Raw genomic sequence first — 44,270 nt, 5'->3', positions numbered from 1 at the left:
TTCCGAATTCTGCATCTCTCGACACATCCTCCGTTCAGCGAAGCCTTGAATTATATACCGGTTTTTATCCCGCTTGCAACTCAAAACCAAACTTTCTTCGCCACCCAACCAGAAGATCCGCAACAACAACGGCCAAAGCCCTCATCACCGCCAACCTCCTGAACTTCAACATCCCCTGCAATCTCTGCAGAACCGTCTCAGTAGCGAAGCCCTCGACTATAGCACCGTTTTGGGCGCTTCGCTACAGATAGTGGAGAAATTCGCCTACAAAGCAGCTGGTGCCTTCATGGCAGCTTCCAGTGCATCAATGAAGAGCGCAGCCACATCGCAGCCTGTCTGATCAAAGATCTCCTGGAAGCAGGTGGGGCTGGTGACATTGATCTCGGTGACGCAGTCGCCGATGACGTCCACGCCCGCCAGCAGCAGGCCGCGCGCTTGCAGGATGGGGCCCAGTGCCTCACCAATCTCCTGGTCGCGTGCCGACAGGGGGCGGGCCACGCCCTTGCCACCTGCAGCAAGATTGCCGCGCACTTCCGTACCTTGCGGGATGCGCGCCAGGCAATAAGGCACCGGCTTGCCGCCGATGACCAGCACGCGCTTGTCGCCCTCGACAATTTCCGGCAAGAACTTCTGCACCATCACGCTTTGCGTGCCGTTGCGGTTCAGCGTCTCTGTGATGCTGCCCAGGTTGAGGCCATCAGGCCCCACGCGGAAGATGCCCATGCCGCCCATGCCGTCCAGCGGCTTCAGGATGATGTCGCGATGCTCGGCATGAAAGCGCTGGATGTCCGCCGCGCTGCGCGTGACGAGCGTCGGCCCGATGAACTGGGGAAACTCCATGATCGCCAGCTTCTCGGGATGGTCGCGCAGTGCCCGGGGCTTGTTGAACACGCGTGCGCCTTCGCGCTCGGCCTGCTCCAGCAGGTGGGTGGCGTAGAAGTACTCGCTGTCAAAAGGCGGGTCCTTGCGCATCAGCACGGCATCGAACTCCACCAGCTCGGCGGTGCGCTCGGGCTGCGCCTCGTACCAGTCGGTGGCATCGCCCGTCAGGCGGATGTCGGTGACCTGGGCCATGACCTTGCCGCCGCGCTGCCAGGAGATGTGCTGGGGCTCGCACACCGCCAGCGTGTGGCCCCGGCGCTGGGCCTCGCGCATCATGGCGAAGGTGGTGTCCTTGTAGATCTTGAAGCTGTGCAGGGGATCGGCGATGAAGAGCAGGGTCATGGTGTCAGATGTCTAAGAGCGCTGGGAGCGGACGCCTGGGCAGGTCATCCACCTTATATATAGAGGCCGCACCGCCGTACCCAAGGGCGGGGCCGCCAGCCGCTGCAGGTGCAGCCGGGGGCCCGCGTCAGGCTCCTCGGGCCGGCGAACGCCTGTACTGTTGCACAAATAGCGCAAAGCTGCCCGCGACCACACCCCAAAAGGCCGACCCCACTCCGGCTATGACCACGCCGCTCAGGGTGACCAGGAAGGTGATCAACGCCGCCTCGCGGTGCTGCTCGTCCCGAACGGCCACTGCCAGGCCATTGCCGATGGTGCCGAGCAGGGCCAGGCCTGCGATGGCCACGACCAGTTCCTGGGGGAAGGCCGTCAGCAAGCCGGTGATCACCGCGCCGAACAGGCCGATGGCCACGTACAGTGCGCCGCACGACACGGCTGCGGTGTAGCGACGGCGGCGGTCTTCGTGCGCCTCGGGGCCCATGCACATGGCGGCGGTGATGGCGCTGAAGTTGAGGGCAAACGCGCCAAAGGGTGCGAGCACCAGGGTGGCCACGCCGGTCAGGGTGATCAACCGAGAGATGGGCAGGTCGTAGCCCGAAGCGCGTATCACCGCCACACCCGGCAGGTTTTGCGAGGCCATGGTCACCACGAACAGCGGAAGCGCCAGGCTGATGGCCGCAGGCAGACTGAACACTGGCGCAGTAAAAACCGGCAGGGCCAGCTCCAGGTGCACCGCAGACCAGGCCATCTGCCCCTGCAGCGCCACGAAGATCACCGCGATTGCGAGCGTGATCACCACCGCATAACGCGCAGCGAACTTGCGTGCAAACAGGTAGACGACCAGCATGGTCAGCACCAGCGGCAGCGCCGTCTGCGCCGCCGCAAAGGCCTGCAGGCCGAACCGCGCCAGCACACCCGCTAGCAGCGCCGCTGCGATCTCCATAGGAATGCGGTTCATGACCCGCTCGAACCAGCCCGTCATGCCGGCCAGCGCGACCAGCGTGGCACTGACCATGAAAGCACCCACCGCCTCGCCCATGCTGAAGCCGCCTGCGAGGCCGGCGGTGGCAAGTACCGCCGCACCGGGGGTGGACCAGGCAATCATCACGGGCTTGCGCAGCAGCAGCGAAGGCACCAGCGAACACAACCCCATGCCCAGCCCCAGCGCCCACATCCAGGACGTGATCTGCGCCGGTGTGGCACCAAAAGCCTGTGCCGCCTGGAACACGATGGCGACCGAACTGGTGAACCCCACCAGCACCGCGACGAAGCCCGCGGTAAACGACGACAGGCTCAGGTCTTTGAAAAATTGCATGGACTGGATTCTGGCACCCAGCCCTGCGCAGCACGAATGCTATGTTTTATATAGCTGGTAGCGCTTGTTGGACAGGCGGTAGAGGCCTAAAAGACTGAAAACTTGGCACACATCCGGCACATATCCGGTCGCGCCGCGATCAAATCTCGATCTTCGACCCCAGCTCGACCACCGCGTTGTTGGGCAGGTGCAGAAAGTCCGCCGCGCCGCTGGCGTTGTGGTGCATCTGGGCGAACAGCTTCTCGCGCCAGGGCGCCATGCCGCTGCCGATGGTGGGGATGACGGTGTCGCGCGACAGGAAGTAGCTGGTCGTCATGGGCTCCAGCTCGCAGCCGCGGCCGCGCAGCAGCTCGAGGGCCCGCGGCAGATCGGGGTCGTTCTTGAAGCCGTAGTGGATCACCACCTGCCAGCAGTCATGTCCCAGCGACTCGACCTGCAAGCGCTTGTCCAAACCGATCCAGGGGGTTTCGTGGTTGTGCACCGTGACGAACAGGTTCTGCTGGTGCAGCACCTTGTTGTGCTTGAGGTTGTGCAAGAGCGCATTGGGCACCGCACCCGCCTCCGCCGTCAGGAACACCGCCGTGCCCTCCACCCGCGTGGGCGGGCTGATGAACACCGACTCCAGAAAATCCTTGAGATCGATGGCATCGGCGCGCAGCTTGTCGTTGAGCAGGCGGCGCCCTTCCTTCCAGGTCATCATGAAGGCGAACACGATGCCGCCGATCATGAGCGGGAACCAGCCGCCCTGGAAGAGCTTGAGCAGGTTGGATGCGAAGAACGCCAGGTCCACCACGAAGAAGCAGCCCGTGGCGGCGATGCACAGCGCCAGCGGGTAGCCCCAGCCGTAGCGAATCACGAAGAAGGTCAGGATGGTGGTGATCAACATGTCCAGCGTCACGGCAATGCCGTAGGCGGCGGCCAGGTTGCTCGACGAGCGGAACATCACCACGGCCAGCACGATGGCCACGAACAGCCCCCAGTTGACCAGCGGCATGTAGATCTGGCCCGTGTCGCGCACGCTGGTGTGCTGGATGTTCAGGCGCGGCAGGTAGCCGAGCTGGATGGCCTGCTTGGTCACGCTGAAGGCGCCGGTGATGAGCGCCTGCGACGCGATCACCGTGGCCATGGTGGCCATGATGACCAGCGGGATCAGCGCCCAGTCGGGCGCCATCATGTAGAACGGGTTCTTGACGGCCTCGGGCTCCGCCAGCAGCAGCGCGCCCTGGCCGAAGTAGTTGAGCGTGAGCGCCGGCATCGCCACGCCGAACCACGCCAGGCGGATGGGCCGTTTGCCGAAGTGCCCCAGGTCGGCGTACAGCGCCTCGGCACCGGTCACGCACAGCACCACCGCGCCCAGGATGATGAAGCTGGTGCCCGGGTTGGCCCACATGAAGCCCAGGGCATGGTGCGGGCTCAGCGCCCACAGGATCTCAGGGTGCCCCACGATGTGCGAGACGCCCAGTGCCGCAATGCTGATGAACCAGATCAGCGTGATGGGCCCGAAGAACTTGCCGATGCCGCCCGTGCCGCGCTTTTGCACGACGAACAGGCAGAACAGCACGATCAGCGTGAGGGGGATCACATACTGCTTGAAGTGGGGCGAGACGACCTCCAGCCCCTCCACCGCCGACAGCACCGAGATGGCGGGCGTGATGACCCCGTCGCCATAGAACAGGGATGTGCCGAAGATGCCCACGCCCAGCAGCACTGAGCGCAGCCGGGGCTTGTCCTTGACGGCCTGCGAGGCCAGGGCCAGCATGGCGATGAGCCCGCCTTCACCGTGGTTGTCGGCCCGCAGCACCAGCACCACGTACTTGAGCGACACGATGACCGTGAGCGTCCAGAAGAAGATGGAGAGGACACCGTAGATGTTGTCCTGGGTGAACGGCACATGGCCGGACCCGAACACCTCCTTCATGGCGTACAGCACGCTGGTGCCGATATCGCCGTACACAACACCGATGGCGCCCAGCGTGAGCGCTGCGAGCGATGATTTGGAGCTTTGCACTGACCTACCCCACGCAGAGTCTGGCGGGGTTCCGTTACTTTTGGGAACGCTATTGTGCGCCTGTGCCCCCGGCCGCGTCTGGAGGGCTTGCACTATGTTGCAGCGCAGCAACTCGGCGGTGATTCACGGCTTGGCAGCGCACCGCAGACATGGCATGGCCGCCACGGCAGCGCCACGCAAGGCTTCGACAGGCTCAGCCCGACCGGTGTGAACGGTGTGGAGTTATTGCGTGCAAATCCGTCGCAGCGATCCATTGCGTTGCGCGCGCCACCCAGGTGCATAAACTGGCGCGGCCAAGGCCAGTGCACCCGTGGAACTGGCTTTGCCAGGCCACGGGGTGCGTCCCCCGTGGGGGAAGGCGCGCAGCGCCTCAGGGGGTCCATTCACCTCAGTCGTAGATCTCGGCGTCGGGGTTGGTGGCTTCCAGTTCGTAGCTGGCGGCCAGCATGGCCAGGCGCGCCACCACGCCGTACATGTAAAAGCGGTTGGGCGCGCTCACCCCGGGACGCACGCCGGGCTGGGGCATGTGCGTGCTGTGCTCGAAGGCCAGCGGCACGAAGCTCGCGCCCGGGGCGTTCAGGTTCTCGTCCACGCCGCGCTCGGCATGCATACGGTAGAAGCCACCCACCACATAGCGGTCCATCATGTAGACCACGGGTTCGGCCACGGCTTCATGCACACGCTCCTGCGTCAGCACGCCTTCCTGGATGATGAGGTCGTTGACCGGCTGGCCATCCTTGATGACGGCCATCTTGTTCTTGGTCTTGCGGTTGACCGCGTCCAGCTCCTTGGCATCGCGCACGGTCATGATGCCCATGCCGTAGGTGCCGTTGTTGGCCTTGACGATGACGAACGGCTTTTCGTTGATGCCGTATTCCTTGTACTTGCGGCGCACCTTGGTCAGCAGCGCGTCCACCGTGGTCTGCAGCTTGTCCATGCCTTTGTCTTCGGCAAAGTCCACGCCGTCGCACTGGCTGTACATGGGGTTCACGAGCCAGGGGTCGATGCCCAGCATCTTGCCGAAGCGCTTGGCCACCTCTTCGTAGTTCTTGAAGTGGGTGCTCTTCCTGCGCACGCTCCAGCCCGCGTGCAGCGGGGGGAGCAGGTACTGCTCGTGGATGTCTTCCAGGATGCCCGGGGGCCCGGCCGACAGGTCGTTGTTCAGCAAGATGGTGCAGGGGTCGAAGTTCTTGAGCCCCAGCCGGCCCTTGGTGCGCACCACGGGCTCCAGCGTCACGGTGTCGCCGTTGGGCAGCTCGATCAGCGTGGGCTTCTTGATCTCGGGGCTGATGGAGCCCACGCGCACGTTCAGGCCGGCCATGTTGAAGATGCGCTGCAGCTGCACCACGTTGGCCAGGTAGAAGGTGTTGCGCGTGTGGTTTTCCGGAATGATCAGGAGGTTGCGCGCCTCGGGGCAGATCTTCTCGATGGCGGCCATGGCGGCCTGCACGGCCAGGGGCAGCATCTCCTTGGTCAGGTTGTTCCAGCCGCCGGGGTACAGGTTGGTGTCCACGGGCGCGAGCTTGAAGCCCGCATTGCGGATGTCCACCGAGGTGTAGAACGGGGGCGTGTGCTCCATCCACTCCAGCCTGAACCAGCGTTCGATGGCGGGCATCGAGTCCAGGATGCGCTGTTCAAGTTCGTTGATCGGCCCGGTGAGGGCCGTGATGAGATGCGGAACCATAGGTGCCCTTGGGGAAGCAAATTGCGACGAATTGTAGGGATTTGGGGCCGCCTTCCCTTTTCGCAAGGCGGCGCGGCAGCCCGCGGAGTCAACGGCGCCAGAAAGCAGGCGTGAGCAGCGCCATGAAGCTCAGGATCTCCAGCCGCCCCAGCAGCATGCCCAGGGTACACACCCAGATCTGAAAGTCGGTCAGCACCGCGTAGTTGGACGCCGGCCCCACCATGCCCAGCCCCGGCCCCGCGCAGTTCACGCTGGCCAGCACCACCGAGAACGCGGTCACCGGGTCCAGGTCGGTCAGCAGCATCACCATCGACAGGCCGAACACGGTGCCGCCGTACACCAGCATGAAGGCCAGCACCGAGAAGATCACCCGGTTGTCCACCACGCCGCTGCCCAGCCGCACCGGCTGCACCGCGCGCGGGTGCACCAGGCGGTTCATCTCGCGCCGCGCCTGCTTGACGAGGATGAGCATGCGAACCATCTTGATGCCCCCGCCCGTGGACCCCGCACTGGTGGCCACGCCCGACAGCAGCAGCATGAACACCGGCGCGAACACCGGCCAGGCCAGGTAGTCCACCGTGGCGAACCCGGTCGTCGTGGCCATGGACACCAGGTTGAACATGCCGTGGCGCAGGGCCACGAGCGGCTCGTACACCCCCTTGGCCCACAGCAGCAGCGACACCAGCAGACCGCCGCCGACCAGGGTCAGCAGCGTGGCGCGCAGCTCCGGGTCTCCCCAGAAGCCGCTCCACTGCCCCTTGCGGATGGCCACGAAGTACAGCGCGAAGTTGCAGCTGGCCACCAGCATGAAGACGATGCAGATAGCCTCCAGCAGCGGCGACTGAAAATACCCGAAGCTCGCGTCGTGCGACGAGAGCCCGCCCAGGCTCACCGTGGCGAACATGTGCATCAGCGCATCGAGCGGGCCCATGCCCCCCAGCCAGAACGCCAACCCGCAGGCCACCGAGAACATCGCATACACGCCCCACAGCCCCTTGGCCGTGCCGGTCATGCGTGGCGTGAGCTTAGTGTCCTTCAGCGGCCCCGCAGCCTCGGCCTTGAAGAGCTGGCTGCCGCCCACGCCCAGCAGCGGCAGCACGGCCACGGCCAGGATCAGAATGCCCATGCCGCCCATCCACTGCAAAAAGGTGCGCCACACGTTGACCGACACCGGCAGCGTATCGAGCCCCGCCAGCACCGTGGAGCCCGTGGTGGTCAACCCCGACACGGCCTCGAAGTACGCATAGGTGAACGACATCGGCCGCCCGATGTGGTGCCCCGCCAGCATCAGCGGTACCGCGGCCGACAGCGGCAGCAGCAGCCAGACCAGCGACACCAGCATCACGCCGTGGCGCGGCTGCAGCTCCTGGCGGAACAGGCGCAGCCGCCACCACAGCCAGGCACCCGCGGCCAGCGTGGCGGCCATGGCCATCGGGTACACGTGCCAGACCCCGTCGCGCGTCCACAGCGACACCGCCAGCGGCACGCCCATCGACAGCGAGAAGATCATGATCAGGATGCCCAGCACGCGCAGGACGGGAAACATGTCCGTCATGGCCAGCACCCTGGGTTCATGGCCGCCAACATCGCATGCAGCTGCCAATACTGGCGCAGCCCAGGCGAGGGCCGCCGCGCAAGGGCCGACGCGCTGCACAGGCGGCGCTTCGCCTCCGTGCGCTGGCGGCGTCCCCCTGCCCGCAGTGCGCAGCGCTGCGAGAGCGGGGGGAAGGCGCGAAGCGACTCAGGGGGGTGCATCAAAAGAACGTCGCGCTCACGCGGAACAGCTTTTCCACGTCGCGCACCAGCCGCTTGTGCGGCAGGAAGAACACCACGTGGTCGTTGCTCTCGATCACGGTGGAGCTGCGCGGGATGATGACCTCGGGCTCGCGCAGGTCCTGCACGGCACCCTGCGACACGTCGTAGGCGTCGGGCAGGCCGCGCACGATCAGCCCCATGTGCACGTCGCGCGGCAGCTGCAGCTCGCTCACCTTGCGACCCACCACGCGCGAGCTCTTGCGGTCGCCGCGCACCACGATCTCCAGCGCCTCGGCCACGCCCCGGCGCAGGCTGTGCACCGCCTGCACATCGCCCTGGCGCACATAGGCCAGCAGCTCGCCCAGCATGGCCTGCGCGGGCGACAGCGCGATGTCGATCTGCGTGCCGTGCATCAGGTCGGCATAGCTGCGCCGGTTGATGAGCGCCAGCACCCGGCTGGCGCCCATGCGCTTGGCCAGCAGGCAGGACATGATGTTGTCCTCGTCGTCGTCGGTGAGCGCGAGGAACAGGTCCACCTCTTCGATGCCCTCATCGCCCAGCAGGTCCTCGTCGGTGGTGTCGCCCTGCAGCACCAGCACGTTGGTGGGCAGGGACGACGCCAGCTCCACGCAGCGGTCCGCGTGGTCCTCGATGATCTTGATGTTGAAGCGCCCCGGCGCCTGCGCCAGCTGCCGCGCCAGGCGCAGCCCCACCCGGCCGCCACCGGCGATCATGATGCGGCGCACGGGCTTGGAGGGCTGGCCCTGCGGGCGGTGCAGCGCGCCCAGCACATCGGCAATGCGCTCCTGCGCGGCCAGCACGAAGACCTCGTCGCCGGGCTCGATGCGCGTGCGGCCGTCGCAGGCGATGAAGCGGTCGGGCTCGTCGGGAAAGCGCCGGTAGATGGCCACCATGCGCATGGCCAGCTCGGGCGCGTTGTCGCGCAGGTCGCCAATGGTGTGGCCCACCATGGGCGCCCCCACCCGCGCCCGCACCGACACCAGGCAGGCCCGGCCCCCGGCAAATTCACGCACCTGCATCGCCTCGGGGTAGTCGATGAGCTTGGCGATGTAGCGGGTGAGCGATTCCTCGGGGCAGATGATGCGGTCCACCGCAAAGCCCTCGGGGCCCACCAGGCGCTCCTCGCCTTCGAAGCCGGTGGACCGCACGCGCGCGATGCGCTTGGGGATGTTGAACATCAGCTGCGCGATCTTGCAGCACACCAGATTGGTCTCGTCCTGCGCAGCGCAGGCGATCAGCAGGTCGGTGTCGTGCGCGCCGGCCTCGGCCAGCACATTGGGCTCGATGCCGCTGCCCACCACACCGCGCAGGTCGTAGCGCGACTCCAGGTCGCGCAGGCGCTCGGCATTGGTGTCGATGACGGTGATGTCGTTGCGCTCGGACACCAGGCTGTCGGCCACGCTCTGGCCTACGCGGCCCGCTCCGAGGATGATGATTTTCATATGTTTTTGGCTGCTACCGCTTGATCAGCAAGCGCCAGCAGCTATCAAAACAAGAGCAAATCAAGCGCGGACTTCGCCATCGCCCAGCACTACGTACTTGAGCGAGGTCAGCCCCTCCAGCCCCACCGGGCCGCGGGCGTGGAATTTGTCGGTGCTGATGCCGATCTCGGCGCCCAGCCCGTACTCGAAGCCGTCGGCAAAGCGGGTGCTGGCGTTCACCATCACGCTGGCCGAATCCACCTCGCGCAAGAACCGCTGGGCGTGAACGTGGTTGGTGGTGAGGATGGCGTCGGTGTGGTGGCTCGAATAGTGGTTGATGTGCGCGATCGCCTCATCCACGCCCGCCACGATCTTCACGCTGATGATGGGTGCGAGGTACTCCTCGCTCCAGTCCTGCTCCGTGGCCTGGGCCAGTTGGGCGCCGGCCACCTTCTTCAAGATGGCCAGCGACTCGGGGCAGCCGCGCATCTCCACGCCCTTGGCGGCATACACCGCGCCGATCTTCGGCAGGAAGTCGGCCGCCACACCGCGCGCCACCAGCAGGCCTTCGCTCGCGTTGCAGGGGCTGTACTTGTTCGTCTTGGCGTTGTCGGCCACCTTCACCGCCATGGCGATGTCGCAGGGGTCGTCCACATAGGTGTGGCAGTTGCCGTCCAGGTGCTTGATGACGGGCACCTTGGCGTCGCGGCTGATGCGCTCGATCAAGCCCTTGCCGCCACGCGGGATGATCACGTCCACGAACTGCGGCATGGCGATGAGCTGGCCCACGGCCTCGCGGTCGGTGGTCTGCACCAGCTGCACCGCGTCCTGCGGCAGGCCGGCCTCGGCCAGCGCCTGCTGCACCAGCTTGGCCAGGGCCTTGTTGGAATCGATGGCTTCGGAGCCGCCGCGCAGGATGCAGGCGTTGCCGCTCTTGATGGACAGCGACGCGGCCTCGATGGTCACGTTGGGCCGGCTCTCGTAGATCATGCCGAACACGCCGATCGGCACGCGCATCTGGCCCACGCGGATGCCGCTGGGCTGCTGTTTCATGCCCAGGATCTCGCCAATGATGTCGGGCATGGCCGCCAGCTGCTCGCAGCCTTCGGCGCAGGTCTCCAGCACCTTGGGGCTGAGTTTGAGGCGGTCCACCATCGGCTCGGCCAGCCCGGCGGTGCGGGCACGGTCCAGGTCCCGCGCGTTGTCGACCTGGAGCGCATCTACGTTCTCGCGCAGCAGGCGGGCCAGCGCCTTGAGCGCTTTGTTTTTGATAGCTGCCGGAGCTTTGGCCATCTGCGCAGAGGCCGTTTTGGCCTGCAGGCCGAGGGTGTGCGTGTATTCAGCGACGTTGAGGGCGTTCATCCGGCGATTTTGCCGCAGATACCCTCTGTGCGGCCCATTGAGCGCCTGTTACCCTTGCCACCCCGCCGCCATACCCACGCATCCAGAGCCGCCCATGACCCGCGCCCACCTGCTCCAACCTGTCCATGACGCCCTCGAAGCCTTCAGCCACGGCACGCTGTCGGCGTCCGGCCTGAGCACCACCGCCCGCGCCCAGACCGACCTGCTGGCCGCCTTGCCCCCGCGCTACGCCGAGGTGCTGCACGGCCTGCTGGACCGGCTGGAATCCAGCGCGCTGTTCTCGGAAGAAAGCTGCTCGTTCAGCCAGAAAGACCTGGTGGACAGCCTGCGGATGTGGGTGGAGAAGGCGCGGGCAGCCATCGCCTGAGCGCGGCAACGCGCTAGGGCAAACAGAACCACTCCTGCTGAAGCCCGTCTGCCAGCAGCGATCGTTCGTCGATGATGGGCGCAAAAGGCAGCGCGCCCAACGCTGCCAGCCTGTCATGCAGTTCCTGCGCAAACCGGTGCGCATAGTCCTCTTTGGTGGCTCGGGTTTTTCCCTCCCAATCGGACACGCAAGACCGGTCGTGATCCACGTGATGGCCTATCTCATGGAACAAAGTGCGATACAGCACCGTGTTGCGCAACGAGGTGGGCGTCACCCGAATCTGAATGCCCTTGCGGATACGGTGAATGCCGTGCCCATCTCGGCGCAAGCGCTCGAGCTCACGCGCCCTTTCCGGGTCGACCGATTCGCTCCAATCAATGGGCGTCAGGTCTTGCGCCTCGATAACAATGGCCCGCCCCTGGTACCGATCCATATCGAACACAAAAATGGCACGGCCCCACACAGGGCACAAAATTCGCTGCTTGCGCGTTGGCTGCCGCAACACGATGAAATCAAAGGCGTCGAGCACATCGGCAGGGCAATGCGCCAGGACCGCGCAAATATCATCGACTGTGCACGGATAAAACCAATCGGGCCGCGTCGGCTCTACAAAAAATCGAACTTCGCGCGCCCCGACCGGCCTTGTGACGACGGTGTACGAACTCAGTCTTTCCCAATAGCACTTGGAGTCATTCCAGGACTCCGGGATGGAGAACTCATTGTCCACCCCATGCCCATGCGCCTTGGTACCTGCATTTCTGTTTCGTCGAGCGGGGCTCCAACCTGGGCGCATAGGGCCTCCCACAAAGTTTGCAATCCTGATCCGCCAGTTCTAGCCAATCAACCCGGATTCGCGGCAATCGCTCACCGCGCCGCCTGCGTCAGCCGGCACACCTGAAACGCCAGCCGCTGCAGCGCCTGCCAGCCGTTCTGCGGCCAGTCGGGCACCTTCAGGCCCTTGACGATGCCGTCCACCGTGTGGGCCGACTGCAGCAAGCGCGCCAGGGCGGCGTCGCTGGCCTTGGGCAGGATGCGCTCATACAGCTTTTCCTTGGCTCCCCAGATGCGGTTCTCGCGCAGCGCCATGGGCAGGGGGCGGCCGGCGTTCATGGCGTCCTTCACGCGCTTGAGGGCGCGGATGTCTTCGGCCAGCGCCCAGTGCACCAGCACTTCCGCCTCGCCTTCGGCCTGCAGGCCGTCGAGCATGCGCTGCACGCGCGCGGTCTGGCCCGACAGCACCGACTCGGACAGCTTGAACACGTCGTAGCGCGCCACGTTGAGCACCGCCGCCTCGACCTGGGCCTGCGTCAATTCTCCCGCCGGGTGCAGCAGCGCCAGCTTGCTGATCTCCTGGTGGGCGGCCAGCAGGTTGCCCTCCACGCGGTCGGCAAAGAACTGCAGCGTGCGCTGGCCCTCCTCGCCCGCCACCACGCGCTGGCCCTGGGTGGCCAGGCGCTGGGCGATCCACTGCGGGAGCATGCCGCGCTCGATGGTGTCGATCTGGATCGACATGCCGTTGGCCTCCAGCGCCGCAAACCAGGCGCCGCTGCGGGTGGCCTTGTCCAGGCGCGGCAGCATGACGAGCGTGAGCGTGCTGTCGTTGCCCCGCGCCGATTCGGCCACCTGCTGCAGCGCCACGCTGCCGTCCTTGCCGGGCTTGCCCGAGGGGATGCGGATCTCCACGATCTGTTTGTCGGCGAACAGGCTCAAACTGCCACCCGCCGCCAGCACGGCGCTCCAGTCGAAGTGGGCGCCCGCCACCGTGTAGCTGCTGCGCTCGGTGTACCCCTGGGTGCGCGCCAGGGCGCGGATGCTGTCGGCCGCCTCCTGCTGCAGCAGGGGTTCGTCGCCGTGCAGCACGTACAGCGGCGACAGGCCCTTTTGGAGGTGGGTGGAGAGTTGGGCCAGGGCGAGTTGCATGCGGCAAAGTTTATCGCCTCGGCCCCATGCAACGGACTGCGGACGGGCTACGAACGCCTTCCCAAGGCGCGGGCATTGCGCAGATCGCCAGTGCCAGCCCGCAGATTGCACAGCGCACGCGCCCGATGGAGCAGCTGTCTGACTGTTCATTGGCGCGCGCTGCGCAGACAATCCCGCCACCACGGCGCACCCCGACCCCGGATGCGCCGCCCCCTTCAGCTCCCACAAAGGCTTTTTTCCATGACCCCTTCGCCCCATCCCACGGCGCCCGCCATCAGGCTCATCGGCGCCCCCACCGACGTCGGCGCCGGCGCGCGCGGCGCCTCCATGGGGCCTGAAGCCCTGCGGGTGGCCGGCCTGCAGCCCGCGCTGGAGAGCCATGGCCTGACCGTGGTCGACCGGGGCAACCTCAACGGCCCCGCCAACCCCTGGCAGCCGCCTGACGCGGGCTACCGGCACCTGGCCGAGGTGGTGGCGTGGAACCAGCATGTGTTCGATGCGGTGTATGCCGAGTTGCAGCTGGGCCACCTGCCCATCCTGATGGGCGGCGACCACTGCCTGGGCCTGGGCAGCATCAGCGCGGTGGCGCGCCACTGCCTCGAGGTGGGCAAGACCCTGCGCGTGCTGTGGCTCGACGCGCATGCCGACTTCAACACCAGCGCGCTGACCCCCAGCGGCAACGTGCACGGCATGCCCGTGGCCTGCCTGTGCGGCTTTGGCCCCGCAGAGCTGACGCAGCTGGCCGGCATGCCGGGCGGGCGCCCGGCCCTCACGCCCGGCCAGATCCGCCAGATCGGCATACGCAGCGTGGATGCGGGCGAAAAACGCTTCGTGCACGAGCAGGGCCTGGAGGTTTTTGACATGCGCTACATCGACGAGATGGGCATGCGCGCCACCATGCAGCAGGCGCTGGCGGGTGTGGACGACAACACCCATTTGCACGTGAGCTTCGACGTGGACTTTCTGGACCCAGAGATCGCGCCCGGCGTGGGCACGCTGGTGCCCGGCGGCCCCACCTACCGCGAGGCGCAGCTGTGCATGGAGATGATCGCCGACAGCGGGCGCCTGGCCTCGCTGGACATCGTGGAGGTCAACCCCGCGCTCGACGTGCGCAACCGCACGGCGGTGTTGGCGGTGGACCTGGTGGAGTCGTTGTTCGGAAAAAGCACGCTCATGAGGCGATCCCCCTGAGGCGCTGCGCGCCTCGGTGCTGGCCGCCAGAGGCGGCAGCTCTTCGGGCCGTCCAAGCCTGCGCAGGCAGGCTTGGAGCCGCGGCCCTCAGCCCCTTCTCTCGAATCGCTGCGCGATTCGGGAAGGGGGACGCAGCCAGCGCGGCGGGGCGGCCCTTGCGCGGCTGCTCTAGCTTTGGGGCGCGCCAGTATTGACCTGCAGCGGGCGAAAGACAGAAATCCACCCGGCAGCGCCCAGCGGGACGCGACCGTTCAAAAATCGATCAAAGCCTGACCACAGCCAAGCGCCGCAGCAGCTGCTGCACGATGTCCGTGCGCATGTTGCGGTACAGCAGCGCTTCTTCCGCTTCCTTGGCCAGGGCGATGGTTTCGTTGTAGCTGATGTCGCGCTGCTGCAGCAGCTCGGTTTCGGGGATCAGCTCCACGCCGGCGGGGGTGCGCAGGCGGAACTTCACGCGCAGGCGCAGTTGCAACTCGCGCACCTGGCCGGACGCGTTCAGGCCCACCACCACGCGCTCCTGTTGCTCTTGCACCAGGTCCATGATGGCCTGGGCGGTGGTCAGGCCGGTGGCCTCGCGCACCACCTGCAGCTTGCCGCCCGAGCCGGCCAGCGTGCGCTGCAGTTCGCGGGCCAGGGGCGAGGCCGCGGGCGCGGCGATGTAGAGCGTCTCGAAGCCGAACTCCGGCACGCCCCGCAGGCGAAAGCCGCATCCGACCAGCAAGGCGGCGGGGGCGAAGGTCAGCAGCGTACGTCTTTGCATATCAGTCATTCATTGCGGTCGCGCGACCAGAAGCGATCCACCCGGTGCGGCCCGGGCCTGCAGATGCGATGCGCACCAGGGAGTGGTCGCTTCATGGTCCAGTCAGTCAAATCACCACGTTCACGAGGCGGCCGGGCACGATGATCACGCGCTTGGGGGCCGCGCCTGCCGCTTGTGCGGTGAAGGCTTCGCTGGCCAGGGCCACGCGCTCGATCTCGGCCTTGTCGGCCTGGGCCGGCACGCGGATGGAGCCCCGCAGCTTGCCGTTGACCTGCAGCATGAGCTCGATCTCGTCCTGCACCAGCGCGCCCGCATCGACCTGCGGCCAGGCCGCGTCGAGCAGGTCGCCCAGGTGGTTGGCGTAGCCCAGGCTGCTCCACAGGGTGTGCGCGATGTGCGGCGTGGCGGGGTACAGCACGCGCAACAGAATGCCGAAGCCTTCGATCAGCGCGACCTGGGCACCGGCGGAGTCGGCGGCCTTGAAGTCCTCCAGCGCGTTGATCATCTTCATCGCGCCCGAGACCACGGTGTTGTACTGCATGCGCTGGTAGTCGTAATCCACCTGCTTGAGCACGTTGTGGATCTCCAGGCGCAGGGCCTTGGCCTCCTTGCCGAATTCGACGTCATTCAGGCTGCTAGCGCTTGCCACGCTTGCGGTAGCAGCTCCCATATCCATAGCAGACAGCTTGACACCGAAGTTCCACACGCGGCGCAGGAAGCGGTAGCTGCCTTCCACCGCGGCGTCGTTCCACTCCAGCGTGGCCTCGGGCGGGGCGGTGAACATGGTGTACAGGCGGGCCGTGTCGGCGCCGTACTTGGCGATCAAATCCTGCGGGTCGACACCGTTGCGCTCGGTCTTGCCCATCTTGCCGACGCCGCCGTATTCCAGCTGCAGGCCTTGCGGGTACTGGCCTTCGGCCTCGGTCAGCCGGCCACCCACGATGCGGCCTTGCGCATCGAGCACCTGCGTGACGGCTTCGGGCGGGAAGTAGTTCTTGCCGCCCTTTTCATCGCGCCAGTAGTAGATGTGGTTGAGCACCATGCCCTGCGTGAGCAGGTGCGCAAAGGGCTCGTCCACTGTCACCAGGCCCAGGTCGCGCATGACCTTGGTCCAGAAGCGCGCGTACAGCAGGTGCAGGATGGCGTGCTCGATGCCGCCGATGTACTGGTCCATGCCGGCACCGCCGGTGGCGGACTTCTGGTCGCGCATCCAGTAGGCCGTGCCTTCGCCCACCATGGCACCGCTGTTCTTCGGGTCGCAGTACCGCATGAAGTACCACGAGCTGTCCACGAAGGTGTCCATGGTGTCGGTCTCGCGGCGCGCGGCCTTGCCGCACACGGGGCAGGTCACGCCGGCGTGGAAGCCTTCGTGCTTGTGCAGCGGGTTGCCGGAGCCGTCGGGGATGCAGTCCTGCGGCAGCACCACGGGCAGATCCTTCTCGGGCACCGGCACGGCGCCGTGTTCCTCGCAGTGGATGATCGGGATCGGCGTGCCCCAGTAGCGCTGGCGGCTCACGCCCCAGTCGCGCAGGCGCCAGGTGGTCTTCTTCTCGCCCAGGCCCTTTTGCTCCAGGGCATGGGCGACGGCGTTCACGGCGTCCTTAAAGGACAGGCCGCTGAAGCTGTCGGAGTTGATGGTCACGCCGTTCTGCTTGTCGCCGTACCAGTCTTGCCACTGGTGGTAGTTGAAGCTCTCGCCGTCGACCAGCACGACCTGCTTGATCTCGATGTCGTACTTGAGCGCAAAGGCGAAATCGCGCTCGTCGTGCGCGGGCACGCCCATCACGGCGCCGTCGCCGTAGCTCATCAGCACGTAGTTGCCGACCCAGACCTCGACCTGCTCTTCGGTCAGAGGGTGCGTGACGAACAGGCCGGTGCGCAGGCCCTTTTTCTCCTGCGTGGCGAGCTCGGCTTCGGTGGTGCCGCCGTTCTTGCATTCTTCGATGAAGGCCGCGAGCGCGGGGTTGCTCTTGGCGGCGTGCGCGGCGAGCGGGTGCTCGGGCGCCACGGCGCAGAAGGTCACGCCCATGATGGTGTCGGCGCGCGTGGTGAACACGTACATCTTGCCGTCGCCGATCAGCGCGCCGTCGTCGCCGCGAACGTCGTGCGTGAACGCAAAGCGCACGCCTTCGCTCTTGCCGATCCAGTTCTCCTGCATGAGCTTCACGCGGTCGGGCCAGCCGGCCAGCTTGTCGCCGGTCACGAAGTCGAGCAGTTCGTCAGCGTAGTCGGTGATCTTGAGGTAATAGCCCGGGATCTCGCGCTTTTCGACCGTGGCGCCGGTGCGCCAGCCCTTGCCGTCGATCACCTGCTCATTGGCCAGCACGGTCTGGTCCACCGGGTCCCAGTTCACGACCTGGGTCTTGCGGTAGGCGATGCCCTTGTCCAGCATCTTCAAAAACAGCCACTGGTTCCACTGGTAGTACTCGGGGTCGCAGGTGGCGATCTCGCGGCTCCAGTCGATGGCCAGGCCCATGGCCTGCATCTGCTGCTTCATGTACGCGATGTTCTCGTACGTCCACTTGGCGGGCGGCACGCCGTTCTTGAGCGCCGCGTTCTCGGCCGGCAGACCGAAGGCGTCCCAGCCCATGGGCATGAGCACGTTGTGGCCGTTCATGCGCAAGTAGCGCGCCAGCATGTCGTTGATGGTGTAGTTGCGCACATGGCCCATGTGCAGCTTGCCGCTGGGGTAGGGCAGCATCGAGCAGGCGTAGAACTTCTTCTTGCTCGCATCTTCCGTCACGCGGTAGGCGTCGGTGGCGGTCCAGTGGTCGTGCGCGGCGCGTTCGACGTCTTGGGGAGAATATTTGTCTTGCATGGGGGCTCGGGGTGAGAGGGGGGTGCAGCCGCGTGCGGTGCTGCGCTGGGCGGATTTTAGGCGGTCATGCGCCTGTCATTGCAGCACGCCATGGCCAACCCGGGCGAGGACGCCGTGCCGGGCGCGATTTCAGGGCGTGCGGGGCGGCTGCGCGGCGGCCGCTGGCGTGGCGGTTGGCCCGGCGGATGGCGCGCTAGATGGCCCGGCAGGTGGCGCCGGTTCGGCCACGAAACCGATGCGCTGCAGGCCCGCCAGGTGGGCCGCGCCCATGACCTCGACCACGCGGCCATAGGGCACGGCAGCGTCGGCGCGCAGCTGCACTTCGGTGTCGGGCTGCTCGGCGCCGATGCGGCGCAGGCGCTCGGCCAGCGCGGGCTGGCTCAGGGGCTGGTCGTCCAGATAGGCCTGGCCCTTGGCATCCACCACCAGCGTGATGGCCTGGGGCGCGGAGCCCGGCGTGGCGCCTTCGCTGCGCGGCAGGTCGAGCCGGATGGAGCTGGCCAGCAGAGGCGCGGTCAGGATGAAGATGACCACCAGCACCAGCATCACGTCGACCAGCGGCGTCATGTTGATGTCGCTCATGGGCTGCGGGCCCGTGGTGCGTTCCAGCCGTCCGAAAGCCATGGCGGGGTGTCCTGGTGAAGGTTCAGGGGTGTGGCTCAGGCCGTGCCTGCGGCGGGCGGCAAAGCCCCCCGCACCACCGCCTGGTCGATCAGCAATTCGCGCAGATCGCGTGCGAAGCCTTCCAGATCGGCCTCGATGCGCCCGATCAGCCGGCCGAACACGTTGTAGGCCAGCACGGCGGGGATGGCCACGGCCAGGCCTGCGGCGGTCATGATCAGCGCCTCGCCCACCGGGCCGGCCACGCGGTCGATGGTGATCTGCCCGGCCCCGGCCATGGCGGTGAGCGCATGGTAGATGCCCCACACGGTGCCCAGCAGGCCGACGAAGGGCGCGGTGGAGCCCACGGTGGCCAGCATCACCTGCCCGAACTGCAGGCGCCCCAGCACGCCGTGCAGGGCGTCGCGCAGCACGCGGGTGAGCTGCGTGGCGAGGCTGCCCTGCGTGGCAAGGCTACCCTGTGCGGCCGTGGCAGCGCTTGCTATGGAATTTGCAGCAACCACAAGAGGCAGGACCAGCGCTTCACGGTCAAAAGCCTGCAAACGTTGCGATGCCAGGTCGAGCGATGGCGCCTGCCAGAAGGCGGCGGTGCTGCGCGCCACGTCGGCGCTGGCGCGGCGCATGAGCCGCAGCTTCCAGACGATGACGACCCAGCTCGCGACCGACATGGCCAGCAGCAGCAAGGCGGTGACCTGCGTCACCGCATCGCCCTGGCGCCACCAGTGCAGCGCGTCCATGGATCAGTGCAGATCGAGCACGTCGAACATGTCGAACATGCCCGTCTTGCGCTCTGCCAGGAAGCGCACGGCGCGCAGGCTGCCCTGGGCATAGCCGGCGCGGTTGGAGGACTTGTGCGAGATCTCGATGCGCTCGCCGATGCCCGCGAACAGCACCGTGTGGTCGCCCACGATGTCACCACCGCGGATGGCCGCAAAGCCGATGCTCGACGGGTCGCGCTCGCCGGTCACGCCTTCGCGGGCGTAGACGGCGCAGTCCTTGAGGTCGCGGCCCAGGGCGTCGGCGATGACTTCGCCCATCTTGAGCGCGGTGCCCGAGGGCGCGTCCACCTTGTGGCGGTGGTGGGCCTCGATGATCTCGATGTCGTAGCCGGTGGCCATGGCCTTGGCGGCCATCTGCAGCAGCTTGAGCGTGACGTTGACGCCCACGCTCATGTTGGGCGCCATCACGATGGCGGTGTTCTGCGCGTGGGCCGCGATCTCGGCTTTTTGCTCGTCCGAAAAGCCCGTGGTGCCGATGACGGCCTTCACGCCCAGGCGGCTGCACACGGCCAGGTGGGCCAGCGTGCCTTCGGGGCGGGTGAAGTCGATCAGCACATCGGCGTTTTTGAGGCCCGTGGCGATGTCGGCCGTGATGGCCACGCCGCTGGCGTGGCCGAGGAACGCCGTGGCGTCCGAGCCGATGCCGGGGCTGGCCGGCACTTCGAGGGCGCCCGCCAGCACCAGGTCGTCGGTGGCGCGGATGGCTTCGATGAGCATGCGGCCCATGCGGCCGGAGGCGCCAGCCACGGCCACGCGGCACGGAGCGGTGGCAGCGGGGGTTGATGTCCCTGTCATGAAAATCCTAATCGTTGGTGCAGCGCGGGCTGTGCGCGCTGCCGGTGCCGGTCTAGAACGTGGTCACGTTCGATCTCAGCGCGCAGGCGCTTCGAGCGGCGGGTAACTGACGGAGGCGGGCTCCAGAGGGGCCGCCGTGGGTGGCGTGGTGGGCCGCGCCGAGGCCGGGAAGCGCGCCAGCTGCTCGGGCGTGGCCTCGAGCACGGGCACCTTGCTCTTGGACCCTTTGGAGCCCAGAGTGGCCACGAATTCGGTCTCGGTGGGCATGGTGTCGCCTTCGGAGCGGTCCAGCACATCACCCTTGAAGAACACGGTCAGCTTGCGGGTCTGCACTTCTTCGCCAGGACGTTTGAGCGTGAACACGTACTCCCAGCGGTCTGCGTGGAACAGGCTGGTGAGCAGCGGCGTGCCCAGGATCTCGCGCACCTGCTGGCGGCTCATGCCGGGCTGCAGGGCTTCGACCTGCTCGCGCGAGACGAAATTGCCCTGGACGACGTCGATCTTGTAGGGGGTGACGATGTTGGCGATGCGGGTGCCGGCGCCGTTGAAGCTACCGCATCCGGCCAGGGTGGCCACGCCAGCACCGATCAAAAGGACCAGGCCCAGGCGGGCGCTGCAAGTGGCTTTGACGGGCATGGATAAAAGGGCTGAGGATATGATCGCCCCATTGTAGCGGCAGGCCCCCCGAACTCCGGGGCCCAGGCCGGTATCCCGAAAGACCATGCCATGACCAACATCGACGAACTCAAAAGCACGGGACTCAAGGCCACGCTGCCCCGCCTGAAGATTCTGGAGATTTTCCAGAAGGGCGCGCAGCGCCACATGACCGCCGAAGACGTGTTCCGCGTGCTGCTGGAAGAGCGCTCGGACATCGGCCTAGCCACGGTCTACCGCGTGCTCACCCAGTTCGAACAGGCCAGCATCCTGATCCGCAGCAATTTTGAGAGCGGCAAGGCGGTGTACGAGCTCAACGAAGGCCAGCACCACGACCACTTCGTGTGCACGTCGTGCGGCAAGGTCGAAGAGTTCTACGACCCCGAGATCGAAAAGCGCCAGCAGGCCGTGGCCAAGGCCAAGGGCTGGGTCGTGCACGACCACACCATGGCCTTGTACGGCCAGTGCGCGGCCTGCGCTAGCAAATAACTCCCCCCTGAGCCGCCTTCGGCGCCTTCCCCTCCAGGGGACGCACCCGGTGGCCCGGCGGAGCCGGTTCCACGGGTGCACTGGCGTTGGGGGAGCGCCAGTATTTACGGCCTCGGGGCGCAAATGGGTTGTGACGCTTGGGCACTCTGGGCGCTCTGGTGCTGGTGTCTTCGCGCTGGGGGTGGGGATGTCCTGTTTCAGCGAATCCCGGAGCAACGGCTCGGTGGGCAAAGGCACTCTGACAGGCCCGATTTGAGCCAAAACAGGCTCTACCGCTTGCCTATCAAGCGCAAACAGCTACCAAATCAATAGCAGGCAGACCTAGCCGCCGGTGTCGCGTTCCATGGCGCGGCGGTGGCGCTCCACGAATTCCTGGTAGGTGTCGATGCCGCGCAGGTTCAGGATGGTATTGCGCACGGCGGCTTCGACCAGCACGGCGATGTTGCGGCCGGCGACCACCTGGATCACGACCTTGAGCACGGGCACGCCCAGCACGTCCTGCGTGAGCGGCTCGTACGGCAGGCGCTCGTATTCGCGCTCGAGCGTCTCCTTGCGCACCAGGTGCACGATGAGCTTCAAACGCATCTTGCGGCGCACCGCGGTCTCGCCAAAGATGGCGCGGATGTCCAAGAGGCCGATGCCGCGCACTTCCAGCAGGTTCTGCAGTAGCTCGGGGCACTTGCCTTCGATGGTGGTCTGGTTGATGCGGTAGAAATCGACCGCGTCATCGGCCACCAGGCCATTGCCGCGCGAGATCAGCTCCAGGCCCAGCTCGCTCTTGCCCAGGCCCGATTCTCCGGTGATGAGCACCCCCAGCCCCAGGATGTCCATGAACACGCCGTGCATCGTGGTGCGGTCGGCAAAGTGCTTGGACAGGTAGGCACGCAGCACGTCGATGACGAACGCCGAGGACTCGTGCGTCGAGAACATCGGGATCTGTGCGCGCTCGCACATCGAGACCAGCGCGTCGGGCGCGGTCTGGTTGTCGGCCAGCACCAGCACCGGTGGCTCCAGCGTCACGATGCGGGCGATGCGGCGCTTGCAGTCGTCGGGCGACGCGCTGCTCAGGTACGCGATTTCGCGCTCGCCCAGGATCTGCACGCGGTACGGGTGGATGTAGTTCAGGTAGCCGACGAGGTCAGCCCCGGAGCGCGCGGAGCGCACGGCCACTTCGTCGAAGCGGCGCTCGGAGGCGCCGAGCCCGGCGACCCATTCCCATTTCAGGGGCGCGCGAAATTCCTCGAAGAGGACATCGGCGCTGACAACATTGGGCTTCACAAGGTGCTGGCGGAGTGTTGTGTGCAGCGAGCGCCGGTACGGCTCAGGCGGCCTGCGTGGACTGCCAGCCTGCGATCATGCCGTGCAGCTCGGCCGCGTCGGTGCAGGACTTGAGCTTTTCGCGCAGTGCGGAGTCGCTCAGCAGCTCCGCGATCTCGGACAGGATTTCGAGGTGCTTTTGCGTCGCCGCTTCGGGCACCAGCAGAAAGATCAGAAGGCCCACCGGCTGCTCGTCCGGCGCATCGAAACCGATGGGGTGCAGCAGCTGGAACACCGCCGCCATCGGGGCCTTGAGCCCCTTGATGCGGCCGTGCGGGATGGCCACGCCATGGCCCAGTCCGGTCGAGCCCAGGCGCTCGCGCGCAAACAGGCTGTCGGTGATCAGCGCGCGCGACAGGCCGTGCTGGCTCTCGAACAGGAGACCCGCTTCTTCAAAAGCACGCTTCTTGCTCGTGGCGTCAACACTCACAAGCACTTGGGCGGAGGGCAGGATGGAGGCGAGTCGATTCATGGTCAAGGTAACAATTATGCACATCTTGGCGAAAACCCTGATCGCGAGGCGTCAGGCAACAAAAAAACCGCCCAGTGGGCGGCTGCTGTGCCAAGCTCAGGGCTGGCGCATTACGCGTGCAGTTCGCGCTTGGCGGCTTCGTGGTGGTGATCCTGCAGGCGGTCCTTGTGGCGCACAACCTGGCGATCCATCTTGTCGACCAGCTCATCCACCGCAGCGTACAGGTCGGAGTGCGAACTCTCGGCGAACAGGTCGTTGCCCTTCACGTGGATGTTGCATTCCGCTCGCTGCCTCTTCTCCTTTTCCTTTTGCTTCTCTACCGTCAGCAATACTTTGACATCGACAACCTGGTCAAAGTGGCGGGTGATCCTGTCCAGCTTGTTCGTGACGTAGCTGCGCAAGGCGGGAGTAACTTCGAGATGGTGACCGCTGATCGTCAAGTTCATAGATAAGTCTCCTGTAACACTCTCAGTGAAAGAATGCCGTCCTTGATCAGGGGAGCGGCTGGGGAACGAGGATGCATCCGTTGACGTGAGTTCACTATGCCCCTGCCCTCACCGAAAAGCAATCCCATACCGCCCTTGCCTGCTGGGTTATGGCGGCAGAGGTGCCAAGCACATCAAAAGCGCGCACAATGATCCGGTTGCCTTGCTGGCCCCCAGCACCGCGCCCTTTACGGCCCCACGCCCGTTGACTCAGGGCACGCTCAGCGGGCCGACGGCGTCGCGCCATGCAGCGTGAGTCGCCCCACCACCACCATCGACAGCACACTGGCGGTGATGCCCACCGCGGCAGACATCCAGTAGTTTTGCACCAGCCCCTGCGCGTCGCGGCTGATCAGCAGTCCGCCCAGGAACGATGCCACGCCCATGGCCGCCGACTGCACCGACGCGTTGAGCGTCATGAACGTGCCCCTGAGTGACGGCTGCGCCGCCGACGAGATGATGGCCATGCCCGGGATCATGCGGCCGCTCATCAGCGCGAACATCAGCGTGGACACCGTGAGCACGCCCCACAGCGGCACGCCGTGCACCAGGGTGATGCCCATCAGCGGAAACGCCCCGGCCACTGCCAGGCAGCGGAACACCACCACCTTGCCCCACCGGTCGGTCAGCACGCCGAAGAGCCGCGCGGTGAACAGCGTGACCACGCCGCCGCACAGGTACACCAGCGGGACCTGGTCGGGCCGCACGCCGGCATTGGCCTGCAGGTAGATCGTGATGTAGGGGATCACCGTGAACCCGGTGAACATGATCAGCGCAGAGAACAGAAACGCCCAGCGGTGGTTGGCGTCGCCCAGCACCTGGGCGATGCCGCCGAACGTGCTGCGGCGCTGCGCAGCCTGCAGGTGCGCCGTCATCGTCGGCATGGTGCGGGCCGCAAAGATGGCCAGCACGCCGACCAGCGCCGCGATGGCGATGAATGGCAGGTGCCAGCCGCCGTATTCGGCCAGCAGCAGCCCGAGCGGCACGCCCGCCACGGTGGACAGCGAGAACGAGGTCATCACGATGCCCATGGCCCGGCCGCGGCGCTCGAACGGCACCACGTCGGCCACGATGGTCTGCGACAGCGCCGACAGCACCCCGCCGAAGGCACCTGCCAGGATGCGCGCCACCATCAACGAGCCGTAGGTGGGCGCGAGGCCGCAGGCCAGCGTGGCCAAGCCGAACAGCACGTACAGCGTGAGCAGCAGCCGCTTGCGGCCGAAGCGGTCGATGTAGGTGGAGGCCAGCAGCCCCGACGCGCCCGCCGACAAGGTATAGGCCGACACCAGCAGCCCGAACTGCGCATCGGTGATGCCAAAAAGCCGCGTGAACTGCGGCCCGAGCGGCATCATGATCATGAAGTCCAGAATGTGGGTGAACTGGATGCCGGCGAGGGTGAGCAGCAGCCAGAACTCGCGCCGCGGCGTGAGTGCAGGGGCAGCAGCAGGCGCTGCGCCAGATGAAGCAGGTGATGTGGGTGAAGGGGGCGGTGAGGACTGCACAGGAAGTCGCGCGCGGGCGGCCAATGGGGGAGGATGGAGGGGCGGCAGGAAACGACCGGACGGGGGCCGCACAGTGTGCCGCAACACAGTGCAACACGCGCGACATTCGGTGCGCATGCAATGCCGGTGCCTGCGCCAGCGGCCCCAGGCACCGTGGCCGGGCAGACCCGGGCGCGGCGCCCGGCTTTGCCCTGGCGCGTAAAATCCGCAGGTTGCGTGGAATGCTCCCGCATGTGTTTTCACGTTGTACGTTCACCAGCCTGCCCCGCAGCGGACGCGACCCATCGACCGCCACACCGACACCATGACCCAGCCCCACCCCACCGCCGCCACCGCCGCCGCCCTGCACACCTCTGCCCTCACGTCGCTGCCCCTGTTGGCCCGCGGCAAGGTACGCGACAACTACGCCGTGGGCGACGACCGCATCCTGATGGTGGCCAGCGACCGCCTGTCGGCGTTCGACGTGATCATGGGCGAGCCCATCCCCGGCAAGGGCGAGCTGCTCACGCAGATGGCGCTGTTCTGGTTCGACAAGCTGGGCTACATCTGCCCCAACCACCTGACGGGCGATGCCCCCGAGAGCGTGGTCAAGCCCGACGAAGTCGCGCAGGTGCGCGGCCGCTCCATGCTGGTCCAGCGCCTCAAACCCATTCCGGTCGAAGCCGTGGTGCGCGGCTACCTGGCCGGCAGCGGCTGGAAGGAATACCAGGAATCGCGCTCGGTCTGCGGCGTGCCGCTGCCCGAGGGCCTGACCAACGCGGCCAAGCTGCCCGCCCCCATCTACACGCCCGCCGCCAAGGCCGCTGCGGGCGAGCACGACGAGAACATCACCTTCGAGCGCACGGTGGAGATGATCGGGCTGGACCTCGCCACCCGCATCCGCGACCTGAGCATCGCCATCTACCAGGCGGCGGCCGAAATCTCGCTGGCCAAGGGCATGATCATTGCCGACACGAAGTTCGAGTTCGGCCTCGCGCCGGACGGCACGCTGGTGCTGATGGACGAGGTGCTCACCCCCGACAGCTCGCGCTACTGGCCTGTCGAGGGCTATGCCGACGCGCTGGCCCGCGGCGAGAACCCACCCAGCTACGACAAACAGTTCGTGCGCGACTGGCTGGAACAGGCCCAGGTCAACGGCAAGCCCTGGGACAAGACCGCCCCGGCCCCGCGCCTGCCGCGCGACGTGATCGAGAAGACCGCCGCCAAGTACCGCGAAGCGCGGGAGCGGTTGACGGCGTGACAGCGTGAGGGCGTAGCGGCATGACGAACGGCTGCACGCCTTCCGCCACGGCCGGGGGCCCCGGTGCCGACGGGCGACCGGGCGTGCGGCCTACCGCTTCCAGCGCCTATTCCAGCAGCGTCTCGGCGGCCTCGAAGCCGAGCAGCGGCTTGCCCTGCGCGTCGCGCAACTGCAGGTGCGTGCCCTGCTGGCGAAAGCTCGCCACGCCTTCCAGGGCATTGAAGAACCGCGTCTCCAGCGCGCCGCGGTCCAGGCACAGGGCGATGTTGGACACCACCCGGCCGAAGAACAGCTGCGCGCCGTTGAGGTGGTAGTCGGTCAGGTACCGGTTGCAGCCGCCCGAGCCTGTGGCCCGCGCCTCGTCGGACTGCAGCACCAGGTGCGGCGGCGTGCCGCCCTGCGCGGGGCGGGGCACGGCCTCCTCCTCGATCGACACCAGGCGCCAGTACGTCAGCAGCAGCGGCACGCCGGCCTCCACCACGGCCGCCAGCGGGGGCTGGCGCCGCAGCTGCACGTCCACATGGCGGTAGGCCGCATCCTGCGGGACGGCGTGGCGCGCCTCGGAGGCCAGCAGCAGCCGGCCTTCCAGGGTGACGGCGGCGCGCACCTCGTAGCGCCCCTTGGGCACGAACCGCGAGGACGGGTACGCAATGGCCACTGCATAGGGCGGCTGGCCCGCCGGCTCGCGGCGCTGGCGCCCCAGGACCACCGGGGGCGCGTCGGGCTGGCTCACATCCAGCAGCGTGGCCTCGAAGACGGCCTCGGGGGGCAGCACGACGCGCTCTCGGGACAAGGCCACGCCCGTCACCACCGCATCCGGTGCCGGCGGCCGCGTGCCGCAGCCCGCAGCGAGCAGGCAAGCGGCCATGCACGCCAACAGGCGGCCCCGGCCTGCCCGGAGGCTGCGGTGGTGCCCCTGCCCGGCGCGCTGCACCGCCATCACCCCCGACCCGCCGCGTCCAGCCACCTGGCCGGAATCAGCTGAGCACCACGCTCGACAAACGGCGGCGGTAGGTGGCCACCACCGGGTCGTCGGGCGGGATCTGGCCGTCGGCCACCTTCACCTTGGGCGGCTCGATGATTTCAAGGATGGCGACATAGGTCTTGCGGGCGGCTTCTTCGCCCCAGGCCTTGTCGCGCATGAGGATTTCGAGCAATTCGTCCATCGCGTCGGTCCAGCGCTGGCGGGCCATGAGCCAGCGGGCGCGCGCGTAGCGGGTGTCGAAGTCGCGCTTGCTGGCGGCGATCTTGGCATCAAAATCGGCTCCAGCGCTCTCCCCATAAGCGCTCAAAGCTACGAAATCAATAGCATCCATCCAGGTCTTGAGGGCACCGAGCTTGCGCGAACCCGGGGCCTTGGCGATCACCGGGGCAAAGGCGACCTTGGCGTCGTCTTCGCGGCCCAGCTGCAGCAGCAGCTTGACGTAGTCGAAGCGGGCGTCGTCGTTGGCGGGGTCGGTCACGACGGCATGCTGCAGCTTCTCGAGCGCCGTGTCGGTGTCGCCTTCGGCCAGGGCTTCGAAGGCTTCTTCCTCTTCGGCTTCGGCCGTGAGCTGGTCTTCGGTGGGCACGTGCTTGTCGAGGAAGGCACGCACCTGACCCTCGGGCAATGCGCCCATGAAGCCGTCCACGGGCTGGCCGTTCATGAGCAGCACGCAGGTGGGAATGCTGCGGATGCCGAACATGCCGGCGAGCTGCTGCTCCTGGTCGGAGTCGATCTTGGCGAGCTTGAAGCGGCCGGCGTATTCGGTCTCCAACTTCTCCAGCACCGGCCCGAGCGACTTGCAGGGGCCGCACCAGGGCGCCCAGAAGTCCACCAGGACGGGCACGTCCATGGAGGCGGCAACCACCTCGGCTTCAAAGTTTTCTACGGTGACGTCAATCATGATGGGGGGCCGGGAGAGGCCGGCGCAGCTGGTGGGTTCGCGCTATTTTGGCCCATCGACATGCCCGGGCTCCATGGAGGGAGGCGCAAAAAGTAAAATCGCGGGTTCTACCTACAGCCGAGCACCGGGCACCTGCCGCTGCCGCACACCCCTTACCACCATGAAATCCATCCAGATCGGTGTGGTCATGGGCTCCAGCAGCGACTGGGACACCATGCAGCACGCAGTGCAGATTCTTGAACAGTTCGGCATCGAGCACGAGGCCCGTGTGGTCTCGGCCCACCGCATGCCCGACGACATGTTCGCCTATGCCGAAGCCGCCGTGGGCCGGGGCCTCAAGGCCATCATCGCCGGTGCGGGCGGCGCAGCCCACCTGCCCGGCATGATCGCGGCCAAGACCACCGTGCCCGTGCTGGGCGTGCCGGTGGCCAGCCGCCACCTGCACGGCGTGGATTCGCTGCACAGCATCGTGCAGATGCCCAAGGGCATCCCGGTGGCCACATTCGCCATCGGCACGGCCGGGGCCGCCAACGCGGCGCTGTTCGCCGTGGCGCTGCTGGCCAGCGAGAACCCCGAGCTGCGTGCGCGCCTGGAAGCCTTCCGCGCCGAGCAGACCGAGGTGGCGCGCAACATGACCCTGCCGCCCGCCGCATGACCGCGTCTACAACGCCTCTCCTTCCTGGCGCGACTCTGGGCGTGCTGGGCGGTGGCCAGCTGGGCCGCATGTTCGTGCACGCGGCGCAGGCCATGGGCTACTTCACGGCGGTGCTCGATGCCGACCCCGACAGCCCGGCCGGCCTGGTGAGCCACCACCACATCCAGACCGGCTACGAAGACCCGGCGGGCCTGGCCGAGCTGGCCCGCGTGGCCGACGCGGTGACCACCGAGTTCGAGAACGTGCCCGCTGCTGCGCTGGCAACCCTGGCTGCTGAGCGCCCGGTGTCGCCCGCAGCCAGCGCCGTGTCGGTCGCGCAGGACCGCGCCCGCGAGAAAGCACATTTCGTGGGCTGCGGCGTGCCCTGCGCGCCCTACGCTGTGATCGATACGGCCGAGCAACTGGGTGCCGTGTCCGCCGACCTGCTTCCAGGCATCCTGAAAACCGCCCGGATGGGCTACGACGGCAAGGGCCAGGTGCGCGTGAAAACCGCCGCCGAGCTGGCCGCCGCCTGGGATGCCGTGGGCAAGGTCCCCTGCGTGCTGGAGAAGATGCTGCCGCTGGCGCTCGAATGCTCCGTGATCGTGGCGCGCGGGGCCGACGGCGCCATGGTGCACCTGCCGGTGCAGCGCAACCTGCACCGCGACGGCATCCTGGCCGTGACCGAGGTTCATGCACATAATCTGCCCCCAGCGCTTGCTGAGCAAGCGGTAGCAGCTGCAAAATCTGTAGCAGAAGGCCTGCAGTACGTGGGCGTGCTGTGTGTCGAATTCTTCGTGCTGCAGGACGGCAGCCTGGTGGTCAACGAGATCGCCCCGCGTCCGCACAACAGCGGCCACTACAGTCAGAACGCGTGCGACGTGTCCCAGTTCGAGCTGCAGGTGCGCACCATGGCCGGCCTGCCGCTGACCCAGCCGCGCCAGCACAGCCCCGCCGTGATGCTGAACCTGCTGGGCGACCTGTGGTTCGCGCAGGGCGATACCGCGCAGACCCCGCCCTGGGCCGACGTGCTGGCCCTGCCTGGCACCCACCTGCACCTGTACGGCAAGCGCGACGCCAAGCGCGGCCGCAAGATGGGCCACCTGAACGTGACCGGCGCCACGCCCGAGGCCGCACGCGCCACGGCGCTCCAAGCGGCTGCACTTCTGGGCATCGACCCTTTCTGACCGCCATGATTCTTGACGGCAACGACCCCCTGGCTATCGCCGCTGCGGCCCGCACGGTGCGCAGCGGCGCGCTGCTCGGCCTACCCACTGAAACCGTGTATGGCCTGGCCGCAGATGCGAGCAGCGATGCCGCCGTGGCGCAGATCTTTGCCGCCAAGGGTCGGCCCAGCGACCACCCGCTGATCGTGCACGTGGCCAATGCAGAGGGCATACGCCGCTTTGCCAGCAGCGTGCCCCCGTTCGCCCAGGCGCTGGTCAACGCTTTCTGGCCCGGCCCGCTCACGCTCATCCTGCCGCGCCTGCCCGGCGTGGCCACCGCCGCCACCGGCGGCCAGGACAGCGTGGGGCTGCGCTGCCCGGCACACCCGGTAGCGCACGCCCTGCTCGTGGCCTGCGCGGCCCCGGGCGACGACGCCCAGGCCGGTGGACCGCCGGTGTGGGGGGTGGCGGCCCCCAGCGCCAACCGCTTTGGCCGCGTGAGTCCCACCACCGCACAGCATGTGCAGGACGAGCTGGGTGCCGACCTGCTGGTGCTCGACGGCGGCGCGTGCGCCGTGGGCATCGAGAGCACCATCGTGGACTGCACCCGCGGCGTGCCCGTGCTGCTGCGCCCCGGCGCCATCACCCGCGAGCAGATCGCCGCGGCCTGCGGCATGGCGCCCCTGTCCAAGGAAGACCTGCCCGACCACACGCCCCGCGCCTCCGGCACGCTGGAGGCCCACTACGCGCCCAACGCCAAGGTGCGCCTGATGGATGCCAAGGCGCTGCAGACCGGCCTGGACCTGCTGGGCGCCGAGGCCGCCAACATCGCGGTGTATGCCCGCGCGGTGCTGCGCACCAAGTCGTCGCGGCTGGTGATGCGCCGCATGCCCGACGACGCCGCCGCCACGGCCCAGCAGCTGTTTGCCGTGCTGCGCGGCTTCGACGACGACGGAGTGAAGCTGATCTGGATCGAAACCCCGCCCCCCAGCCCCGACTGGGAAGGCGTGCGCGACCGCCTGCAGCGGGCTGCCGCCGCGTAGGCCCGAGGACCTGGCGGCCAGCCACAGGCATTGGCCGCACCCGTGGCCCGCTCTCAAGAGCCCTTCGCGCACCTTGAAACCATGTTCCGGCCAGCGCTTTACATGGTTTGACATTGCGCCGCTAAACTACCCCCCACTTTTCTGGAGAAATACATGGCAGCAAATTGGATGCGCCGCACCGTCATGGTCGCCGCATGTGCGTCGGCGGCGTTGCTCGCGGCCTGCGGTTCGAGTACCACCGAGTCGGCCATCACGCCCGAGCGCTTCATCGCGTTCGGCGATGCCTACAGCGACATCGGGCAAAAGGGTACGCGCTACACCGTCAATGACGGCAGCGTGAACAACTGGACCCTGCAGGTGGCGGCCAACTACGGCAAGCCCCTCACGGCCGCATCGGCAGGCGGCAAGAGCTACGCCGTGGGCAATGCCCGCGTCAAGGCCAAGCCCGACGCCGCCGGCAACGCCAGCACCCCGACCATCACCGAGCAGATCGACACCTTCCTGGCAGGCAATACCTTTGGCGCCAGCGATGTCGTGTTCGTGAGCGGCGGCGTGAGCGACGTGATCGCGGGCATGGCCGCCGTGCAGGCCGGCACCCAGACCGAAGCCGCCATGGTCGCAGCCGCCCGCAAGGCCGGTGAAGACCAGGCCGCGCAGGTGCGCCGCCTGGTCACGGCCGGTGCCAAGTACGTGGTGGTGACCGGCACCTACGACCTGAGCAAGACACCCTGGGCCAAGTCCATCAACCGCGAAGCCCTGCTGGCTGACGCGAGCACCCGCTTCAACGACGGCCTGCTCGTGAACATCGTCGACCTGGGCGCCAACGTGCTGTATGTCGACTCCGCCTACTACGTGAACCTGTACACCGGCGTCCCTGCCAACTACGGCTTCAACAACGCCGTCGCGCCGATATGCACGTCGGTGGATGCCAACAACGGCATCGGCATCGGCACGGGCAAGGTCAACTCTTCGCTGTGCAACACCTCCACGCTGGTGGCGGGCGCGAGCCAGGACTCCTTCGTGTTCGCGGACCAGGTGTACCTCACGCCGTCGGCGCAGCGCCAGTTCGGCACCTACGCGTACGACCGCCTGCGCGCACGCTGGTAATCGGTTCGTCCAACAGGACCGCGCACAAACACAAAGGCCGCCCTCGGGCGGCCTTTGTCATGGTGGCGGGCGGGACTCCGCCCTTCTTCAGAACTGGTAGCCCAGGCCCACGGCGATCACATCGGGATTCAGTCGCTTGGAGATCGACTGGCCCGACGAGAGGTGCGAGGTGGTCTTGAGGAAGCTCTTGTAGTAGGCCGCGTCCACGAACCAGCGGTCGTTGATCTTCCACACGAAGCCGACCTGGGGCGTGACGCCCCACTTGTTGTCGACCGATGCCGTGGTCGGGTTCGCCGGCGTGCCGCCCGTCAGGCCGCTGAGCGTGGCCGTGGTGCGGGTCTTGAAGAACCGGCCGTAGGTCACGCCCAGGCCCACGTAGGGGCGAAACCGCGCCTCGGCCTCGCCAAAGCGGTACTGCGCAAACATCGTGACGGGCAGCACCTTGGTTTCGCCCAGCTTGCCCACGCCGGCGATGGCGCCGTCACCCACGATGTCGTGCTTGAACGGCAAGGCCAGCGGCACGTCCACCGCCCAATGGTCGGTCACCATGTAGTTCACGCCGCCCGACAGCGACGTGGCGGCGTCCACGTCCACCTTGGTGTTGGGGAACGCCGGGGCGCTGAGGTTGCCGCTCTTGACCTGTGGAGCGATGTGGGTGAGGCCCGCGCGGACACTCAATGTACCGGCGACCTGCGCCATGGCGCCCGTGCCGATGAACAGCGCCGCTGCCGCCAGGCCAGCCTTGGAAAATGCGTGCATGAAGAACTCCTTGAATGGAAGCGAATGCAGCCGGCTTACAGCCAGCCAGCGCGGGACAGCGAGCGCGACACCAGTTGGCCCACCAGCTGGTGGCCGTACGGCGTGGGGTGGAAGCTGTCGGCGAAGCCATAGCTCTTCCACCAGTCGGCGCCGCCCGTAGCGCCTGCAGGTGGGGTCATGGCCGACAGCACCGTGGCGGTGCAGGTGGGGAAGGTGTAGGTCGGCAGTCCATCCGCGCCCACGCCCGTGGCCGGGCAGGCCGGCGTGGTGGCGTTGGTGAGCTGGTACTGCGCAGGGTTGGTCGCCTGGTCCTTGAAGGAGGTGTAGAAGTCCACCAGCGCGATGCGATTGTCGCCGGCCAAGCTGGTCGCCAACTGCGCGTTGAACGCCTGGATCCAGCCATCGAACAACGCCTCGGCCTGCGTCGCAGCGGCTGCGCCGCGGGTGGCGCTGATGGACGCCAGCACCAGGCGGAAGCGCGGCGTGAGCGTGACGCCGGGGGCATTGAGCACGGCCACGCGCGGTGCGTTCTTGGCCGTGGTGTTGGCCTTGATGGTGTCGGCGAAATTCCTGGCCAGTGCCTGCATGTAGGCGCCGCCCACCTGCGCAAGGCCGTTGGCCCCGCCCGCCAGCGCGGCGCTGACGGTGGCCTGGGGCAGCACGCTGCTCAACAGGGCCGCGTAGGCCTGGCCGCTGTCGGTAGACGCGCGCAGGTACGCGCCGATCAGGTCGGCCGCGTCGTTGCCGCCGCCATCCACCAGCACCAGGTCCGTCGCGCTGTAGCCGCGCGCGCCCATGTCCTTGAGCTGCTGGGTGATCGACACCGGCGACGTGGGTGCGGTGGGGTTGTTGATGCGGCCGCCGCCGACCGCGTAGTTGGTACAGGCCGCATTGGTGCCGAACGCCGAGCCGTTGAACCGGTAGTAGGCGCACAGCGACTGGCCGTAGCTGGTGGCCACGCGCTCGGGCCAGATGGGTGTGGAGCCCACGCCGGTGGCAGCCGAGCCCTGGACGGTGAATTTATAGCCAAAGGTCCCGCTGTCGGCGAGGCTGTCACCGGCCACTTTGACCGAGGTGACGGCTGCCGACGGTGCGGTGTCGGAACCACCGCCGCCACAGGCGGCCAGGAGGCAGGCCGCGACCAGGGCCGACAGGGAAGCTTTGCATTGTTGTGAATTCAAGGGATTCTCCAATGGGAAGTTGCAAAAACGAACGACCGTGCTTTTTTCGCAACTCCATGGTACCCCTGAGTTCCCGCCTTGACCGCCCGGGAAACTACCGAGCCCCCGCCCCCTTTACAAACACACAAGAAAAAGCCGACCCGCAGGTCGGCTTGTGGAGGAGCGCAGGGTCTGCCTGCAGCGGCGGACGTTGGCCGCCTGCGCAGACCTGCGCTCATCCAGGCATCTACGTGCCGACGTGTCTACTTGACGGTATCGAACACCGCCCGCGCCTGCGCGTGGCAGAACGGTGGCTCGTACGTGCCGTGGTAGGAGCCGTAGTAGGTCGCAAAGGCCGCAGACGCAGGGTCCGTGGGCGCCTTGCCGCCGATGCCGAAGGTGGCCTGGACGGCGGCGTCCACATCCACCGACGTCACATTGGTCACGCCGCGGCTGTCGAAGTCGGCCTTCATGACCCGCTGGTGCACAGCAGGCGGCACCGTGGGGTCGCCCGCACCGCCGCACAGCAGCACGCGGGCCTTGGGCGTCCAGCCCAGCAGGTCGTTCTTCTTGGCCGCGAGGTACAGCGGATGGGTGATGCTGGTCTGCGAGCCGGTGATGAAGTCCGGCTGGAACAGCGCGTCGCGGGCCTGGTTGGGGGTGCCCGCCGGCAGCGTGCCGGAAGTGACCAGGGTGGTGTAGTTCATCGTGGGGTTGGGCAGCAGGGTCTCGATGTAGCCCGAGTACGGCGCCTTGAAGACCTGTTTCACGTCGGTGTAGACATCGCCGTAGACCTTCTGCCAGGCGGTGACGAGGTACGGCACGAAGAACTGCACGCCCGCGATCGCATCCGGAATGCGCAGCGAGCCGGACAGGTTGTACGGCCCGGCCAGGTGCGCGCCCGCGACGACGTTGAATTCGCTGCCGTAGTCGCGCTCTGCGCTGCGCTGCGCGGCCATCGACGAATGCCCGCCCTGCGAGTAGCCGGTGAACATGACCTTGCCCGACAGGTTGGCGCCCACTGTGCCTGCGGCGTTGCGCGCTGCGCGCACCGAATCGATCACCGAGGTGGCTTCCGAATCGGCATGCAGGTAAGGGTGGTAGCTGTAGCCGGACTTGGCAAAGCCCAGGTAGTCGGTGGCGACCACCGCATAGCCCTGCGCAGCGTACATCGCGGCGAGCAGGAAGGTCTCGCTGTCCTGCGGGTTGGCCAGGGTGCGGGGCTTTTGCACATCGGTGCCCTTGGCATACGCCAGCAGCGGCGCCGCCGTGGTGCAGCTGCCGGCGGGCACCAGCATGACGCCCGAGGCGTTGGTCATCTCGCCGCCCTTGGCGCCTGCGGTAGCGTAGTTGAGCGACACCACCTTCACGTCGCACTTGGCCTTGCCGCTGATGGGCTGCAGGCCGCTGCTGGTCGTGCCGGCATCGATCTGCGCGGCCGTGAGCGTGGCGAGCACCGCCGGTGGGTCGATCAGGGCGCCGCGGGCGGGGTCGTCCGAGCCCCCGCAGGCCACAAGCAGGACCGCCGCAGCGGCAACACAGGTCAAGCGAAAATACGTCATGGGTGGAGACCTCCGGTGGGTAAGGAACGACGGATCGTGCGCTTACCTGCACTGCAGCAGCATCCGGGTTAACGAGTGCCCGGCGGGGCAGATTTGACACCTGGGCGACAGTGGCGACGGGCCCGCTCACAGTGGTAGTGCCCTGGGCGGGGCACTGCCGGATGCTCAGCGCCCGCCGCGGGTCCCGTACACCATCTTCATGCCCAGGATGGTGCCGGCCAGCGCGAGCGTGATCGCATTGGCCACCACGATGGGCCAGGCCCCGAGCACCAGCCCGTAGACCAGCCACAGCGCCACGCCCGCGGTGAACACGCTGTACATGCCCAGCGAAATGCCGCCCACATCCCGCGTGCGAAAAGTGTGCAAAGCCTGCGGCACGAAGCTGCAGGTGGTGAGGAACGCGGCCAGGTAGCCGATGAGCTCGGAGAGGGGCATGGTCAGAAGAGGCTGTGTCAGAAGGGCTGAGCCTTCCGGATTATTCATTGGTCGCGCGCTGCCCAGTCGACCAGGCTGTCCAGCACCGGCCGGGCCGCCCCGGCGTTGGCATGGTTGACCACCGCCACCAGCACATAGCGCCGGCCACTGGCAGCGTGCACGTAGCCCGCCACGGCCATCACGTCGCGCAGGCTGCCGGTCTTGAGGTGGGCGGACGCGCGGCTTTGGCTGCGGCGCAGCGTGCCGTCCACGCCCGACATGGGCAGCGATGCCACCAGGTCCGGCATGACGGGCGACTGCCAGGCCACCTGCAGCATGCGGGCCAGGGCCTGGGCCGTGAGGCGCGCATCGCGGCTGAGCCCCGCGCCGTTGTCGGCCTGGGGCAGCTCGGCATCGCCCACGCGCGCCTGCCACCACTGGCGCAGGGCCTCGCGCGCGCCGTCGAACGTGGCCACGCCGTTCTTTTGCAGCGCCATGGTCAAAAACACATGCTGGGCCATCACGTTGTTGCTGTACTTGTTGACGTCGCGCACCACCTCGGCCAGCGCGGGCGATGTGGACATGAACACGGGCTTGAGCCCCGCCGGCACCTTGCCATCGCGCACGCTGCCGGTCAGCTTGCCGCCCAGCTCCCGCCACATGCCCTCCACGGCCCGCGCCGCAAAGCCGCGCGGGTCGGCCGCCGCCACGGGCCACACCCGCTCGCCACACGCGGCCGGGTACACACCCTGGAACACCACCTTCGCCGGGTCGGCCAGCTCGGCCCGCAGCGCGCCACGCCAGTCGCCGCAGTCGGCACCCGCCGCCGCCAGCGCCACGGTGGCCTGGCGCTGCACGCCGGCCAGGGGCGGGTCGTACTGGATGCGCGCCAGGCCCGCCGGTACGTCGGGCACAAACGTCATCACCGACGATTTGTAGTTGACCAGCAGCGCATCGGGCGACGCGTTGTAGGGCCGCAGCGGCTCGCCGTCGAAGCGGGCCGGATCGTGCTCGGGCACGTCGAACGCGGTGCGGTCCAGCACGATGTCGCCCACGATCACCTGGATGCCCTGGGCCTGCAGGCGCCGCATGAGCAGCCACAGGCGCTCCATCACCAGCTTGGGGTCGCCCTGGCCCTGGATGTAGACATTGCCGCGCAGGCTGCCGTCCTGCACGGTGCCCTGCACATACACCGGCGTGTTCCACACGTAGGCGGGGCCCAGTTGCTCCAGCGCCGCGTAAGTGGTCACCAGCTTCATGACCGAGGCGGGGTTCACGGCGACCTGCGCGCGGTGCGCTAGGCGGGGCTGCGTGCGCGCAGCGCCCTGGGCCTCGGTCACTACCACGCTGAGGGATTCGCGCGGCAGCTTGGCGCGGGCCAGCGCAGCTTCGACCTCGGGGGGCAGGGCCACAACAGGCGCTGGCGTGGTCTGGGCCTGCACGGGGATGGCAGCGACAGCGGCAGCGCACAACGCACCCGCCAGCCACACGGCCCGCCCCCATCGCAGGGGCAGGGGATTTGTCGATCGGTTCTTCATGCCGGAAGTCTAGAGGACGGCCGCACAGTTGCCGGCTCGCATCATTGGGCGGCTGGCGCACCTGCCTCGTGCGCGCTCTGCAGCTTGCGTACTTACACTATGCAACATTGAACCCACGCACCGGGACAGTGCGGGCGCACCCCCAACGCGCTGAGGCACCGAGGATCTGCGCGGCAGGGCGGCCATCGCGGCCACGGTTGCCATCACAACGCTACACAACAAGGCATTTTTCTTATGAGCCGACTCTCCGATCTCTCCGTCGCCAAGCGCCTTGCGCTGGGATTTTCCCTGGTGCTGCTGCTGTTGATCGGCGCCATTGCGCTGAGCATCTCCCGCCTGAACGCCGTGGCCGATGCCACGCTGGAGATGGTGCAAAACCCCATCAAGACCGAGCGCCTGGTGAGTGACTGGTCCCGCAACCTGCGCACCGGCATCACGCGCACCGCCGCCGTGGCCCGCAGCAGCGACCCGGCGCTGGCGGACTTTTTTGCCGAGGACAGCAAGGCCTCGTCCAAGAGTTCCGGCGAGCTGCAAAAGGCCGTCGAGGCGCTGATGATCCTCGTCTCCGAGAAAAAGACCTTTGCGGAAATCGGCGCGCTGCGCACGATCTACCTCAAGAACCGCGACGACATCTTTGCGCTCAAGAAAGAGGGCAAGGTGGACGAAGCGAATGCCATGCTGGTCAAGCAGTTCATGCCCGAGGCGGCCAACTACGCCGCCAAGATGGACGAGCTGCTGCGCAACCAGCGCGAGCAGGTGGATGCGCTGGGGCGGTCCGTGGAACAGAACCGCCAGACCAGCCGGCAATTGCTGCTGGCCCTGGGCGCTCTGAGTGTGGCGGTGGCCGTGCTCTTTTCGTGGATTCTGGCCCGCTCCATCACCGTGCCGCTGTCGCAGGCCTCCGACCTTGCCAAGCAGGTGGCCGCCGGCAACCTGACCGCCACCGTGCCGCAGCATGGCAAGGATGAAGTGGGCGAGCTCATGTCGTCCCTCGCGCTCATGCAGACCAACCTGGCCAGCGTGGTGAACAACGTCCGGCACGGCGCGGAGTCCGTCTCCAATGCCAGCTCCGAGATCGCCCAGGGCAACACCGACCTGAGCTCCCGCACCGAGCACCAGGCCAGCGCGCTGCAGCAGACAGCCGCCAGCATGGAACAGCTGAACTCCGCCGTGCGCAACAACGCCGACAACGCCCGCCAGGCCAACCAGCTGGCGATGACGGCCTCCAGCGTGGCCGCCCAGGGCGGCGCGGTGGTGGGCGACGTGGTCGAGACCATGAAGGGCATCAACGACGCCAGCCGCAAGATCAGCGACATCATCAGCGTGATCGACGGCATTGCCTTCCAGACCAACATCCTCGCGCTGAACGCCGCGGTGGAAGCCGCCCGCGCGGGCGAGCAGGGCCGCGGGTTTGCCGTGGTGGCGTCGGAAGTGCGCAGCCTGGCCGGCCGCAGCGCCGAGGCCGCCAAGGAGATCAAGAACCTCATCCAGGCCAGCGTGGACCGTGTGGAGCACGGCACGGCGCTGGTCGACAAGGCGGGCGAGACCATGAGCGAGGTGGTGAGCAGCATCCGCCGCGTCACGGACATCATGGGCGAGATCAGCGCGGCCAGCGGCGAGCAGAGCGCCGGGGTCGCCCAGGTGGGCGAGGCCGTCACCTCCATGGACCAGGCCACGCAGCAAAACGCCGCGCTGGTCGAAGAGATGGCCGCAGCCGCCAGCAGCCTGCGCAACCAGGCGCACGACCTGGTGCAGGTGGTGGCGGTGTTCAAGCTCTCTGGCGATCAGGCCCGCCCTGCCGCAACGCCCGCACGTGCGCCCGCCCCCATCCCGCAAAGCCGCCCCGCGCCTGCACGTCCTGTGACCCTGGCCAAACCCTCCGCCAAACCCGCCAACCCGACAAAACCCGCCATCGCCCGGGCCCCATCGCCCACACCTGCAGCGCGCAAGCCCGCGGCCCCGGCCCCTGCCCTGCCGTCATCCCCCGCCCCGCGGCCCGATCCGCGCAGCGCGCAAAAGGGCGGCGATGACGACTGGGAATCCTTCTGAGCACCTGGGGCGACGGTCGGATGCGCTGACCGGCGGCACACGCGCCGTGGGCTGAACCTGGCCCGGGCCCGCGCCGCCGGATAATCCCCCCATGCGCTTTTCTCCCCGTGCCGTGGGCCTGCTGGCGGCTGTCGTGACGGTCACCATCTGGACGGGCTTCATCGTCATTGCCCGCGCGTCGGCACAGCGCACGCTCACGCCGTTCGACATCGCCCTCCTGCGCATCGCGGGCGCCAGCCTGGTCCTGCTGCCCTGGGGCTGGTGGATGGTGCGGCGGCGCACGGCGGCCCTGGGCGCATCAGCAACGGCATCGAGCCTGGCGGGCATCTCGCCGCTGCCCCTGCGCACCACGGTGTTGCTGGGCACCCTGGGCGGGCTGCTCTACGCCATGCTGGCGTATGCGGGCTTCTTCCACGCACCGGCCACGCATGCGGCGGTGCTCATGCCCGGCAGCCTGCCGCTGTGGACGGCCCTGCTGGCCACCGTGGTGCTGCGCGACCGCATCACGCCGCTGCGCGCCGCGGGGCTCGCGCTGATCGTGGCAGGCGACCTGCTGGTGGGCGGCAGCAGCCTGCTGGCCGCCTTTGCGGGCGGAGACGTCTGGAAGGGCGACCTGCTGTTCATGTCCGCCGCCGCCTGCTGGGCCGCCTACAGCGTGATGGCGCGGCGCCACGCGGTGGATGCGGTGCAGGCCACCATCGCCATCACCGCCTTTGCCTGCCTGGCGTACGTGCCGTCGTATGCGCTGCTGGTGGGCCTGGGCGCGGTCACCAGCCGCCTGGCGCTGGCGCCCTGGAGCGAGATCCTGTTTCAGCTGGCGTTCCAGGGCGGGGGCTCGGTGGTGATCTCGGGCATTGCCTTCACGCGCATGATCCAGCACTTCGGGCCCGTGCGCTCGACGATGATCACGGCGTTGGTGCCGGGGCTGTCGGCCATCGGCGCGGTGATGTTCCTGGGCGAGCCCCTGCACTGGAACCTGGTGACCGGGCTGCTGCTGGTGACCGGGGGTATCCTGCTGGGGGTGTTGCGCCGGGCGCCGCCGGCGGCGGCGGCCTCACCGGTACCCTCCACTGCTTCCGCACCGGGCCGAACGGCCCCGTAACCCGATTTTTATCCCCTCGCGCGACCGGCCCCAGCTCCATGAATTTGCTTGCTTTCGACACCAGCACCGACGTCATCTCCATCGCCGTGCAGCACGGCGATGCCGTGTGGCTGCACCACGGTCCGGGCGGCCCGCAGGCCTCGGCCACGCTGATCCCTGCCGTTCGCAGCCTGCTGGCGCAGGCGGGCCTGACGTTCGACACGCTGGACGCGCTGGTCTTCAGCCGCGGGCCGGGCTCGTTCACTGGCCTGCGCACGGCGTGTGCCGTGGCCCAGGGGCTGGCCTTTGGCGCACGCGGCGGCCAGGGGATTCCGGTGCTGCCGGTGGACACACTGCTGGCTGTGGCCGAGGAGGCCCGGGCGCAGCACGGCTGCACCCAGGTGGTGGCCGTGCTGGATGCGCGCATGGACGAGGTCTACCACGCCCGCTGCGAGTGGCTGGCCGCCGAAGGCCGCTGGCACGCCGACGCCGACTTCGGCCTGGGCGCGCCCGAAACCGTGCAGGCCCCGCCTGGCTGGACCGTGGCGGGCAACGCCCGGGCCCCCTACGGCGAGCGCCTGGCACCAGGCGCACCGCACGTCGCGGCCCTGCCCACCGCCGCCGCCCTGCTGCGCCTGGCCCCTGCCCTGCTGGCCGCTGGCGGCGCGGTGCCCGCCAGCGATGCCCTGCCGCGCTACATCCGCGATAAAGTGGCAAAAACCACGGCCGAACGCGCTGCAGAGCGCGTGGCGGCCACCCCGACCACCACGCCACCATGAGCGCCCTGCCCACCCCCCCTACATCCGCGCTGGAGGCGCGCTTTGAAAACCTCACGCTCGCGCGGCTGGACGCCGTGCTGGCGGTGGAGGCGCGGGCGTACACCCACCCCTGGACGCGCGGCAATTTCACCGACGCCCTGGCCTCGGGCTACCAGGCCCAGGTGCTGATGGCCGGCGACCACCTGCTGGGCTACTTTGTCGCCATGCTGGGGGTGGACGAGGTGCACCTGCTGAACATCACCGTCACGCCCGAGTACCAGCGCCAGGGCTGGGCGCGCGTGCTGCTCGACGCGCTGGCGCTGTGGTCGCGCGGGCGCGGCGCGCAGTGGCTGTGGCTGGAGGTGCGCACCAGCAACCTGCGCGCCCACGGCATTTATCTGGCCTATGGCTTTCGCCGCGTGGGCGAACGCAAGCGCTACTACCCCGCCGCCGACGGCCAACGCGAAGACGCGGTGGTCATGAGCTTTGCGCTATGAAACCCGGCACCTTGCGCCTTAACTTCTTATGAGTCTTCACCTCGATGCGCGCCAGCGCGCCATGCTGCAGGAAATGGGCGTCACCGTGTGGGGCCCGTCCGAAGCGGCCGATGCGGCACCCGCGCGCGCAGGGGCTGCGCCGGTAGCGCCGGGCGCGCCCGCCCCCGCCGCTCCATCGGCAGGTGCTTCGGCACAGCAGCCGCCCGCGTCGCGGGACGCGCCTGCGGTCACTGCACCGCCCTTGGCGGCGCCAACAGCCCCACCGGCCTCTTCACGTGCCCCTGTCACAGCACCGGCACCCGCACCTGCATCGGCGATGTCCAACCCGGCGTCGCCGGGCGGTGCAGGCGCCCCGGCGCTGCGGCTGCATGCGGCGCAAGCGCTCTACCCGCAGGCCGACCCTGCACAGGCCCCCGCCGAGCTGGGTGCGGGCTGGCTCATCGTGACCGAGAGCACCACCCCCACTGAGCCGCTGGCAGGCGACGCGGGCAAGCTGCTCGACAACATGCTGCGGGCCATGCAGCTGCACAAGCACCCCCGCGTGTTCATCGCCGCGCTGGAACGCTCTGCCACCGGCGCCCCCGGTACCGATGCCATCCCTGACGCCCTGGCCGACACGGTGGGCCGGCTGCAGCCCGCCATGGTGCTCGTGCTGGGCCATGTGGCGGCCCGCGCAGCCCTGGGCCGCACCGAGCCCCTGGGCCGGTTGCGCGCCGAACTGCACCAGCTGGCGGGCTGCCCCGCGGTGGTGTCGTACGACCCGGCCTTTTTGCTGCGCTCGCAGGAGCCCAAGGCTGCGGCCTGGGCCGACCTGTGCCGGGCACTGGCCACGGTGCGCGCCCGCCTGGGCGCCTGAGCGTTCAACCCCGGCCCGCTGACCGCCGCCCCTCAGGATCGCCGCGGCCATCGACCCCGCGGCGGGGAGGCTTGCTTTCCGGCTCGGCGTTAAAAGCGTTTTTTGGGGAGGTTCTCCGGGCGGAACTCGGCCGTGCTGCACGGAGTCTTCCCACAGGCGCTGCACAGCGCCTCACGCAAAGCGCGCAACGAACGCATTCAGCCCCGCCACGGCCCGGACAGGCACGAGGTCCGGTGCCATAATCCGCCGCTTGTCCATTTCTTACTGATTGACGGAGAAAGCTCCTTGGAAACCTACCCCAGTTGGTAGCTTTCAGCTCCCCGGCCTGCTGCCGTGGGGTCTGAAAGCACCCCATGACCCCCCACCGCCGCAGATGCCACATAACCAGGGAGTGAGCCCATGCTCAACATCTTTTCGCTCGCCAATGGCCGGCTTGTCCAGGAAGAAATCGAATCCCTGGAAGAGCTGACCCGCTTCCAGCCGATCTGGGTGGACCTGGAAGCCCCCACACTCGAAGAAAAGCGCTGGATCAAGCAGCACTACGGCCTGTCCATCCCCGAGGATGCGATGGACGAGGACATCGAGGAATCCGCCCGCTTCTACGAAGAAGACAACGGCGAGCTGCACATCCGCAGCGACTTCTTGATCGACGACGATGAAGACCCCCGCTCGGTGCGCGTGGCCTTCATCCTGAACCAGCACAACGCCAACCTCAAGAGCCGGGGCGTGCTGTTTTCCATCCACGACGAAGACGTGCCGGTGTTCCGCCTGCTGCGCATGCGCGCACGCCGTGCACCGGGGCTGATCGAAGACGCCAAGGAAGTGCTGCTCAAGCTGTTCGACGCCGACGCCGAATACTCGGCCGACACGCTCGAGAACATCTATGACGAGCTCGAAAAGGTGAGCAAGCAGGTGCTGGCCGGCGACGTGACCGACGCCTTGGCTGGTGAAGTGCTGGGCGCCATCGCGCGCCAGGAAGACTTGAACGGGCGTATCCGCCGCAACGTGATGGACACCCGCCGCGCGGTGAGCTTCATGATGCGCAGCAAGATGCTCAACTCCGACCAGTTCGAAGAGGCCCGCCAGATCCTGCGCGACATCGAGTCGCTGGACAACCACACGGCGTTCCTGTTCGACAAGATCAACTTCTTGATGGACGCCACGGTCGGTTTCATCAACATCAACCAGAACAAGATCATCAAGATCTTCTCGGTGGCCAGCGTGGCCCTGCTGCCGCCGACGCTGATCGCCAGCGTCTACGGCATGAACATGAAGTTCCCTGAGCTGGAGCTGCTGGGGCCGGCGGCCTATCCGTATGTGATCGGGCTCATGCTGGCGAGTGCGCTCGGGCCCATGTGGTACTTCCGCAAACGAGGCTGGTTGAAGTAGCCCCCCTGTGGCGCTGCGCGCCTTCCCCCCTAGGGGGGGACGCCTCCGGGGGACCGGCGAAGGTTCTATGGTTCGAGTCAAGCGCTTGGGGTGATGCGATGAGCATCAAACGGCTTGCCCGATCGCCACACAGCAAAGGCAATGCGCAGCAGCTTGCGCGCCAGCACGACC

Annotated in this window: 40 protein-coding genes; 14 read left to right on the top strand and 26 right to left on the bottom strand. The window is 67.5% G+C overall.

Features of this window, described 5'->3' with window-relative positions:
* Positions 1-264 precede the first annotated feature (264 nt).
* The 7 genes from gshB to ASF16_RS11375 form a co-directional block, all read right to left on the bottom strand.
* Complete coding sequence (gshB, locus tag ASF16_RS11405) at positions 265-1,224, bottom strand: glutathione synthase (RefSeq protein ID WP_056166825.1); 960 nt, start codon at positions 1,222-1,224, stop codon at positions 265-267.
* A 127-nt stretch (positions 1,225-1,351) separates the two neighbouring features.
* Entirely contained in the window at positions 1,352-2,539 is a 1,188-nt protein-coding gene (locus ASF16_RS11400; protein WP_056166822.1) for a benzoate/H(+) symporter BenE family transporter, read from the bottom strand.
* A 139-nt stretch (positions 2,540-2,678) separates the two neighbouring features.
* Positions 2,679-4,547, bottom strand: a complete 1,869-nt coding sequence (locus tag ASF16_RS11395; protein WP_056166819.1) for a potassium transporter Kup — start codon at positions 4,545-4,547, stop codon at positions 2,679-2,681.
* 388 nt (positions 4,548-4,935) lie between these two features.
* Entirely contained in the window at positions 4,936-6,231 is a 1,296-nt protein-coding gene (gene gshA / locus ASF16_RS11390; RefSeq protein ID WP_056166816.1) for a glutamate--cysteine ligase, read from the bottom strand.
* A gap of 88 nt (positions 6,232-6,319) precedes the next feature.
* A complete protein-coding gene (locus ASF16_RS11385) occupies positions 6,320-7,786 on the bottom strand; it encodes a TrkH family potassium uptake protein (RefSeq protein WP_056166813.1) in 1,467 nt (488 codons plus the stop codon).
* A 199-nt stretch (positions 7,787-7,985) separates the two neighbouring features.
* Positions 7,986-9,449: a Trk system potassium transporter TrkA gene (trkA, locus tag ASF16_RS11380; RefSeq protein ID WP_056166810.1), complete on the bottom strand. Its 1,464-nt coding sequence runs from the start codon at positions 9,447-9,449 to the stop codon at positions 7,986-7,988.
* Between the two features lie 60 nt (positions 9,450-9,509).
* A complete protein-coding gene (locus ASF16_RS11375; RefSeq protein WP_056166809.1) occupies positions 9,510-10,790 on the bottom strand; it encodes a glutamate-5-semialdehyde dehydrogenase in 1,281 nt (426 codons plus the stop codon).
* A gap of 94 nt (positions 10,791-10,884) precedes the next feature.
* Between ASF16_RS11375 and ASF16_RS11370 the strand changes: the two genes are divergently transcribed.
* The gene (locus ASF16_RS11370) at positions 10,885-11,157 is read left to right on the top strand and encodes a hypothetical protein (protein ID WP_056166806.1); all 273 of its coding nucleotides are present in this window, start codon (positions 10,885-10,887) and stop codon (positions 11,155-11,157) included.
* Positions 11,158-11,170: 13 nt separating this feature from the next.
* Here ASF16_RS11370 and ASF16_RS11365 read toward each other — a convergent pair whose 3' ends face one another.
* Positions 11,171-11,884: an ImmA/IrrE family metallo-endopeptidase gene (locus tag ASF16_RS11365; protein ID WP_156370427.1), complete on the bottom strand. Its 714-nt coding sequence runs from the start codon at positions 11,882-11,884 to the stop codon at positions 11,171-11,173.
* Positions 11,885-12,021: 137 nt separating this feature from the next.
* A complete protein-coding gene (gene holA, locus ASF16_RS11360) occupies positions 12,022-13,077 on the bottom strand; it encodes a DNA polymerase III subunit delta (RefSeq protein ID WP_056166800.1) in 1,056 nt (351 codons plus the stop codon).
* Between the two features lie 240 nt (positions 13,078-13,317).
* Here holA and rocF point away from each other — a divergent pair, with 240 nt between their 5' ends.
* Positions 13,318-14,268 (top strand): arginase, encoded by a 951-nt coding sequence (rocF, locus tag ASF16_RS11355; RefSeq protein ID WP_056166796.1) that lies wholly within the window; start codon positions 13,318-13,320, stop codon positions 14,266-14,268.
* Between the two features lie 262 nt (positions 14,269-14,530).
* Here rocF and lptE read toward each other — a convergent pair whose 3' ends face one another.
* From lptE to ASF16_RS11325, 6 genes are all read right to left on the bottom strand, one after another.
* On the bottom strand, positions 14,531-15,028 hold the full coding sequence (gene lptE, locus ASF16_RS11350; protein WP_056166793.1) for an LPS assembly lipoprotein LptE: 498 nt from the start codon (positions 15,026-15,028) through the stop codon (positions 14,531-14,533).
* 106 nt (positions 15,029-15,134) lie between these two features.
* Positions 15,135-17,846 (bottom strand): leucine--tRNA ligase, encoded by a 2,712-nt coding sequence (gene leuS / locus ASF16_RS11345; RefSeq protein ID WP_056166789.1) that lies wholly within the window; start codon positions 17,844-17,846, stop codon positions 15,135-15,137.
* A gap of 129 nt (positions 17,847-17,975) precedes the next feature.
* A complete protein-coding gene (locus tag ASF16_RS11340) occupies positions 17,976-18,470 on the bottom strand; it encodes a biopolymer transporter ExbD (RefSeq protein WP_056166786.1) in 495 nt (164 codons plus the stop codon).
* Between the two features lie 35 nt (positions 18,471-18,505).
* Positions 18,506-19,204 carry a MotA/TolQ/ExbB proton channel family protein gene (locus tag ASF16_RS11335; RefSeq protein WP_056166783.1) on the bottom strand — a complete coding sequence of 233 codons (699 nt, stop codon included), beginning with the start codon at positions 19,202-19,204 and terminating at the stop codon, positions 18,506-18,508.
* A gap of 3 nt (positions 19,205-19,207) precedes the next feature.
* A complete protein-coding gene (gene dapB, locus ASF16_RS11330) occupies positions 19,208-20,041 on the bottom strand; it encodes a 4-hydroxy-tetrahydrodipicolinate reductase (protein ID WP_082516876.1) in 834 nt (277 codons plus the stop codon).
* 75 nt (positions 20,042-20,116) lie between these two features.
* Positions 20,117-20,677: an outer membrane protein assembly factor BamE gene (locus ASF16_RS11325; protein WP_056166779.1), complete on the bottom strand. Its 561-nt coding sequence runs from the start codon at positions 20,675-20,677 to the stop codon at positions 20,117-20,119.
* A gap of 90 nt (positions 20,678-20,767) precedes the next feature.
* Here ASF16_RS11325 and fur point away from each other — a divergent pair, with 90 nt between their 5' ends.
* Complete coding sequence (gene fur, locus ASF16_RS11320) at positions 20,768-21,184, top strand: ferric iron uptake transcriptional regulator (protein ID WP_056166777.1); 417 nt, start codon at positions 20,768-20,770, stop codon at positions 21,182-21,184.
* Positions 21,185-21,505: 321 nt separating this feature from the next.
* Here fur and hprK read toward each other — a convergent pair whose 3' ends face one another.
* From hprK to ASF16_RS11300, 4 genes are all read right to left on the bottom strand, one after another.
* Positions 21,506-22,462, bottom strand: coding sequence for an HPr(Ser) kinase/phosphatase (gene hprK / locus ASF16_RS11315; protein WP_056166774.1), 957 nt, complete (start codon positions 22,460-22,462; stop codon positions 21,506-21,508).
* A gap of 43 nt (positions 22,463-22,505) precedes the next feature.
* The gene (locus tag ASF16_RS11310; protein WP_056166771.1) at positions 22,506-22,973 is read right to left on the bottom strand and encodes a PTS sugar transporter subunit IIA; all 468 of its coding nucleotides are present in this window, start codon (positions 22,971-22,973) and stop codon (positions 22,506-22,508) included.
* Between the two features lie 110 nt (positions 22,974-23,083).
* Positions 23,084-23,419, bottom strand: a complete 336-nt coding sequence (gene hpf, locus ASF16_RS11305; RefSeq protein ID WP_056166769.1) for a ribosome hibernation-promoting factor, HPF/YfiA family — start codon at positions 23,417-23,419, stop codon at positions 23,084-23,086.
* Between the two features lie 260 nt (positions 23,420-23,679).
* Entirely contained in the window at positions 23,680-24,864 is a 1,185-nt protein-coding gene (locus ASF16_RS11300) for an MFS transporter (protein WP_056166830.1), read from the bottom strand.
* Positions 24,865-25,264: 400 nt separating this feature from the next.
* Between ASF16_RS11300 and ASF16_RS11295 the strand changes: the two genes are divergently transcribed.
* A complete protein-coding gene (locus tag ASF16_RS11295) occupies positions 25,265-26,200 on the top strand; it encodes a phosphoribosylaminoimidazolesuccinocarboxamide synthase (RefSeq protein ID WP_056166828.1) in 936 nt (311 codons plus the stop codon).
* Positions 26,201-26,306: 106 nt separating this feature from the next.
* On the opposite strand, the gene ASF16_RS11290 is transcribed toward ASF16_RS11295, so the two are convergent.
* Both ASF16_RS11290 and trxA read right to left on the bottom strand, forming a co-directional pair.
* Positions 26,307-27,068: an META domain-containing protein gene (locus ASF16_RS11290; RefSeq protein WP_235507343.1), complete on the bottom strand. Its 762-nt coding sequence runs from the start codon at positions 27,066-27,068 to the stop codon at positions 26,307-26,309.
* 109 nt (positions 27,069-27,177) lie between these two features.
* Complete coding sequence (gene trxA / locus ASF16_RS11285; protein WP_056166764.1) at positions 27,178-28,086, bottom strand: thioredoxin; 909 nt, start codon at positions 28,084-28,086, stop codon at positions 27,178-27,180.
* A gap of 160 nt (positions 28,087-28,246) precedes the next feature.
* Here trxA and purE point away from each other — a divergent pair, with 160 nt between their 5' ends.
* The 4 genes from purE to ASF16_RS11265 all read left to right on the top strand — a co-directional run bounded on the left by purE (position 28,247) and on the right by ASF16_RS11265 (position 32,036).
* Positions 28,247-28,741, top strand: a complete 495-nt coding sequence (gene purE, locus ASF16_RS11280) for a 5-(carboxyamino)imidazole ribonucleotide mutase (protein ID WP_056166761.1) — start codon at positions 28,247-28,249, stop codon at positions 28,739-28,741.
* Complete coding sequence (locus ASF16_RS11275; protein WP_056166756.1) at positions 28,738-29,907, top strand: 5-(carboxyamino)imidazole ribonucleotide synthase; 1,170 nt, start codon at positions 28,738-28,740, stop codon at positions 29,905-29,907. Before purE ends, ASF16_RS11275 begins: the two co-directional genes overlap by 4 nt.
* Before the next feature lie 5 nt (positions 29,908-29,912).
* Positions 29,913-30,929 carry an L-threonylcarbamoyladenylate synthase gene (locus ASF16_RS11270; protein ID WP_056166753.1) on the top strand — a complete coding sequence of 339 codons (1,017 nt, stop codon included), beginning with the start codon at positions 29,913-29,915 and terminating at the stop codon, positions 30,927-30,929.
* Positions 30,930-31,082: 153 nt separating this feature from the next.
* The gene (locus tag ASF16_RS11265) at positions 31,083-32,036 is read left to right on the top strand and encodes an SGNH/GDSL hydrolase family protein (protein WP_056166750.1); all 954 of its coding nucleotides are present in this window, start codon (positions 31,083-31,085) and stop codon (positions 32,034-32,036) included.
* An 87-nt stretch (positions 32,037-32,123) separates the two neighbouring features.
* Here ASF16_RS11265 and ASF16_RS11260 read toward each other — a convergent pair whose 3' ends face one another.
* The 5 genes from ASF16_RS11260 to dacB form a co-directional block, all read right to left on the bottom strand.
* Positions 32,124-32,795: an OmpW family protein gene (locus ASF16_RS11260; protein ID WP_056166747.1), complete on the bottom strand. Its 672-nt coding sequence runs from the start codon at positions 32,793-32,795 to the stop codon at positions 32,124-32,126.
* A 35-nt stretch (positions 32,796-32,830) separates the two neighbouring features.
* The gene (locus tag ASF16_RS11255) at positions 32,831-33,976 is read right to left on the bottom strand and encodes an SGNH/GDSL hydrolase family protein (RefSeq protein ID WP_056166745.1); all 1,146 of its coding nucleotides are present in this window, start codon (positions 33,974-33,976) and stop codon (positions 32,831-32,833) included.
* Between the two features lie 242 nt (positions 33,977-34,218).
* Entirely contained in the window at positions 34,219-35,517 is a 1,299-nt protein-coding gene (locus ASF16_RS11250) for a lipase family protein (protein WP_056166743.1), read from the bottom strand.
* A 165-nt stretch (positions 35,518-35,682) separates the two neighbouring features.
* The gene (locus ASF16_RS11245; protein ID WP_056166741.1) at positions 35,683-35,952 is read right to left on the bottom strand and encodes a SemiSWEET transporter; all 270 of its coding nucleotides are present in this window, start codon (positions 35,950-35,952) and stop codon (positions 35,683-35,685) included.
* 44 nt (positions 35,953-35,996) lie between these two features.
* Positions 35,997-37,469, bottom strand: a complete 1,473-nt coding sequence (gene dacB, locus ASF16_RS11240) for a D-alanyl-D-alanine carboxypeptidase/D-alanyl-D-alanine-endopeptidase (RefSeq protein WP_235507342.1) — start codon at positions 37,467-37,469, stop codon at positions 35,997-35,999.
* A 234-nt stretch (positions 37,470-37,703) separates the two neighbouring features.
* Here dacB and ASF16_RS11235 point away from each other — a divergent pair, with 234 nt between their 5' ends.
* From ASF16_RS11235 to corA, 6 genes are all read left to right on the top strand, one after another.
* Entirely contained in the window at positions 37,704-39,518 is a 1,815-nt protein-coding gene (locus tag ASF16_RS11235) for a methyl-accepting chemotaxis protein (protein WP_056166736.1), read from the top strand.
* Between the two features lie 91 nt (positions 39,519-39,609).
* Positions 39,610-40,620: a DMT family transporter gene (locus tag ASF16_RS11230; protein ID WP_056166732.1), complete on the top strand. Its 1,011-nt coding sequence runs from the start codon at positions 39,610-39,612 to the stop codon at positions 40,618-40,620.
* Positions 40,621-40,658: 38 nt separating this feature from the next.
* On the top strand, positions 40,659-41,378 hold the full coding sequence (gene tsaB, locus ASF16_RS11225) for a tRNA (adenosine(37)-N6)-threonylcarbamoyltransferase complex dimerization subunit type 1 TsaB (RefSeq protein WP_056166729.1): 720 nt from the start codon (positions 40,659-40,661) through the stop codon (positions 41,376-41,378).
* Entirely contained in the window at positions 41,375-41,854 is a 480-nt protein-coding gene (gene rimI / locus ASF16_RS11220) for a ribosomal protein S18-alanine N-acetyltransferase (protein ID WP_056166726.1), read from the top strand. The genes tsaB and rimI overlap by 4 nt, the downstream gene beginning before the upstream one ends.
* A 28-nt stretch (positions 41,855-41,882) precedes the next feature.
* Positions 41,883-42,710, top strand: coding sequence for a uracil-DNA glycosylase family protein (locus ASF16_RS11215; protein WP_056166721.1), 828 nt, complete (start codon positions 41,883-41,885; stop codon positions 42,708-42,710).
* 399 nt (positions 42,711-43,109) lie between these two features.
* Positions 43,110-44,099 carry a magnesium/cobalt transporter CorA gene (gene corA / locus ASF16_RS11210; protein ID WP_056166718.1) on the top strand — a complete coding sequence of 330 codons (990 nt, stop codon included), beginning with the start codon at positions 43,110-43,112 and terminating at the stop codon, positions 44,097-44,099.
* Positions 44,100-44,270: the final 171 nt, after the last annotated feature.

The sequence above is a fragment of the Acidovorax sp. Leaf78 genome (assembly GCF_001422735.1).
Taxonomy (GTDB): Bacteria; Pseudomonadota; Gammaproteobacteria; order Burkholderiales; family Burkholderiaceae_C; genus Acidovorax.
This window is presented reverse-complemented; position numbering and strand designations above follow the sequence as displayed.

Bases quoted from the DNA above. Each gene is read 5' to 3' on its own strand.
- gshB (WP_056166825.1), bottom strand. From the start codon at position 1,224: ATGACCCTGCTCTTCATCGCCGATCCCCTGCACAGCTTCAAGATCTAC.
- ASF16_RS11400 (WP_056166822.1), bottom strand. From the start codon at position 2,539: ATGCAATTTTTCAAAGACCTGAGCCTGTCGTCGTTTACCGCGGGCTTC.
- gshA (WP_056166816.1), bottom strand. From the start codon at position 6,231: ATGGTTCCGCATCTCATCACGGCCCTCACCGGGCCGATCAACGAACTT.
- ASF16_RS11385 (WP_056166813.1), bottom strand. From the start codon at position 7,786: ATGACGGACATGTTTCCCGTCCTGCGCGTGCTGGGCATCCTGATCATG.
- trkA (WP_056166810.1), bottom strand. From the start codon at position 9,449: ATGAAAATCATCATCCTCGGAGCGGGCCGCGTAGGCCAGAGCGTGGCC.
- ASF16_RS11375 (WP_056166809.1), bottom strand. From the start codon at position 10,790: ATGAACGCCCTCAACGTCGCTGAATACACGCACACCCTCGGCCTGCAG.
- ASF16_RS11370 (WP_056166806.1), top strand. From the start codon at position 10,885: ATGACCCGCGCCCACCTGCTCCAACCTGTCCATGACGCCCTCGAAGCC.
- holA (WP_056166800.1), bottom strand. From the start codon at position 13,077: ATGCAACTCGCCCTGGCCCAACTCTCCACCCACCTCCAAAAGGGCCTG.
- rocF (WP_056166796.1), top strand. From the start codon at position 13,318: ATGACCCCTTCGCCCCATCCCACGGCGCCCGCCATCAGGCTCATCGGC.
- lptE (WP_056166793.1), bottom strand. From the start codon at position 15,028: ATGCAAAGACGTACGCTGCTGACCTTCGCCCCCGCCGCCTTGCTGGTC.
- leuS (WP_056166789.1), bottom strand. From the start codon at position 17,846: ATGCAAGACAAATATTCTCCCCAAGACGTCGAACGCGCCGCGCACGAC.
- ASF16_RS11340 (WP_056166786.1), bottom strand. From the start codon at position 18,470: ATGGCTTTCGGACGGCTGGAACGCACCACGGGCCCGCAGCCCATGAGC.
- ASF16_RS11335 (WP_056166783.1), bottom strand. From the start codon at position 19,204: ATGGACGCGCTGCACTGGTGGCGCCAGGGCGATGCGGTGACGCAGGTC.
- dapB (WP_082516876.1), bottom strand. From the start codon at position 20,041: ATGACAGGGACATCAACCCCCGCTGCCACCGCTCCGTGCCGCGTGGCC.
- ASF16_RS11325 (WP_056166779.1), bottom strand. From the start codon at position 20,677: ATGCCCGTCAAAGCCACTTGCAGCGCCCGCCTGGGCCTGGTCCTTTTG.
- fur (WP_056166777.1), top strand. From the start codon at position 20,768: ATGACCAACATCGACGAACTCAAAAGCACGGGACTCAAGGCCACGCTG.
- ASF16_RS11310 (WP_056166771.1), bottom strand. From the start codon at position 22,973: ATGAATCGACTCGCCTCCATCCTGCCCTCCGCCCAAGTGCTTGTGAGT.
- hpf (WP_056166769.1), bottom strand. From the start codon at position 23,419: ATGAACTTGACGATCAGCGGTCACCATCTCGAAGTTACTCCCGCCTTG.
- ASF16_RS11295 (WP_056166828.1), top strand. From the start codon at position 25,265: ATGACCCAGCCCCACCCCACCGCCGCCACCGCCGCCGCCCTGCACACC.
- ASF16_RS11290 (WP_235507343.1), bottom strand. From the start codon at position 27,068: ATGGCCGCTTGCCTGCTCGCTGCGGGCTGCGGCACGCGGCCGCCGGCA.
- trxA (WP_056166764.1), bottom strand. From the start codon at position 28,086: ATGATTGACGTCACCGTAGAAAACTTTGAAGCCGAGGTGGTTGCCGCC.
- purE (WP_056166761.1), top strand. From the start codon at position 28,247: ATGAAATCCATCCAGATCGGTGTGGTCATGGGCTCCAGCAGCGACTGG.
- ASF16_RS11275 (WP_056166756.1), top strand. From the start codon at position 28,738: ATGACCGCGTCTACAACGCCTCTCCTTCCTGGCGCGACTCTGGGCGTG.
- ASF16_RS11270 (WP_056166753.1), top strand. From the start codon at position 29,913: ATGATTCTTGACGGCAACGACCCCCTGGCTATCGCCGCTGCGGCCCGC.
- ASF16_RS11265 (WP_056166750.1), top strand. From the start codon at position 31,083: ATGGCAGCAAATTGGATGCGCCGCACCGTCATGGTCGCCGCATGTGCG.
- ASF16_RS11260 (WP_056166747.1), bottom strand. From the start codon at position 32,795: ATGCACGCATTTTCCAAGGCTGGCCTGGCGGCAGCGGCGCTGTTCATC.
- ASF16_RS11250 (WP_056166743.1), bottom strand. From the start codon at position 35,517: ATGACGTATTTTCGCTTGACCTGTGTTGCCGCTGCGGCGGTCCTGCTT.
- ASF16_RS11245 (WP_056166741.1), bottom strand. From the start codon at position 35,952: ATGCCCCTCTCCGAGCTCATCGGCTACCTGGCCGCGTTCCTCACCACC.
- dacB (WP_235507342.1), bottom strand. From the start codon at position 37,469: ATGAAGAACCGATCGACAAATCCCCTGCCCCTGCGATGGGGGCGGGCC.
- ASF16_RS11235 (WP_056166736.1), top strand. From the start codon at position 37,704: ATGAGCCGACTCTCCGATCTCTCCGTCGCCAAGCGCCTTGCGCTGGGA.
- ASF16_RS11230 (WP_056166732.1), top strand. From the start codon at position 39,610: ATGCGCTTTTCTCCCCGTGCCGTGGGCCTGCTGGCGGCTGTCGTGACG.
- tsaB (WP_056166729.1), top strand. From the start codon at position 40,659: ATGAATTTGCTTGCTTTCGACACCAGCACCGACGTCATCTCCATCGCC.
- rimI (WP_056166726.1), top strand. From the start codon at position 41,375: ATGAGCGCCCTGCCCACCCCCCCTACATCCGCGCTGGAGGCGCGCTTT.
- ASF16_RS11215 (WP_056166721.1), top strand. From the start codon at position 41,883: ATGAGTCTTCACCTCGATGCGCGCCAGCGCGCCATGCTGCAGGAAATG.
- corA (WP_056166718.1), top strand. From the start codon at position 43,110: ATGCTCAACATCTTTTCGCTCGCCAATGGCCGGCTTGTCCAGGAAGAA.